Below are 55,837 nucleotides of genomic sequence, written 5' to 3'. Positions count from 1 at the left end.
TGGCGTCGCGGCGCCCGGACAGCGGATGCAGGACGACCGTGAGGTCGTACTCGCGGCCCTGCAGACGGTTGGCCGTGTCCACCGTGACCCCGGCGGCCGAGGGCGGCAGCGCGGCGCGGATCGCGGCGACCTGATCGCGGTGCGCGGCACCGATCGCGATGCGCTCGGGGTTCAGTGGGGCGCCCCCGGATTCGGAGACCGCGGTGGCTCCGCGGGCCAGCGCTCGCGCGGCGAGCTCGGCGCAGGCGCCCGCCGCCTCCGCGTCGGTACGCACGGTGAACCGGGCGGGCAGCTCGCACAGCCCCCAGCCGGTGGCGGCGGCCGTGTCGAGAACCGGGTCCAGCGCGGTGGCGGCGGGCTGGGCGAACGCCAGCGTGCGCTCGCCCGGGCCGGTGCCCGACCGGAATCCGGTGAACGGGTAGAACGCCTCGGCGACCACCGGGGCGGCCGACGCGGGCAGCCGCCACGACACCGGCAACCGGTGCACCGGCAACTCGGGATTGTGCCGCAGCAGCACCGCGACCGCGCTCTGCAGCGGATCCCAGGACAGCCCGGCCCAGCGATCCACCTCGACCGTGGCGAACGGGTCGAGCTGGCCGGGATCGCCGACGAACAGCGCACGGTCGAAGCGGGCCGCCACCCGCAGCAGCGCGTCGGACCGCATCTGGTACGCCTCGTCCACGATCGCCCACGGCCAGGTTCCGTCGGGGACGGTCGCCCACTTGGCGGCGGTGCCGATGGTGATCGCCGGGCCGTCGAGGTCGGCCACCTTGGCACCCACCCGGCAGCCGGGGTGGGCGCGCACCCGCTCGGAGGGGGTGTAGTCGACCGCGGAGAGCCGGCCGACACCCACCTCGGGTGCCGCCGCGCCGAGCCGGGCGATCAGGTCGTCGACCTGCTCGTTGGTCTGCGCCACGATCATCAGCGGCTCGCCCGCCGCGGCGAGCTCGGCGGCGGCACGGACCACGAGCGTGCTCTTGCCCGCTCCCGGCGGTGAGTCGACCACCACACCACGGTGGCCGGTGGCGGCAAGGTCGTGCAGCACGGCGGCGACGACGCGGGAGGCCGCGGCCGCCGGAGTCTCGACGGAATCGGGGACCGGCACCGGAGCACCGTAGCAACGGGCGCCGGCGAACCACCCCGTTGGAATTCATGCTGAATTCACTATGTAACTCTAAGGACATATTTCGCTACGCTAGGTGAATGATGGTATTCACGTCGCCGGGTGTGACGGTGGACGGGGTCTACCGGCCGATCCTGCGGCCTCGCCGGGGCGAGTTCACGGCGCTGCATCACCTGGACATCGAAGCCGCGAAGCAGGTCACCCCGATCGTCGAACTGCGCGGCGAGGACCTGCCCCGCCTGGTCAAGGAACTGCCCCCGCGTACGGGCGCGCTGGCGGTCGACCTCGACCCGTTCATGCCCTCGCCCGTCGAGCTGGCGCTGCGGCTCGACGACCTCGGGGTGGCCATGCTGCCGGTGCTGCGGGCGTACGACACCGACCGGCGCCTCAGCGAGAACGGCCTGGCCGCCCGGGTACGCCTGCACCGCGCGATCCTGCGCCTGCAACCGCACGTGGACGCGCCCAACCCGGCCGCCGCCACCGCGACCACCGACCGCCTGCTGTGCGGCGCCGGAATGGACCACGAGTGCGTGGACCTCATCGTCGACCTGGCCGAGACCGCCTGCGGCTCCGACGTCGACCGGTTCGTCGAGCAGGCCCGCCACGTCCTGCGCTGGGCGCACGCCCGGCCATGGCGCTCGATCACCATCGCCGCCGGCGCCATGCCGCCCAACCTGGACGACCTGCCCGCCGACCGTCCGGTCGCGGTACGCCGGCTGGACGCCCGCGTATGGGCGAGCCTGGCCGAACCGGGCGTGGGATATGCCGACTACGGCGTCACCTCGCCGGTACGCCGGCTCGGCGTGCAGCACCATCGCCAGCTGCCCACGCTGCGCTACACCACGGACCAGGCGTGGTGGATCTACCGGTGGGCGCGCCGCGGCGGGCGCAGCGACGACCGGTGCCAGGACCTGTGCCAGACCCTCGTACGGTCGCCGCACTGGCCCGCGCAGGGCGCCCGCTTCTCCTGGGGCGACGCCCAGATCGCCCAGCGTGCCCGGACCGCCCGGGGCGCCGGCAGCTCCGCGAGCTGGATCGGGTGGAGCACGTCGCATCACATCGCGCATGTCCTGAACACACTGACCAGGACCAAAGCCCGGGAATCCATCGTACGTATGTACTAATGCGGTTCGGGTGGCCCGCCGTGGGTCCACGGCGTGTCGGCCGGGTCCGGGAACGCCCCCGGCGGCCGGTACGCCTCGCTGAGCGTCGTGAACACCACGCGCTCGCCCACGGCCGCCACGCTGCCCGGCTCGGCGACCAGCCGGCGCCCCATCCCGCCGGACAGTTCCAGGACCACGTCCGTGCCCTCCGGGGCCGGGTTCACGGAGATCACGACCGCCTTCTGGGCGGGCCGGGCCGGACACGTGAGGCTCGCCCCCGGAGCCACCCGGACCGGCTCGGCGGTGGCGACCATGATGCGCGGGCGCAGCACGGGCCGCCGGCCGGTGTCGTCGACGCGGTCGGGCTGGGCGAGCGTCACCACCCCGGCGAACGCGGTCCCCGCCAGCCGGTGCTCGGCCATCACCAGCGGATCGTCGAACGCGCGCTGGACCGCGTACCGGGCGGCGGCCTGCTCCAGCCGGTGCAGGCGGGCCGCCGCGGCGACCGCCCCGTCGCGGCGCGGCTGGGGTGCGCCGCCCTCCGCGAGATGCTGCGCGAACGCGGAGAACGCGTCCCGGTCGCCGTCCCACCGCCCCGCCACGTGGGCGCCCGCGGGCAGCGCACGCAGCAGGTCCAGGGTGCGCCACATCAGATGCCAGGTCGGGTCGAGGACACCACGCAGTACCGCGGTCAGCTCGCCCAGCGGGACGTCGGGCAGCGCGAGCAACGGCGCCAGCACCCGGTTGTCGAAGTCCGGATCGGTGGCCGGGCCCGCGGGCGGCGACACGTCCGGGTCCTCGGCGAGCCGTGCGGCCTGGCGGCCGGCGTACCCGGCGGGCGGGTCGATCCAGGCGAGCTGGGCGGCCAGGTGGGCGTCCTCCGTGCCGCTCTGGCCGGTGGCCCAGTGCAACCCGAGCGCCGAGACCGCGGTGAGCAGCAGCGCCGAGCCCGGCACCTCCGCGCAGTTGGCGAAGAACGTGAGCCAGCGCCCGAGCAGCGGCACGGTCGCGGGCACCGGATACTCCCCGTCGACGCTGCGGAACCGGGTGGAACGGCCGAGCAGCCGCAGGAACTCCACGCCCTGCGGATTCGGCACCCACAGCTGCGGCGCGTCAACGTACCTGTACCGCACGTCGCGGCCGCGGTCCACCGGGACCGGTTCGGCGACGCCGGTGAACGTTTCCACGTAGGAGGCGAGCGCGGCGCCCAGCTCGGCGGCGAACGCGAACCGCTGGTCGCGGTTGCGGGGCTGGCCGACCACCAGCATCCGCGGCGCGGCGCGGTCGGTGCCCAGCATCACGGCCAGCGGGGCGTTCGCCTCGCCGGCCAGGGCCAGCGGGATCAACACCAGCGGGCGTTCGTGTACGTGCAGGTGGCGCACCGTGGCCAGCGGCACCGCTCGCCCGGCCGCGTACGCCTCGGCGCGGGCCAGCGCCGCGAGAGTGCTCACCGGGGAGCCTGGGCCTCGGCGCGCAGCCGGGCCGCGGCCTGAAGCAGTTCCGCCGCCTCGGCGTGCTGCGGGTCGGGTGCCCGGGTCCCGGCGGCGTACGCGAGCACCTCGGCGACCGTCTCGACGCCGCCGAGCGCGTCACGGACCGGGCGCCCGAGCGCGGCGGTGCACCCCGCGGCCTCGTCCCGGCAGAATGCGGCGAGCTCGCAGGTGGACAGGCACTCGGGGGCGTACCGGGCCTCGACGGCGTGCAGCGCGGCGATCAGTTCCGCCGGTGTCCGGGCCGGGTCGAAGCCGACGGATTCGGGCAGGGCCGCGGCGAGGCCGGCGACCGAGGAGAGCCGGGCGAGCTGGCGGCGCAACGTGGCGAGCTGTTTGCGGACGTCGAGGACCACCGCGGTGGGCCGTAGCGAGAAGTCCTCCGGGCAGACCAGCACGACGTCATGGCTGACCAGATCCTCGTCGTGGCCCAGCTCGGCGAGCAGGCGGCGCAGCGCCAGCACGTACACGGCAGCCTGGACCGCGGCGGCGGAGACCTTCGCGCTGTCCGCCTGGCCGTCCACGATGGCGAAGGACTTGATCTCCACCACGTGGTACCGCCCCGCCACCTGGAACGCGATCAGGTCGGGTTCCAGGAACACCGCGCGGCCGGCGACGTCCAGGGTGAGCAAAGGGTGGTCCACCAGCGCGGGACGGTCCACGGCGCGCAGCAGCCCACGGGTACGCGCGTGCCGCGCGGTGAGCGTGTCGTCCGCGTCCTCGCCCAGGTCGTCGTACCCGGCGTCGGCGGCGGCCGGGCCCAGCGCGCCGGCCAGCACCGCGCGCAGCAGGGCGCAGCCGTCGGCCTTGAGCATCGCCTCGAAGCTGTTGCCGCGGGCCAGCGCGAACCGGGACTGCCCGAACGTGCCCGGGAATCCGACGCGCTCGGCCAGGCGGGGCTTGTCGATCCCGGCCGCGTCCAGCACGGCACGGCGGGTGCAGCCGGGGTTGCCGGTCAGCGCGGCGACGGTGCGGGCGTTGTGCCGCCGGGGCGGCGTGGCACCGCGAATCCGATCCAGGACGTCCTCCCGTACCGGCCCGCCGGGGGTCCGGCTGGGTGTTGCGGTCCCGGCAGCCTCATCGGTGCTCACCCGCGGCCCCGGGGCGCGATCCCGAACAGCCGCTGCCGCTCGTCGAGCCGGGCTGCGCGGGCGGCGGCGGCGTCGCGTACGGGCAACTCGGCGGCGACGGCCGCCGTCAGCCGGCCGTCGGCGAGCGCGGCCCGGGCGGCCCCGGCCAGCGCGGCCGGTTCGAGTACGTCGTGCGCCTCGGCGCCGCCCGGCACCGCGTCGGCGAGGCGCCGCAGAAGGCGGGCGGCGCCCGGGGCCGGTCGCGGGGCGGCGGCGACGAATTCGGCGACCCGGATCACCCGGGTCAGGGTGGCCGCGCGGCGGGCCGCGGGCAGGGCGAGGCGGTCGGCCACCGGCCAGGTGGAGAGCGTGGCGAGGCCGGGCGCGGGGGCAAGCTCGGCGTCCAGGCCGGGGCAGATCCGGTACGGCCGTTCCCGCCCGTCGGCGTGCTCGCGCTCCTCCCGGCGGAGCAGCTCGGCGAGGCCGGACACGGAGAGGTCGGAGTCGAACAGTGCGGCGTGCACGTCGACGAGCAGCCGGGGCGGGGTCGGTGAGCCGAGCAGGAGCAGGGCGTGCTGGGCCTGGTCGCGGGTGCTCGGCAGGGTGCACTGGCGGGTCATCGGGGGCCGCTCTCGTCGGGGGTGTCGGCGCGGATCGACTCTAGATCCTCGTACGCGCGGCGGCCACCGGACGGACGACTCACCACATTTCACCCACCTGAGGCGAATAAAACCCGCATATCGGACGAAGGCCAGCTTCCGCGCTACGTTCGGGGGTATGCCGAAGGCCATCTGGAACGACGAGATCATCGCCGAGAGCGACGACACCGTGGTTGTCGAAGGCAATTGCTATTTCCCGCGCTCATCGCTGCGGGAGGACCTGATCCGGCCCTCCGACACCCATACCGTCTGCCCGTGGAAGGGCAAGGCCTCGTACTACACCCTTGAGTCCGGGGGACACGTCACCGCCGACGCGGTCTGGTACTACCCGGATCCCAAGCCCGACGCGAAGGCGGTCCGCGACCGGGTCGCGTTCTGGAAGGACGTCAAGGTCGTCACCTGACACCGGCGCACGCGCTCATCGCGGTGGCTCGCTCACGGAATGCGGGGGCTCACGAGATCCGGGGGTGAGCCTCCTCGATGGCGGACACCTCCAGGTAGTCCAGCATGTCGCGCTGCTCCTGCGGGCCCAGCGCGCCGAACGCCTCGTACGCCGCGGCCCGCGCGTGCGGTGTCTCCGCCGCCAGCAGCGCGATGATCGCCGACCAGGCCAGCGACACCCGGTCGAACAGCCGGGCCTGGCGCAGCGACGTGAGCCGGCTCAGCATCCCCACCTTGGTCGCCGCGTCGTCGTCGTGCGGAACCCGGTCGCACAGCTCGAACAGCGCCTTGCCGCGGTACGGGTGTTCCGCCTCCACCAGGCGGGTCAATTCGGCGTTGTCCATCTGCTCCACCGGCGGGGCCGGGCCCCGGCGCGGCAGCGGCGGATTCTCCGCGGAGCCAGGCTGCACCGGCATGTCGTCAGCGGGCACGGCTGTCCCGTCCGCTCTCGAAGCCCACGCCCGGCACCTGGTGCGGCAGCGTGGGGCGGTTGTGGAACGTCGGGAAAGGGCGCGGCGCGGGCATCGCGGGCGCGTCATCGATCTCGTCCAGCACGTCGCCGTCCGGCGCGTCGACCCCGAAGCGGCGGGCGAAGCTTTCCAGCACCGCCTTGCCGGTCTCGGTGCCCGCGCCCACGGTCTGCGCCACCGCGTCGGCGACCTGCCCCACCAGGGCAGCCTGGGCACGCCGGACGGCCGCCATGATCTGCTCGGCCAGGTCCGCCGCGGGCAGGCGCCGCACGCGGTCGTCGAGCTCCAGCCCCACGACCGCCCCGGAACCGGCAACGGTCACCCGGATCGCGCCGTCGTCACCGGCGGCCGACGCGGTCAGGGCCGCCAGCCGGTCGGCCAGCGCCGACACCCGGTCGGCCACGGCGGCCTTCGCCCCGGGCGGGCCGGGGTCCGGCTCGCTCCCCGAGCGGACCGCGTCCGCCGGGGCTTCGAGATTTCGACCCAGCACGGTTTGTCCTCCGATGCCGACTTTCGCGGTGTTCGCGTTCTATGAGATCACGGCGACGCAAACCCTAGCCAGCCCCGGTCCACCCGGCACCGCCCGGGGGTCACCCGACCCGACGACGCCGTAACCTAGCGGCAACGCATCGATCGTTGCCGGTCGGCGTCGGGAAGCCGACACCGGCCGCGGGGACGACAACGAGAGCAGGTGTACGTGGATCTGGGCCGCCCGGACGAGGACGTGCAATGGCGCTCCGTCATGATCGACGTCTCCGGACTGTCGCTCGCCGACCTCGCCGCCGCGGTGCCACCCGAGGGCACGGACTCCGCACTCGCCCACTGCCTGCGCCGGCTCGCCGACGACCTCGACGGCCCCGGTGAGCCGATCGCCGGGTTCAATTCCGCGATCTGACCACGGTGTCCCCGTTCGCCCCGTACGTCCTCAGCGACGTCGCACTCGCCGCCCTCGGCGCCGGCCGCCCCGCCCCCGGCACCCTCGCTCTGCTACGCCGCGCCCAGCTCAGCCGGCACCTGCTCCTGTTGCGCGAGATCGCCGCCGCCGACCCCGGCGCCGCCGAACCGTACGCGGAACTGGCCGCCGCCGAACACGCCGACCCCACCGCGGTCCGGCGGCTGCTGGCCCGCCCGATGGTGGGCCTGTGGGCGGCCGACTGCCTGACCCGGCTGCGTGCCGGCACCCCCGCGGCCCAGGCCGGGGTGGCCCGCCTCGCCGAGCTCGCCGCCCACGCCCGCTCCGGGCCCGGCACCCCGAACGGCCCCCGGCACACGCGGCCCCCGGCACACGCCGGCGCCCGCACGGCAGACCGGTCCGCCGGCCTCGATCCACCCGGACGGCTCCTCCGGGCCACCCACGACGGGCTGACCCTGACCGTGCACCTGGAGGACGGCGACCCGGCGCGATCCGGGTTCGGGCTTGTCCCCGTCGAGCCCCTGTCCGACGCCGAGGCCGCGCACTGGGGCGACTGCCTCACGCACGCCTGGCGGCAGCTCGTCACCCGGCACCGCGATGCCGCCGAAACCCTCGCCGCCGTCCTGGGCTGTGTGGTCCCGGTCCAGCCCGATCCCGCCGCCCGCGGGATCAGCGCGACCTCCACGCACGCGTACGGGGCCGTCGCCATGTCCACCCCGGCCGACCCGGCGGCGCTCGCGGTGGGTCTGATCCACGAGACCCAGCACAGCATCCTCAACGCCGTGCGGTACCTGTTCGAACTGCACACCGGGCCGCAGACCCCGGGCTACTCGCCGTGGCGCGACGACCCCCGCCCGCCGTCGGGGCTCCTGCACGGCGCGTACGCGTACCTGGCGGTCACCCGGTTCTGGCGCGCCGAGCCCGGGCGGGCGGCCCGCTTCGAGTTCGCCCGCTGGCGGGCGGCGGTCGCGGACGCGGCCCGCCGGCTGCTCGCCTCGGGCGGGCTGACCGCGGCCGGCGCCCGGTTCGTGGCCGCGCTGCAAGCCGAGGTGACCCCGTGGCTGTCCGAACCCGTGCCCGCGGACGTCGCCCGGCTGGCCGCCGGGGCCAACACCGACCACCGGGTGCGCTGGCGGCTGCGCAACCTCACGGTCGAGCCCGCCGCTGCCGCGGCGCTGGCCGACGCGTGGCGCCGCACCCTGCCCCCGCCGCCCCTGCCCGCGGCGGTGCCGCGTCCCGCCGGGAGCAGGGCGCTGGAATCCAGCGCCCGCCTCGACCTCGCCCACCAGCGGTGCCGCGCCGAGGACAGCGCCGAGGCGGCCACCGGCGACGCGGCGACCCTTCCCGGGGCGACGGCCGCCGACCTCGCCTACGTGCGCGGCGACACGGACGTGGCGCGGCGGGCGTACGCCGAGGCCGTACGGTCCGATCCGGGCGGCCACGACGCGTGGTCAGGCCTCGCCCTGGTGTGTGATCCGCCCGCCCTGCGCGAGCGGCCGGAGGTCGTGGTCGCGGCGTTCCGCGCGCTCGGCGACAGCTCAGCGGACCCGGTGACGTTCGCCACCTGGGTGAATTCCTAGATCTTTTGCTCATGTCGGACCCTGCCGCACCGATGAGGGGCCCGTTGGAGGTGAGCCATGGTCCCGACCGGGAAGGCGTTGACCCGCATTCGGCGCGGTGTCGACGACGCGATGGTCTTCGCGTCGCTGGTGCTGCTCGCCTGGCCTGCACTGGCCCGCGATGACCTGGGGTGGCTGTTCGTCACCACGGCGGCGGCAGTGGTGGCAGCGGTCGGCGTCGCGATCATCGTGGTGGCCACGCGCAAGCCGCTGGTGCGTTACGCACCGCCGGTCGCCGCGGCCGTCATGGCGACGCTGTTCACGTACGGGCACGACACGATCAGTGTCGGCATGGTCCGCGCGACCATCGGTGTCGGCGCGATCGTCCTGCTGCGCCAGCTTCTCGGCGCGCACACCAACGCCGTGCTGGTCCGTGACCTGACCCGGCAGCGGGCCATCCTCGCCTCGCAGGCCTACCGTGACCCGTTGACCGAGGTGGGCAACCGCCGGATGTTCATCGAGCACGCCTCCGACGCGCTCGCCCGGGCCGGCGACACCATCACCTCCGTGATCCTCGTCGACCTCGACGGCTTCAAGGACATCAACGACGCGTACGGCAACGCCGTCGGCGACGAGATGCTGCGGGCCGCCGCCGAGCGGGTCAACGCGAACGTCCGCTCCAACGACGCGGTGTCGCGGCTGGGCAGCGACGAGTTCGCGGTGCTGCTGCCCCGGCTCGCCGACGACCTGATCGCCGACGGGGTCGCCAACCGGATCCTGCGCGACCTGGCGCAGCCGCTGGAGATCGACGGCCACCTGCTGACCATCCGCGCCAGCGCCGGCATCGCCCTGACCCGCGGGTCGGACAGCGCGGTCGACGAGGTCATGCGCGAGGCCGACCAGGCGCTGTACCAGGCCAAGGCCGAGGGCCGTGGCGTCGCCCGGCGGTTCGACCCGGCGCAGTTCGCCGCGGCCGAGCAGCGTCGCCGCGACGAGGCCGAGGTGCTGCGTGCCCTCGACAACCACGAGTTCGAGGTGTACTACCAGCCGATCGTCGACCTGGACGGCGAGCACACCGTGGGTGTGGAGGCGCTGGTGCGCTGGCGTCACCCCGAGCGCGGCGTGCTGCCCCCGGGCGCGTTCCTGGAGCTGGCCGAGTCCATGGGCGTCGTGCCGCGGCTCGGTGGCTGGGTGCTGGAGCAGGCCTGCATGCAGGCGGCCGAGTGGCAGCGCCAGGTCCCCGGCTTCGAGCTCAACGTGAACCTGTCCGCGAGCCAGCTCGGCAACCCGGACCTGGTCGACGAGGTCCGCGGCGTGCTGGAGCGTTCCGGCCTGACCCCGTCGCTGCTCGTGCTCGAACTGACCGAGTCGGTCGCCCTGACCGACCTGGTCGAGTCGGCCCGGGTGCTCGGCGCCCTGAAGTCGCTGGGCGTACGCATCGCCCTGGACGACTTCGGCACCGGCTTCTCGTCGCTGAGCCACCTGGCCGCGCTGCCGGTCGACGTGGTCAAGATCGACCGGTCGTTCGTGCAGGCCATGGCGGAGACTGCGGGTGCTTCCGTGGCCGAGGCCGTGCTGCAGATCGCCCGTACGTTCGATCTGGCCCCGGTCGCCGAGGGTGTCGAGGACGCCTCGCAGGCGGACCGGCTGCGCGAGCTGGAGTGTGCGCAGGCGCAGGGCTACCACTTCGCCCGGCCGATGCCCGCCGCGGACATGACCGCGCTGCTGCAGCGGCAGTCCGCCGGCCTGTCCCTCTGACCCGGCGCCCGGCCGTTCCCCGGCCGGGCGTCGGTTGTCGCGAGGCCGTCACAGCGGTGGCGGCTCGATCTCCGTTTCCAGACGGCGGCCCGCGGCCGCCGCGGTCATCACGGGATGCTGGTCGCCGTACGCCTTGGTCAGCTCGAGCAGGGCGAAGCCGCGTCCGGTGTCGTCGCCCGCATCCAGCGCGAGGTTGAACGCGCACGCCAGAGTGTCCGGGTGATCGGCGCCGCGGACCCGTCCCGACCGCACCCACGTGTCCGCGCCGACCTCCCGGGCCCGCTGCGCCTCGCCGGTCGCGTGCAGATCCGCGGCCAGCCCGTTGGCGCAGCACAGGGTGAACGGATGGTCGTTGCCCACGCTGCGGCGCAGCCCGCCGAGCGCCTCCTCGCCGAGGCTGCGGGCCTGCTCGTGCCGCCCGCGCGCCCGCTCCACCCCGGCGATGCCGCAGACCGCCGCCAGCGCGAACGGGTGCCCCTCGCCGAGCACGCCGCGATAACCCGCCGCGGCCCGCTCCAGCAGCAGGTACGCCGATTCGAGGTCGCCGGTGTCCCGGGTGCAGTTCGCCAGCGTGACCAGCGCGCCCAGCGTCTCGACATTGTGGTCGCCGAACTTCTGCCGGAACCGGGCGACGCTGTGCTCGGCGAGGTGCCACGCGTGCGACTGCCCTCGGCGGCGGGCCACCATCGCCGCGAACCGGCCCGCCCACAGCACCATCGGATGGTCCTCGCCGAGCCCGTCGGCGCTGGCGCCCGCCAGTACCTCGGCCGCCGCGGCGTAGTCGCCCAACCCGAACATGTCGAACGCCAGCCCCGCCCGCGACGACAGGACCTCCGGGTGACTCTCGACCAGCACGGCCCGCCGGTGGCGCAACACCTGCTCGTCGGTTGCCCGCGCGCCCCGGAAGTCCCCCAGCAGCCGCAGATCCACCGCGAGGTTGTTCGCGCAGCGCAGCGCCACCGGGTAGCTTTCGCCGAACAGCCGCCGATACCGCACCAGGTTGTCCGCGTCGAGCTGGCGGGCCTGGTCGAAGTGGCCCTGGATACGCAGGTCCGCGCCGACGCTGTTCGCGGTGGCCAGGGTCGCCTCGTCGTCGCCGCCCAGCACGTCACGCTGTGACCGCAGGGTGCGCGCGTTCAGCACCCGCGCATCCGCGGTACGCCCGACCGCCCGCAACGCGTTCCCCAGATGGAACGCCGCCAGCAGCGCCTGCTCGTCGGTGTCGCCGAGACTGTCGCGCCAGCGCTGCACCGCCTGAGCAGCCAGGTCCCGGCTGCTGTCGTAGTCACCGCGGGCGAACAGGCACCGGACACAGTTGACCACCAACTGGCGCAGGTCCTCGGCGTCGCCGCCGAGCAGGTCGCAATGCACAAGGTGCGGGATGATCTCGGCGTACCGCGGCCAGTTCGTCGGATCGTCGGGGTCGCCCGGGTCGGCGGCGGCGAGCATCGCCCGGACGATGTCACGCCGGCCGGCGCGCGGCCCGGCCCCGGCTTCGAGCTGCTCGGCGAGCATGCTCCGCACCAGCGGGTGCACGGTCAGATGCTCGCCGGGCGGGTCCAGTTCGGCCAGGCCGTACCGGCCGATCAGGCGCATCGCGGCCTTCAGCCGCCGCTCGACCCGCACGGCCCGGGCCAGCTCCGGGGGCAGGTCCAGGCCGCGGGCCGCCCACAGCAGCCGCCACGACACGGGAGCGCAGGCCAGGTACGCGCACAGCTCCAGCACCTGCACGGCGGCCGGGGACGCGGCCCGCAGCGCATCCGCCGCGAGGCTCCACGCCACCCGCGCGGGGTCGGGCTCCGGCGCGCCCGCTTCGAGGCCGTCGGCCGCACGTAACTCGGCGGCGCGCTCGTCGTACCGGCTCAGGTACTCGCCGACCGGCCAGCTCGCCGCGGTCTGCACCGCGGCCGCCTGCGCCAGCGCCATCGGCACGTCGGCCAGGCGCGCGGCGATCCGCTCGGCCTCCACGAAGGACAGTTCCGGCGTACGCAGCCGCAGGAAGTCCACGCTGTCCGCCCGGTCGAACACCGGCACCGCCACGGCCTGGGCGAGCTCCGAACTCCACCGCGGATCGCGTGCCGTGACCAGCACGTGCCCCGCCCCGCCCGGCAGGTACGGCGTGATGTCCTCGGGCTGGTTCGCGTTCTCGAACACGACCAGCCAGTCCCGGTACGGCTCGCCGTTGCTCAGCGCGTCGCGGACCGCGCACAGCGTCCGGTTGATGTCACGCGCCTCCGGCAGCCCGAGGCGGGACGCGAGCCCGACCAGCGCCGCCCGCATGCCCGCGGCCTGCTCGGCCGGGATCCACCAGACCAGCTCGTACGTCTGGGCGTACCGGTGGGCGTACTCGACGGCGAGCTGCGTACGGCCCGTACCACCGAACCGCTGGTCCGCGGAGGGCAACAACGCCACCGGACCGTTGGCGAGCAGCCCGCGTACCTGGGCGAGAAGGTCCTCCCGGCCCACGAACCGGGGGTTTCGCGGGGGCAGTCCACCCAGGATCGGCACGCGGGCATCCTCCTTGGACGGCGGTCCCGACTACCGTACGTGGGCCGACCGCCACAGGGAAGAAGGAAATGACGCTGCCAGGTCACGGGGTGGAGGCGGTGGCGGCCGGGTACGCCAGCCCGATGCCCGCACCGGCCGGCCCGGCCCCACCGCGTTGCGCCGCACGTTTGCCGGCCAGCAGCATGAGCGACAACAGCGACGCGCCCAGCGCCAGTGCCCCGGCCGTGTACCAGGCGGCGTCGTACGCCCCCAGCCGGTCGCGCACCAGGCCCGCGGCGGTGGCGGCGACGGCGGCGCCGACCTGGTGCGCGGCGAACACCCAGCCGAACACGATCGCCCCGCCGGCACCGAAGTATTCGCGGCACAACGCGACCGTGGGCGGCACGGTGGCGACCCAGTCGAGCCCGTAGAACAGGATGAACACGACCATGCTCGGGTGCGCGGTGGCGGCGAACAACGCGGGCAGCACGAGCAGCGACAATCCGCGCAGCGCGTAGTACGCGCCGAGCAGCAGCCGGCTGTCCACCCGGTCGGTGAGCCACCCGGAGGCGATCGTGCCGGCGATGTCGAACAGCCCGACCAGCGCGAGCAGCCCCGCCGCGGTCGTCTCCGGCATGCCGTGGTCGTGCGCGGCCGGGATGAAATGCGTACCGATCAGGCCGTTGGTGGTGGCACCGCAGATCGCGAAGCCACCGGCGAGCAGCCAGAACGCCCGGGTCCGCGACGCCTGCCGCAGGGCCCGCAGCGCGGCACCCGCGGCACCGCCCGCCCCGGCCACGGCAGGTGCGGGGTTCACCGCCCGGGCCTCGGCCGGCGGGGCGCCGTAGGCGGTGACGCCGAGGTCGGCCGGTGAGTTCCGCAGCCGCCACCACACCAGCGGAACGACGAGCAGGGCGGCGCTCGCGACGGTCAGCGCGGCGGTGCGCCAGCCGTGATCGGCGGTGAGGCGCGCGAGAACCGGCAGGAAGATCAGCTGCCCGGCGGCACCCCCGGCGGTGAGGACACCGGTGACCAGGCCGCGGCGTTGCACGAACCACCGGTTGGTCACGGTGGCCACGAAGGCGAGCGCCATCGACCCGGTGCCGAGCCCGACCAGTACGCCCCAGCAGAGCACGAGCTGCCAGCTCGCATTCATCAGTACGGTGAGCCCGCTGCCCGCCGCGACCAGCAGCAGCGCGCCCATCACGACGCGGCGGATGCCGAACGCGTCCATGAGCGCGGCGGCGAACGGGGCGGTGAGGCCGTACAGCAGCAGGTTGACCGAGACGGCCGCGGAGATCGTGGCGAGCGACCAGCCGAACTCGTCGTGCAGGGGGCGCAGCAGCACGGACGGGGTGGCCCGGAAACCGGCGGCGCCGACCAGCGCCACGAACGCGACGGCGGCCACGGCCCAGGCGGGGTGGATGCGGTGTTTGGTCACCGTTCGAGTCTGCGAATCTTCGGTCGCCGAAACGAGTGGCCCGGAGGCCATCATGCGCAAGAATCGAGCCATGACGCATGCGGTCGCCGTCCTGGCCCTCGACCATGTGATCGCGTTCGATCTCGGCGTACCCACGCAGGTCTTCCACGCCGCCCGCGACGCCGACGACACCCGCCGGTACGCGGTGACGATCTGCTCCGAGGGCGGCCGGCCGGTGCGCAGCACCGCCGGCTTCGCGGTGCTGCCGGATCACGACCTGACCGCGCTGTCCACGGCCGACACCGTGATCGTTCCGGGGGTGGGCGGCGGCAGCCCGGTGACCGAGGGCACGGTGAGCGCCGCGGTGGCCGAGGCGCTGCGGGCGGCACACGCGCGCGGCGCCCGGGTCGTGTCGATCTGCACCGGGGCTTCCGTGCTGGCCGCGGCCGGGCTGCTGGACGACCGCCCTGCGGCGAGCCACTGGGCGTGGGCACGGCGGCTGCGCGCGCTCTACCCGCGGGTCCGGTGGGACTTCGAGGTGCTGTTCATGGACGACGGCGACGTACTCAGCTCGGCCGGGGTGGGTGCGGGCATCGACCTGTGCCTGCACCTGATCCGCAGTGATCACGGCAGTGAGATGGCGAACCGGGCGGCCCGCCGGTGTGTGGTGCCGCCCTGGCGCGACGGCGGTCAGGCCCAGTACATCGAACGACCGGTCCCCGCGGCCGCCGGGTCCGGCACGGAACCGACCCGGGCGTGGGCACTGGACCGGCTCGCCGAGCCGGTGACCTTGGAGGAGATGGCCGCGCACGCCCAGATGAGCGTGCGCACGTTCACCCGGCGGTTCCGGGCCGAGACGGGCCTGAGCCCGGCGCGCTGGCTGCTGCAACAGCGGGTGGCGCACGCGCGGCTGCTGCTGGAGTCCACCGACCTGGCCGTCGACGCGGTGGCCCGGCGCTGCGGCCTGGGCAGCGCGAGCGCGCTGCGCCAGCACCTGCACGCGGCCATCGGGGTCGCCCCGTCTGCCTACCGCAAGACGTTCCGCCGGTCCGGGGCGGCCGCCGCGACAGGCCCGGGCGATGCGGCGGGGGCCGCTTAGCGGGCGGGGGCCGCGGGCATTACCAGCGAAACACGCGCGGCCCGGGGAAACGAACACCGGGCACCAGAGCAGGACGTGACGCCCACCGCAGTCGGATGGCAAGGCCGCCGCTCAGTTCGGCGTACGGGTGTCCGATGGGACAGACGTACACCCTCTTCGCTTTCGTTTTCGTCCCCGGGGATGACATGGATCAGACGTTCCGACCGCTGCTCGACGCGCTGAAGCAGATCGGTGTCGATCCGCATGCGGTCGACGCCGCGGCGGAGGAGGCCCAGCGCAGTGGCCGATCCGTCCGGGCCGTCCTGATCAACGACCAGGTGGTCACCGAGGAGCAGCTGACCGAGGCCGCAGCGGCCTCATTCGGGCTCAAGACGCTCGACCTGGTCGGTTTCTCCCCCGACCCGGCCGCGCTCAAGCGCATCCCGCTGCCGGTCGTGCTGCGCCACCGCGTACTCGGCCTGATGATCAACGACGGCGAGCTGACGGTCGGCGTCACCGACCCCGGCGACGTCGTGGCCATGGACGACGTGCGCGCGGCCACCGGCATGTCCGTACGGTGCGTGCTGGTGCAGCGCAGCGAGGTCCGCCGGATCATCGAGCGGCTCCAGCGCGAGGCCAGCGACCTGGGCGACTTCAGCGACGAAGCGGCGGACGACGCCGCGGGCATGACCGCGCAGGCGACCAGCGTCGAGGACGCGCCGATCGTGCGCTACGTCAACAACCTGATCGAGCAGGCCGTCCAGAACCGCGCCTCCGACCTGCACCTGGAGCCGACCGAGGACGAGATGCGGGTCCGGTACCGCATCGACGGCGTGCTGCACGAGGTGGACACGGTCCCGCGCGGTGTCATGGCCGCGCTCACCTCCCGCATCAAGATCATGTCGGGTGTCGACATCACCGAGAAGCGGATCCCGCAGAACGGCCGCATCACCGCGCTGATCCGGGACCGCACGGTCGACCTGCGGACCGCCACCCTGCCGACCGTGTGGGGCGAGAAGATCGTGCTCCGGGTGCTCGACACCGGCGGCATCGACCTGGACATGAACAAGCTCGGCTTCACCGAGCACAACCTCACCCGGTTCGCCGAGTCGTTCACCAAGCCGCACGGCATGGTCCTGGTCACCGGCCCGACCGGTTCCGGCAAGTCCACCACGCTGTACGCCACGCTGGGCCGGATCAGCAAGCCGGAGATCAACGTGATCACGGTGGAGGACCCGGTCGAGTACCGGCTGCGCGGCATCAACCAGGTCCAGGTGAACACCAAGGCCGGGCTGACGTTCGCGGCCGTGCTGCCCGCGATCCTGCGTACCGACCCGGACGTGGTGCTGATCGGTGAGATCCGGGACGGCAACACCGCGCAGATCGCGGTCGAGGCGTCGCTGACCGGTCACCTCGTGCTCTCCACGCTGCACACCAACGACGCCCCCGGCGCCGTGACCCGGCTCACCGAGATGGGGATCGAGCCGTTCCTCGTGGGCTCGTCGCTGGACGCCGTACTCGCCCAGCGGCTGGGCCGGCGGCTGTGCGACTGGTGCAAGGAGGCGTACGTCCCGGAGGCCGAGGAGCTGGAGGCCGCGCGGTGGCCGTACCAGGACCTGGCCGTGCCGGAGGCGCTGTACCGGCCGAAGGGCTGCCGTAACTGCGCCAACACCGGCTACCGGGGCCGGATCGCGCTGCACGAGGTGATGCCGGTCTCCCCCGAGATCGAGTCGCTCACCATCCGCCGGGCCTCGGCGGGCGAGATCCGCGAGGTGGCCGTCGCCCAGGGCATGTACGACCTGCGCGCGGACGGCCTGGCCAAGGCAGCCGGTGGCCTCACTTCGGTCCGCGAGGTCATGCGCGTCGCGATCTGACCCTCGGTCACCACACAGCGTCGCGTTGTTGTGACCCTGTGCATCCGGGTCGCGAATCGTAGCCCAACCAGTGCCACAGTGCGCCCAATTCGGTCTTTAAGGGCTCTAAAGCGGCCCTCCACCTTGCCGAATGTGTGGGCGTCAGTCCCTCCGCAGAGATTGTCGGTACCGCGCTATGCACACGCTCGACCAGGGCGCCGCCCCCTACGCCGCGCCGGCCGAACCGGCCTACGACGGCTCCGGCGACCTGGCGGTGCTCGACCAGATGCTCCGCATGCTTGTCGAGTCGCGCGGCTCCGACCTGCACCTGACGGTCGGCTCGCCCCCGATGATCCGCGTGGACGGCGGCCTGCGACCCCTACCGGGGTACGGCAAGCTCAACGCCGCGGACACCGCCCTGCTGGCGCGTGCCGCGCTGAACCCGAAGCAGTGGGACACGTTCCTGCGCGAGAAGGAGCTCGACTTCGCGCACAGCATCGTCGGCGTCTCCCGGTTCCGCGGCAACATCTACGTGCAGCGCAACTCGTTCGGCGCGGTGTTCCGGGCCATCCCGCACAAGATCAAGCCGCTGGACGAGCTGGGCATGCCCGACTCCGTGTCCCGGCTGGCGTACCTGCCTCGTGGGCTCGTGCTGGTGACCGGCCCGACCGGTTCCGGCAAGACCACGACGCTCGCCTCGGTGCTGGACCTGGCCAACCGCAGCCGGTCCTCGCACATCATCACGATCGAGGACCCGATCGAGTTCCTGCACCCGCACAAGCGCAGCATCGTGAACCAGCGCGAGGTCGGCGCGGACACCGAGACGTTCGCGAGCGCACTCAAGCACGCTCTGCGGCAGGACCCGGACGTCATTCTCGTCGGTGAGCTCCGTGACCTGGAGACCACGTCGACCGCGCTGACGGCCGCGGAGACCGGTCACCTCGTACTCGCGACGCTGCACACGCAGAGCGCGACGCAGACGATCGACCGCGTCATCGACATCTTCCCCCCGCACCAGCAGCTGCAGATCCGTGCCCAGCTCGCGGCCAGCCTCCAGGGCGTGGTCACCCAGGCGCTGGCGCCGCGGGCCGACGGCAAGGGCCGTGTGGTGGTGTGCGAGATCCTCACCGCCACCCCGGCGATCCGCAGCCTCATCCGCGAGGGCAAGTCGCACCAGATCCCGTCGTTCATGCAGGCGGGCGCGAACGACGGCATGTTGGCGTTCGACCAGCACCTGGCAGACCGGGTCCGGGAGGGCCTGGTGTCCCTGGACGCGGCTCTGGAGATCTGCCACTCCGCGGAAGAGCTCAAGCGACTCATCGGACGGATGTGATCTGATGCCAGCGACGAAGACCTACCAGTACAGCGGCATCGACTCTCATGGCCGCAAGACCAAGGGCACGGTCGAGGCCGCCAACGAAGCCGCGGCGACGAACCTGCTGCGCCAGCGCGGCGAGGTGCCGCTGGAGCTGACCCAGGCCGGTCAGGGCCTCAGCCGGGAGCTGAGCATCCCGGGCCTCGGCGGCCGGATCAAGCTCAAGGATCTCGCGGTCTTCTCGCGGCAGTTCGCCACGATGACCGCGTCGGGCATGTCGCTGCTGCGGTCGCTGTCCATCCTGGAGGAGCAGACCGTCGTTCCGGCGCTGAAGAAGGCGGTCGGCGAGGTCCGCGCGGATGTCGCGGGTGGTGTTTCGCTGTCGGCGGCGATGGCCAAGCACGAGAAGGCGTTCCCGCGCCTCATGATCGCGATGGTCCGGGCCGGCGAGGCCGGCGGTATGATCGACCGCGCCCTGGAGCAGATCGCGATCAACCTGGAGAAGGACACCGCGCTCCGCGGCAAGATCAAGAGCGCGATGACGTATCCCGCGATCGTGCTGGGGTTCACGTTCGTCCTGATCGGCGCGGTATTGAAGTTCATCGTGCCGATCTTCGAGGGGATGTTCAAGAACCTCGGCGGCGAGCTGCCCGCGATCACTCAGTTCCTCGTGGACGTCAGCCACAACCTGCCGTGGATCGGGCCGATCTTCCTGGTCGTCACGATCGGCGGCACGCTGACGCTGAAGCACCTGATACGTACGCGCGAGGACGTGCGGCTCTTCATGGACAAGCTGAAGCTGCGCCTTCCGGTGTTCGGCTCGCTGTTCCGCAAACTCGCGATGAGCCGGTTCTCCCGCAACCTGGGCATGCTGCTCAACGTCGGTGTGCCGGTCATGCAGGCACTCGCCGTGGTCGGCGAGACCGCCGGCAACGAGGTCATCAACGTCGCCATGCGTGACGTGCAGTCCGCCGTACGCGACGGCCAGCCGATGTCCACCGCACTGCGCCTGCACAAGATCTTCCCCGAGATGGTCACCCAAATGATCGAGGTCGGAGAAGAAAGCGGTCAGATCAGTCAGATGCTCGACAAGGTTGCCGACTTTTATGACCGGGAGGTCGACAGCGCAGCCGAATCGCTGACCGCCGCCATCGAGCCAATCATGGTCCTCGTCATGGGAGCCGTGGTCGGCGGAATGGTGATCTGTCTCTACCTTCCGATGTTCACCATCTACCAGAACATCCAGAGCAACTGACGCTCTGGAGCTCGGCTGCGGGTCCCCAGCCCGCAGGCACCGCCCACCACCCACCCCACTGCACGGAGGCAATACCCATGCGAGACACCATCAAGCGGCTGCGCGCAGCGAAGGGCGACGAGGGCTTCACCCTCATCGAGCTCCTGGTCGTCGTGGTCATCATCGGCGTCCTGGTCGCGATCGCGGTGCCGGTCTACCTGAACTACCGCCAGGGCGCAGCCGACAAGTCCGCCCAGTCCGACGTCCGCGGCGCGATCAGCACGATCGAGCAGTACTACACGGACAACGGCAACGCCTACCCGACCACGCCGGCCGGCAAGCAGGCCGCGAGCTTCAACCTCGGCACCGCGACCGGCACGACCTCGCTGGTCACCCTGTCCGACAAGACCGAGCTGACCTACGTCGGCACCGCCTCGTCGTACAAGGTCTGCGCGCACAACACCGGCGGCAGCGGCAAGGTCTACTTCTACGACAGCACCAAGGGTGGCTCCGTCTCCGTGCCGACCCCCGCGGTCAACATCGCCACCTGCTCCTGACGCACTTCGACCGGGTGGCGCCGTCCCTGCGCCACCCGGTCGCCCACACCCACCGCGAGCGAAAGGAGACCCGCCATGCCGCAGCCGCTGCTGCTCAGCATCGTCGGCCTCCTCGGGCTCGCGGTGGGTTCGTTTCTGAACGTCGTCATTCACCGCGTTCCGCGCGGTGAGTCACTGATCAAGCCGGGATCGCACTGCCCCCAGTGCAGTTCCGCGGTACGCCGGCGGCACAACCTGCCCGTACTCGGCTGGATGCTGCTGCGTGGCCGGTGCGCGGACTGCGCGGCACCGATCAGCGCCCGTTACCCGCTCGTCGAGGCGGGCACCGCGGCACTGTTCGTGGCGGTGGCGGCCCGATTCGGCTGGTCGTGGGAACTGCCCGCGTACCTCTACCTGGCCGCCATCGCGGTCGCGCTGGCCGCGATCGATCTGGACGTGCTGCGCCTGCCCGACCAGATCGTCCTGCCGTCGTACGGCGTCGCTCTGGTCCTGCTGACGCCCGCCATGATCGCCGAGCACAGCTGGTCCGCCGGGTTTCGCGGCCTGGCCGCCGCACTCGTGCTGTACGGGTTCTACCGGCTGCTGGCCACGGTCCCCCGCGGTATGGGCTTCGGCGACGTGAAGCTCGCCCCGCTGCTCGGCTTCTACCTGGGCTGGCTCGGCTGGAGTTCCGTCGCGGTCGGCGCCTTCGCCGGCTTCCTGCTCGGCGGCGTGGTCGGCGCGGCCCTGCTGGTCACCCGGCTCGCGAGCCGCAAGACCCGCATCCCGTTCGGCCCCTACATGCTTGCCGGCGCGTTCCTCGCGGTCTTCGCGGCAGCGCCGATCTCCCACTGGTATTCGTCCCTGCTCGGCCCCGCGGTCTGAGCGAAGTTCTGAGCGAAGAGAGGAAACCGATGGCTGGCGTCAATCCGATCGGGCTGGACATCGGCTCGTCGTCCATCCGAGCCGTGGAGGTACGTCGCGGCAAGGAGGACCACACGCTCACCAACTTCGGCCAGATCCCCCTGCCCCAGGGAGCCGTGCAGGCCGGGGTCGTGCAGGACCCGCTCGCGGTCACCGCGGCGGTCAAGCAGCTCTGGGCGGCGTGCAAGTTCGACACCAAGCGGGTCGTGCTCGGCGTGACCAACCCGCAGCTCGTCGTCCGCGAGGTGTCCGTGTCCAACCTGCCGCCGAAGGAGATGCAGAAGTCGCTGCCGTTCCAGGTGCGCGACATGCTGCCCCTCGCGGTGGAGAAGTCGCTGCTGGACTTCTACCCGCTCGAAGAGGCGGGCGACAACCCGACCGTACGCGGGCTGCTGATCGCCGTACCCAAGGAGGCGGTGCTCACCGCCGTTCAGGCCGTGGAGAAGGCCGGCCTGCGGGTCCAGGGTGTCGATCTGGCCTCGTTCGCCCTCCTGCGGGCTGCCTCACGGCTCGATGCGCAGGTCGAAGCGATCGTGGACATCGGCGCCGAGGTGACCAGCGTGGTCGTGCACGCGGACGGCGAGCCGCTGTTCGTGCGTACGGTGCCCCGCGGCGGCGCGGAGGTCACCCGGAGCATCGCCGAGCGGCTCGGCGTCGACGCGGCCGAGGCGGAAGCCATCAAGTGCCGTTTCGGGCTGCACGGCAACGAGCGCCCGGACAGCGCGACCGCGGTGTCCGACGCGATCCGCCCGCTGGTGAACGAGCTGCGCAGCTCATTCACGTACCTCGCCTCCGGTGAGCGCCAGAAGCAGGTCACGCGGGTGGCGCTGTGCGGCGGGAGCGCGCTCATGCCCGGCCTGGCCGAACACGTACAGGAACAGCTGCGCGTCGCCGTGATGTACGCCGACAACGCTGGTCGCCTGCGCGACACCCGCAAGGCCCAGCCGCGCGGGTTCGACATCTTCGTGCCGTCGGCAGCGGTGTCGATCGGCCTGACCCTCGGAGCGGCAGCCTGATGGCGACCACCCTGATGCCCGTCGACCCGCAGGCCAGCCCGCTGCGGGCCACCCGCCTGCTCACCATCACCGCGAACCTGCTGCCCGAGGAGGTCGTCGCGAGCCGGCGGGCACGTCGTGCCCGCACCGCGGTGCTCGGCGCACTCGTCGGCGTCGTCCTGCTGCTGGGGGGATGGTTCCTGCACGCCCAGCACGAGACACGCACCGCCGACCGGGAACTGGCCGACGCCAAGGCGCAGGTCGAAGACCAGAAGCGGAAGCAGGCGAAGTACAGCAAGGTCGTCGACGTGCAGGCGCAGACCACGATGATCGTGGGGCAGCTCAAGGCCGTCATGGCCGACGACCTGCCGTACACGACGCTGATGGACACGCTGCGGCACACCGGTACTACGGAGGTGACCGTCTCGGGCATCAGCGCCAAGCTCGATGACGCCCAGACGAAGGCCGGCGCGGCCGCCAAGACGGCGGCACCGGTCACCAGCGCCACCATGGGCACCCTGCAGATCATGGGTACGGCCAAGGACAAGAACGCGGTCGCGAGGTACGTCGACTCGCTCGCCAAGGTGCCGATGGTCGTGAACCCGTTCGTCACCAGCGTCGCGCAGGTCGACGGGGGCGGCGGCGTGCAGTTCAGCCTCAACGCCGACATCCGCAGTACGGCGAGGTGCGGTCGGTTCACCACCCCCTGCAAGAGCACCGGAGGCAACTGATGAACTCCCGTCACGTCGACCGGATCTGGCTTCTCGGCGGAGTGGTGCTCATTGTGCTCTTGACGGTCGCGAGCTGGTTCCTGCTGATCCACCCCACGTACGCGCAGGCCGACGAACGACACGGCGAGGCCGGCGATACGCAGACACAGCTCACCCAGCTCCGGAAGAAGAACTCGGAGCTGGCGGCGGAGGACGCCAAACTGCCGCAGTACCAGGCGAAGCTCGACTCCTACCAGGAGGCGCTGACGTCCGGTTCGGGCATGCCCGACTTCCTGCGCGAGCTGCAGAAGATCGGGGACTCGATGGGCGTCCCGGTGAGCGGCCTCACCATCGCCGATGCCACGCCGGTGGCCGGTGCGACCAACGTCGAGTCCCTCGCCATCACGTTGACGGCGGGTGGCAGCCCAGAGGACCTCAGCGCGTTCCTCACCCGGCTGCAGAATGTCCAGCCGCGAGCGCTGCTCATCGACTCGTCGAACCTGAGCAGCAATGACAAGCCCAATGAGATGACGCTCAACCTCACGCTCAAGGCGTTCGTTTCCGGGCCGGCCAACGAGGTGACCCCGGCCCCGAGCGCGACCACCAAGTAGCGTCAGCCCACGTCGAAGAGGTGGCTCTCCACCTGGGCGCGGTACTCCACATAGATCTGCCGGTACCGTTCCACCGCGCCGCGGCGGTCGCCTGCCTCAAGCAGTTCCAGGATCGCGTCGTGTCCGCGGATCCAGGTGGTCCACAGCTCGCTCTCGGCACCCATCGCGAGGATCCGCAGGGTCCGGGCGACCACGAGGTCGACCATCGACTGCAGTTCCCGGTTGCCGCTGGCCAGAATCACGATCGTGCTGAAGTCTGCGCCGGCGGCGCCGGCAGCCAGCGTGTTGCCGGCGCGCAGCCCTTCGACGAACTCCTTCTGCCGTTGCCGCATCAGGTCGATGTGGGTCTCGGTCAGGTTCTCCACACCCCACTCGAAGCCCGCGCACGCCAGCACGTTCATCACGTCGATGAGCTCCAGCGCGTTCTTCTGGGTGACCTTGGTCACGTGCCGGGTGCGGTTGGGGGCGATGTCGATCAAGCCCTCGACGGAGAGCTGGGCGATGGCTTCCCGGACCGGGGTGATGCTCACCCCTAAGCGGGCGGCCAGTTCGGCGTCCTTGACGAGCGTTCCCGGCGGCAGCTCCCCGGAAATGATCTCGTTACGGAGTTGGCGTACCACGGCCGCGGTGCGTGTCGGCGGGACCGCATAGGTCATACCGAGAGCCTACTCACGGTGACCGACGGGCGGAACCGCACCCGCCGGTGCCACATCGGCTGCCGGTTCCGCGAAGTCCGCGCGGATCTTTCTCAGGTCCGCCGCGGGCAGGTCGATGGGGTCGTCTGAGATGTCGGGACCGCCGTGGCTCCGACGCGACCATCGGACGGAGGGGTATGCCAGCCGGTCGGGCCCGCGCCATCGCGCGACTCTGGACGCGCACTGCGCGCCGGTCGTGCCGTTCGACGCCACCCGCCGACGCGGGCGTCACCATCATCGAGGTGATGGTCGGCCTGGCCATCATCGGTACGGTCATGGCCGCGATCGCGCCGTTCATGGTCAACTCCGTCGTCCTGGTCTCGCAGCAGCGCTGGCGGCAGACCGCCGTGCAGCTCGCCAACGACGCCATCGAGCGCGTCCGGGCGCTCGACCCCCAGACGATGCTGGACGGGCGCGGTAAGCAGACCGCCGAGACCGAGTGGAACACCGCACCCCCCACGGTGGCCGCCGAGCTCACCGACACCGAGTCCGCGTACGACGCCGCGGCCTCGACGTTGCCGACCGACGGGGCGCAGGCGCCGCTGCCCACCGAAGCCGTCGCGACGAAGTTGAACAACGTGACGTACAACCAGCGGTGGTACGTGGGCAGGTGCTGGCAGACCAAGACCGCGGCCGGTGCAGCATCGGGCGCGGCCACGGCCTGCACGAAGACCCACGTCGTCGGCGACTCGTCGTACCTGCCGTACATCCGGGTCGTCGTGTCGGTGGACTGGCCGGCCGCGAGCTGTGCGGGCGGCACGTGCATCGTCGTGGCGTCGACGCTGGCCAGCGTCGCCGACGACCCGCAGTTCGACCTCAACCGCCCGCCGCCGGCCCTGGTCGATCCCGGGACCCAGTACACGTACGAGGGCGACCCGTACACCCTGCAGCTGCTGAGCAGCGGCGGGTGGCCGGCGCTGACCTGGAAGATCACGGGCATGCCCGCGGGGATCCCGTACGACACCGCATCCGGCAGGATCAACCCGCCGATTCCCGGGCCGCCGGTCACGCAGCCCCCGCTTGCCACGGGTACGGCGGGGAGCTGGCCGGTCACGGTGCTCCTGACGGACCGCAAGGGCCAGACGGACACGCTGAACTTCACGCTGAACGTCTACCCAGCGCTGAAGATCACCGATCCCGCCGACCAGACCAGCGACCTCGGCAAGCCCGTGTCCCTGAACGTGGCGACCGCGACCGGCGGGGCGACGCCCCCCGCGCTGACGTGGAAGGCCACCAACCTGCCCACCGGCCTGTCGATCAACTCGTCGACCGGCCTCATCACCGGCACCCCCACGACCGCGCAGAACCAGGACGTCACGATCACCGTCACGGACGGCCGGAACAGGTCGGTGACGACGAAGACGTTCAAGTGGAACATCGTGGTTCCGCTGGCGGTGAACGCCGTCGCCGCGCAGACCGCGCGCATCGGCACCCCCCTGACCCTCACCATGGGCGCAACCGGGGGCGCTACGCCGTACAAGTGGTCGGCGGACATCCTGCCCCCCGGCCTGTCGATGGACTCGGCCGGCAAGGTGACCGGCACGCCCACCTTCGGCACCCGCTACGTCACGACCGTGACCGTCACCGACGCCACGGGCCGGACGGCGACCAACACGATCATCTGGAACATCACCAACGACCAGCCCAGTGACCTGCAGGTGTCCGTACCGAACCCGGCGTCGCCGGACCAGACCACCGCGCTCGGTGCGACCGTGTCGCTGAACGCCAAGTCGACCGGCGGCTCCGGCCAGCAGGTCTGGACGGCCGGCACCACCCTGCCGCCCGGCCTGACGATCAGCTCCAGCGGCGTGATCTCCGGCAAGCCCACCGCCCGCGGCACCTACGCCGTCTCGATCAACGTGACGGACAACTCGAACCGGACCGCGACGCTGATGTTCACGTGGAAGGTGACGTGATGCGCAAGCTGCTGCAGCGGGCCGCGACGCGACGTGACGACGAAGGTCTCTCGCTGATCGAAATGATGGTCACGATGGGCATCATGAGCGTGATCGGGGCGATGTTCACGACCGGAGTCATGCAGGTCTACCGCGCGAACAATCTCTCGGACACCCGCGCCAACGCGCAGAGCCAGCTGCACACCGCGTTCCAGCGATTCGACCGGGAACTGCGCTACGCGTCGTGGATCTCCGAGCCCGGGCCGCCGGTCATCGTCGCCGCCGACCGGAATCGCTACTACGTGGAGTTCGCGGAGTCCGACGCGACCCGGTGCGTGCGGCTGCGCCTGGACACCAAACCACAAGCGGCCCCGAACGGTCAGGACGGCACCGGGGTCCTGTCGTTCATGCGATGGACGATCGACCCCAACACCAAAGCCGTGTTGACGACCGGCCCGTGGACCACCGTGGCGTCGAACATCGTCGTGGCGCCCGGCGAGCCACCGTTCGACCGTCAGGAAGCCGGCACCCAGCCGTACGCGACTGCCGCGCCGTACCCGACGTCCATTGCACCGTCTTACGGCAAGAACTTCAGCACGGCGTTCGACCGGCTGCGGATTCGATTCATGACCAAGCTGGCGGGCAGCGAAACCACGGTGGACACCTCGTTCACGGCGGTGAACACCGACAGCGACTCACACAACGACACCACCAACGCGTGCGGTGCAGGGAGGCCGAGTTGAGGATCGTGCGCTGGTCCGGACCCCGCGAGGACGGCGAGCGCGGCTCGCTACCGCTCGCGCTGCTCCTGACGACGATCGGCCTGGCCGCCACCGCCGCGATGGTGCCGGTCGTGGTTCGCCAGGTCGGCAGCACCCGGACGGTCTCCGAGCGAACGGATGCCATGGAGTCCGCCCGGACGGGCGTGGACGTGGCGCTCGCGCAACTTCGCGGGGCCATCGACGTGACGAAGGCCGGGGCGCCCGAGGCGCTGCCGCCGTGCCTGATGGCAGGCACCAACCCGGACGGCACCAAGTACAAGGTGACGATCACCTACTTCGACGAGTCGGGCACCGCGATGCCCTGCCCGCCGCTGGACGTGCCGACGACGGCAAAGGTTGTCGTGACGGGCACCGGCGACAAGGGTGCATCACCCAGCCAGGGCGCGAAGGACACCCGCACCCTGGAGACGACGTACACGTTCAAGACGACGAACGTCAACATCGACGGCGGCAACATCCGGCTCGACCAGCCGACCAACCCGAAGCTGTGCATGGACGTCGACGCCACGACCAGCAAGAAGCCGACCGTGGGTCAGGCCGTACAGATGCAGCCGTGCATCACCCCGCTGCGCAGCGACCAGACGTTCGCTTACACCCCCGACCTCAACATCAAGCTGATCGGTTCCGAGATCGTCAACCCGGCCGGCCTCTGCCTGGACGCCCCGGTGCCGCACAAGAGCGGCGATGCCGTGACGTTCCAGCCGTGCCTCGGGCGCAAGGCGCGGCAGCAGTGGAGCCTCGACAACAGCTCGAACTTCCAGGGCACCTCGGACGGCGTCAACCTCGACGGCTACTGCCTCAACCTGAAGACCGCGGGGGTCGCGGGCCCGCTCGTGATCGGCAGCTGCGGCGGCACCGCCAACCAGAAGGTGTTCCGGCCGGAGGCCGCCGTGGGTGCGGGCATGGCGTCGGTCGACACCGGGCAGCTCATCAACTACCAGCAGTTCAGCCGATGCCTCGACGTCACCAACCACGACGTCAACATGTCGTACATGATCGTGTGGTTCTGCAAGCAGGCCCCGGACGGCAACGTCTCGTGGAACCAGCGGTGGACCATGCCCGCGATCTCCACGTCGCTCGTCACACCGACGTACGGACGATTCCGGACCACCGGCACCAGCAGTCCCGGCGTCTGCCTGCGCAGCCCGCGCTCCATCGCGGCGAACGCCTACGTGACGGTGACGTCGTGCCCCGCGACGCCCGGCGTCGTGCCGCCCGAGCTGAAATGGATCATGTACGGCGCCATCGACGGCGACAAGACCAGCAGCTACCGCATCGTCGACGTGGACGGCCACTGCCTGACGCCGACCGACCTCACGGTGACGAACCCCGACACGCACACCGACGGTACGGCCAAGGCCAAGGTCACGAACTGCGGTAAATCCTATCTGCAGAAGTGGAATGCGCCGCCGAACTTCGACAAGCAGACGGGGCTTTCCGGCACCAACGAAAAGTAATTCTGATGTCCGACCTCAATTGACTTCGAGGCCGGACAGCAGAATGGGATACGAGTCAGGCGCGGCCCGCCGAGATGGTGACGGGCCGCGCCTGATTTTCGTCAATCCTGGTTGCTGACAGCACCCTTGTCCGCTGCGCCACCGGCGTTGTTGGCGTTGTTCGCCTTGCCGCCTTTGTGCGCGCCCGCGTTTCCGGCGTTGTCGTTCGCACCCTGGTCGTTGCCGTTGTTGTTGGCGCCCTGGTCGTTGCCGTTGTTGTTGGCGCCCTGGTCGTTGCCGTTGTTGTTGGCACCCTTGTTGTTGGCACCCTGGTCGTTCGCGTTGTTGTCGCCGGCGTTCGCGGCGCCGTTGTTGTTGTCGTTGCCCGCGTTGCCCGCGTTCTGGTCCGCCGCCTTCTTGGCGTCGGCCAGGTTGAGGCACGCCTGCAGCAGCGCCTGCTGGGCGGCCGCCACCTGGGCGTCCTGACCCTGCTGACCGGCCGCGTTCTGGTTGGCAGCCCCGGCCGCGTTGCCCTGGTCGGCGCCGTTGTTGTTCTGGTTGTTGTTCTGCTTGTCGGCCGCGTTGCCCTGAGCCGCGGCGTTGCCGTGGCCGTTGGCCGCGCCCTTGCCGGCGCCCTTGGCCGCGGCACGTGCCTTGGCCGCTGCCGCGCGGGCCTTCTTGGCCTGCATGGCACGCATGGCCTTGGCGGCCCGCTTCGCCTTCTTGGCGTTGTCGGCGCGCTGACCCGCCGCATTGCCCTTGCCGGCCGCCGCGTTGTCGTTGCCTGCGGCGTTGTCGTTACCGGCCGCCGCGTTGCCGTTACCGGCCGCTCCGTCCGCGGCGCCCTGGTCGGCCGCGAACGTGTCGCACGCCGTCTCCAGGGCCGCGGCGGACAGTGCCGCCTTGTCCGCAGCGTTCTGGTCGGCAGGGGCCAACTTCTCCCCGTCGCAGATCACGTCACCGCCGTTGACCTGCAGTTGGGCGCACTTCGAGACGTCGAAGTCCTGCCCGTCGACCGTGAGGACCCCGGCCGCCTTGGTGATGGCGTGGTTCTCGCCCGCCGACGCGAACTGCACGCCGGTCACCCCACCGGCCACCAGCACCCCTGCGAAGACTGCGGCGCCGATCAGCCTGCGGTTGTTACCGGAACCTCGTCGCTGTCGCAGTCTCATCACCACTCCTCGTCGTAAACCCGTCGATGCCTGTCACGCACCAGTACGGGACGGCACGCATCAGCGGTTCAAATTCCGTAAAGATGAGCCCGCAATTCAGGGAATCGGGAAATGTGCACGCTCCGCGTCACCACGCGGCAACTCCCCGCATCACTCCACATTGATCAGCGACGCGGAAGCTTCACGCGCCGTGCAAACATCACCGAGCGCGGCCGGGCCGCACCACCAACCACATCGGATGGACGCGACAGCGCTTACAAAAATCGATGAATGCCCGCCATCATCGTGTGGTTGGGGTGGTGTACGGGCCGGGAGCCGGATCCGTTGATCATCAACCGATCGCCGAGACGCTAGCAGCGGATATATCGTCGGCCGGCAGGGCGAATGCCGGGTGCACGGCACAGCCGGACGCTGCACGGAGACCAGCCACGGCAGAGAACGGTCGATCATTTCCGCCACCGGCAGAGCAGGGCACCACCGACCCGGCGGGGGCGCCCTCATCGGGCCTGGCAGGTGGCGTCATCGCCTCGGCGCCCACCGGCCCGGCGGAGCGAGGCCGCCGGCACAGGCTCCGGAACTCCCGCAGGCGGGACCGTCAGCGGCAGGTGCAGAGCAGCAGATTGGGTGAGCCGCGCCCGGCCGAACCGACCTTGCCCCGCGACGCTGCCCGCAGCAGCGCCACCCGGACCGAGCTCGGCTTCCAGTCCCGGTGCGCCGACAACAGCAGCGCGGCCGCGCCGGCCACGTGCGGTGCCGCCATCGACGTACCGGACATGACCTGGTGGGCGTTGTTGCCGGAATCCCAGTCCGACGTGATCGAGTCGCCCGGAGCGAACAGGTCCACGCACCGGCCGTAGTTGGAGAACCGGGCCCGCTGGTCGCTGCGGTTCGTGGCGCCGACGGTCAGCGCGGACGGCTCCCGCGCGGGCGAGTACTTGCACGCGTCGCGCGACGAGTTCCCGGCGGCCACCACGAACGTGATACCGGCGGCAACCGCGCGGCGTACCGCGTCGTCGAGCACCGGGGAGGCCGGGCCGTCGATGCTCATGTTCACCACGGCCGGGCGGGCGGCGTGGCGGGTGACCCAGTCGATGCCAGCAATGATCTTGGCGTAGCTGCCCTTGCCGTTGCAGTCCAGGACCCGCACGGAGACGAGCCGGACGCGCTTGGCCACGCCGTACCGGCTGCCGCCGATCGTGCCGGCCACATGGGTGCCGTGGCCCTCGCAGTCGTCGGCCTTCGCGTCGTTGCCGATGAAGTCCCAGCCGTACCGGGCCCGGCCGCCGAAGTCGCGGTGCTGGATGCGGACGCCGCTGTCCAGGACGTAGACGGTCACGCCGGCGCCGCCGGTCGCAGGGTAGTTGTACGCGCCGGTCAGGCGGCGGGCACGCTGGTCGACGCGGTCCAGGCCCCACGACGGCGCCTGCTCCGCGGCCGAGGCGAACACGTCCTGGTCAGGAGTGACGTACGCCACAGCCGGGTCGGCCGCCAGCCGGGCGGCCGCGGACGGCGACACCTGGGCAGAGAATCCGAGCAGCCCGCTCGCGTACGTCTCGTGCACGGTCCCGCCGACCCGCGCGACGAGCGCGGCGGCGGTCGCGGGCACCTCACCGGGTTTCGCGCCGGGAGCCAGCACGACGAGGAAGTCCTTCAACGCCTGCTGCGGCGTCCGCGTTCCATGCGGACGAGCCACCGCGGCCAGCACACCGGCCAGCGCCGCCACCCAGAGTGCACCCCGGACGACACGACGTGCGTGCTGCATGCAGACCCCTCTCCGACGGCTCGAGAGAAGTCATCGGCGCGGGGTAGGCAACCCTTAGCAAGAATTCCGGCATTTGAGACGCCGCTCGGGGACAGCGGTGTGACCCACGAAACCTACGAACCGGTGCGCCCCGGCCGATCTTTCCGGACGTCAGAGGCACACGACAGGGCCAGGCACGGTACGGAGGGGGCAGGACTATGCGGAGGTCGCGGGGAATCGCGAGCGTGCTGATGGCCGTGGTCGGCGTCGTGATGGCCGGTGCAGGCCCGGTGCTGATGCTGCAGGGCGCGCAGGAGCAGGCCACGATCAAGCACGAGCTGGCCGCCCAGAAGATCGCGTTCCCGTCGGACACGGCCCAGCTTCCGGATGCCCTGAAGCGGTACGCCGGCGAGAAGGTCACCTCGGGCAGCGACGCGAAGGCGTACGCCGATCTGATCTCGGCGCAGGTGGCGCAGGTCACCGGCGGCAAGACGTTCGCGGAGCTGTCCGCGCAGCCGGCGGCCGGCGGCCGTACCGATGAGAAGCTGGTGCAGGCCCAGCAGGCCGCCCTCGCGGGCGAGTCGATGCGCGCCTCCCTGCTGAGCTCCTACCACGCGGAACAGGTCACCTGGCTGGTCATCGGCCTGGGTGTGCTGCTCATGGCGGTCGGTGCGGTGTTCGCGGTGACCGGGTTCAGCATGCGGGAGCCGCGGATCAAGGTGCCGGACTCCCCCGAGGCGCTGGAGACCCTGCACCTGCGCCTGCGCTGACGGCGCCCGGGACGGGGACGAGCTGTCCCCGCCGGCACCGTACGGAAGATCAGGCAGTGTTGTTTCCGTGACGATCGGGGCCTAGCCTCCCGGTCCATGCGAACGTGGCCCACCGTGACCGCGGCGTCGTTGACCGTCCCGCTGATCGTGTCCACGGCGCTCGGCTGCCTGTACGGCCTGATCTCCGCCGCCCCCTCGGAGCCGTGTCGGGGCGGAGCCGACGCGCACCGCCTGCCGGTGATCATCGGCCTGCCGATGGGCGCCGCCATGGCGCTGACCGCGGTGCTGTCCATCGCGCTGGCCTGGTGGGGGGCGACCCGCCCACGCCCGTGGCCGTACCTGGGCGGGGCCGTGCTGGGGCTGCTCGTCAGTGCCGGGCTGCTGTTCGCGATCTTCCAGGTGCTGTCCTGCTGACCCCGCCCACGCTCGGACGGGTGAGCTCGTCGATTGTGACCTGTTCCTCCGTTCGGACGTGCGGTTGGCTGGCTCGGGGGACGCCAAGGACTCGATCAACGCCTAGCGTCGGACCGGTGCGCGGACTTCAGAGCTGGCAGAGGACAAGTCGTGCCTGTTGATCGCTGCCCTGGACTGAGCGACGACCCGCCCAGCGCGGTTGACGATCTCGGGCCGGCCACCCCGGCACCGCCGCCCGAGTCGGACGCGAGCCGGTCGGTGACACCGAGGCGGCGGGCCTGGTCGGTGCCGCTCGCCGGGGCGGCAGCCGCGCTCCTGGCCACCGGGGCGCTGGGGTTCGCCGCTCACCGGACACCAGAACCCGCACCGGGACCGGTACCGGTACCGGTGATCGCTCCAGTGGGGCGGGCCGAGCTGATCGTCCGGGACGGCGATCTCGTCGAAGCGAGCGGCCGGGTCGAGGATGCGCAACTGTGCGCGCCGGCGCCGGTCCCCATTTCGCTCGGCGGCGATACCTGCCCGTACGGCATCCCGGTGCCGGGCGTCAGGCCGACGGACGGCGTGACGCTGCGCGGCCGGTGGCATCCGATCGGACTGTCCGACATCCAGCGGATGCCGTACTCGCCCACGTCGGCCGGTGTGCTCGGGGACTCCGACCTGCCGGACGCCCCACCGTGCCCAGCGCCGGCCGGTGGCTGGCGGGACGGCGAAGACTGGTCCGACGACCAGGTGCGCGACTACCTGCAGGCACACGCCGACCAGTTCGCAGCACCGTTCGCGACGCACCTCGGGAACGCCCGCATCCTGGTGGTCACAGTGGTGAACGGCGACGTCGGCCAGGCCCGGGCGGCGTTGACCGCGATCTACACCGACAACCTCTGCGTGGTCGCCGCACCCGGCGGGCACAGCCTCGCCGCTGAGGCCAGGCTGCAGACCACCACCGGCCAGGCGGTCGGGGCCCTGATGGACGACCCCGCTTCGGGCATCTACCTGGTCACCTCGGAGGACGGCAAGATGCGGGTGAACATGGTCCAGCTGACGCAGCCGCTGTACGACAAGCTCGCCGCGATCGGCCTCGACCACCTGATCCTCGACCCCTGGATCCGCCCGGCCCGCCCGTAGCGCTCCCTGCACCAATCGCCGTTCAAGATCCCGATCGGATCAGGGCGCCAGGGTCCATAACGCGTTCGGGTTGTACTGCCCGAGGTGGAGAGTGAGTGCCAGCCCGGTGGGCTTGGCCTGTGCTGGGATCTTGAAGGTGAGGGCAAGGTCGGCCTCACGCTCTGGACCGATCCCCTCCGGCGGGGCCGTCCCGGTCGGGAGGGTTCTTACCTCAGGCCGATATGGCCTGCCCTGGCCGGTGAACAGCAGCACGCCGCCGGTCGAGAGCGAACCATCGAACGGTTCGGTCCCGCGGTTCTGAATCCACACCGTGTATGACCCCGCGTCGATCCCGCGGAGGACCCGGACCCGAGCTATGAAGCCGGGATCGCCCGTCATGGTCAACGCCTCGCCGAGGGGAACCGATCCGGCAAACGGCGCGTGCTTGACAATGTCGGCAGCGAGGGCGTCTGTATCGATCCCGCCAGCTGGCCCGGCGCCCACGCGCTCGGGGGCGTCAAGTCGGCAAGGCCCGCATCCAGCCGTTGTATAAGGAGACCGCTTCCCAGCGGCGAGTCGGTTGGTCACGCCGACCAACGCGACCAGGACCGCCGCGATGCCGACGAGCGCGGCAGCCACCCGGGCCCACGGATACCTCGCAGTCACGGGCCGCTACATCGGCCGCGGCGACTCGAAGCTGAGAAAACGCGCGAATCCACTGACGATGGACCAGCCCGGGGCAGCAGCCGTGAACGGCTCGATTGAGGGCTCAGCGCCTCCTACCCACGGCGCGGCGGCTCGCCTTCTGGCGCACGACGAGGCTGGAGATCTTCGAGGAATAGGGGAGCTCTCCTCGGCCACGCTCCCGGAACCGGTACGCCGCGGCCCGGAACGGACTGCGGCGTACCGATCGGATCGTACTAGGCGATGCAGTGGACCCAGGGCTGCCAGGATGACGTCAGCGTCGAGCAGTATTCATGACCGTCGGCGTCGAAGACCCGGACCGTGACCTCGTGCTGTCCTCGCGAGTTCTTGAAACTCGTTACGACTTCGTCGGCCCGGCCGTTGTTCGGCATTTGCTTCCACCCGCCCGAGTTTGGCCAGGCGTGCCAGATCGTCCGGCCCGGAGCGATGCCGAAGCACTCGTCCGTGCGGCCGTCTTTATTCCAGTCGGCCGACCGAATCGACGAGCCGCCCTTGAAAGTGCCGACGTAGCCGAAGCAGGAGTGGTTAAAGGGCCCCGGAGGCCCGCCGTCGGTAACCGCCGAGGCCGGCGCCGGGGACGCGAGGCCCACCGCCCCTGTCAGCAGCACTGCCGTCACCGCACGGATCAGTGTCTTTCCCCGTTGCATGTGGTTTCCTCCCGCTTGGGTAATTCCCCGGGGTTTGGCTCACGTAATTCCCCAGGTGGTGGACCTCGGCGTGTAGTTCTACCTGGTGTCTGGGTGGTTGTCGAACCGGCGGAGCCGGGTCGTTTGTGGGGTCGGTAGCTGGGTCCGTTCAGTGCAGTCCGCGACGGCCGTGTGGGAAGCCGGACATGCTGATCGCGGACGAGGCCTACGCGGGGGCGGCCAATGACTACCTGGTGGCGGCGGCGGAAATGGAAGACGGCACACAAGTCGACGACGATCCGAAGGCGGAGGCAGGGAACGGCGGGTGGGTCTGCCAAAGGGACTCACGGGCGATGTCGACATCCACCTGGCGAAGTACGCCCAAGGAGGGCCGGCGGGGCGGGCACCCATCCCGAGGTCGCTGGGCCTCCACGTGCACGACCTTCGGCACACGGGCAGCACGTGGGAGCAAGATCACGGACCCGAGTGGCACGTTAGTGGCACGCAAGGCCGGTTAGCCGCCGGAACGACGAACGCCCTGGCTTCGGGATCATGGTCCCGACCAGGGCGTTGGTCTGTCTCATCAAGGGGTGGAGCTGAGGGGACTCGAACCCCTGACCCCCACACTGCCAGTGTGGTGCGCTACCAGCTGCGCCACAGCCCCTTGCGGCACCCGGTCGCCCGGGCACTCACGGAATAGTACACACCCCGCCATGCCCCCGCGCGCAGGGCCCCGGCCCGGCGCGTCAGTTGAGGGAGACGTCCGGCGGGAAGTGCGCGACCGCCGCCAGAATGTCGCCCTGCCTGCGCAGCACCATGGCCCAGAGATCGTCGGGCCGGTTCACGAACGGGTCCCCCGGCAGCGCATCGAACACGAACCAGGATCCCGCGGCGATCTCGCTCTCGAGCTGGCCCGCGGACCAGCCCGAGTAGCCGGCGAAGACCCGGATCCCGATCAGGCTCTCCCGCAGCCGCTCCGGGTCAATCGAGAGGTCGACCGTGCCCAGCGCCCCGGCCACCTGGTGGAAGCCGGCCACCCGCTTCTTCACCTCCGGGCGGGTGCGGGCGAGACAGATCGCGGACTCGGGCTGCACCGGGCCGCCCTCGAACAGCACCGGCGGCTCGCCCGCCAGCTCACCCCAGCCGCCGAGGACCTCGGCGACGGGCACCTCGGTCGCGCGGTTGAGGACCACGCCGAGGGCGCCGCCGGCCTCGTGCGCGACGAGCAGGACGACCGTACGGTCGAAGTTGGGGTCTTTCAGTGCGGGGGTCGCGACCAGCAACTGACCGGTCATCGACTCCATCGACCGGCCTCCGATCCGCTGTTCCTCGCTATGCACGGCACCCCCGTTGCCCACGGCGAATCGCCGGGCGCAGGATCATCCGGGCCGTGACCGGGTGAGCAGTCAACGCCATGCATCGCACATTAGCCTGCGTCTCAGGCCACCGATAAGGTCTGCGCATGACCGAGGCATCTTTGGTGGCAGACGTCGGGGTGATCGGCGGCTCCGGACTCTATGCTTTGCTCGACAACGCGACGGAGCACGAGGTGTCCACGCCGTACGGAGCACCGTCCGACAAGATCACTGTGGCGGAGGTGGGTGGCCGCCGGGTGGCGTTCCTGCCCCGGCACGGCCGCGATCACCGCTTCCCACCACACAAGATCCCGTACCGTGCCAACCTGTGGGCGTTGCGGTCGCTCGGCGTGCGCCAGATCATCGCGCCGTGCGCCGTGGGTGGGCTGCGCCCTGAGCTGGGCCCGGGCACGTTCGTGGTGCCCGACCAGTTGATCGACCGGACGAGCGGCCGGGAGCAGTCGTTCTACGACACGGGCGCGGTGCACGTGTCGTTCGCCGACCCGTACTGCCCGCACGGGCGGGCGACGGTGCTGGCGGCAGGTGCCCGGCACGGTGTCGACGCGGTGGACGGTGGCACGGTGGTGGTCGTGCAGGGGCCGCGCTTCTCCACCCGGGCCGAGTCGCGCTGGTTCTCGTCGATCGGGGGCACGATCGTCAACATGACCGCCCATCCCGAGGCGGTCCTCGCCCGGGAGCTGGCGCTGTGCTATTCGGCCATCGCGCTCGTCACCGATCTGGACGCCGGGGTGGAAGGTGACCACGGGGTCACCATGGAGGAGGTTTTCGCGGTCTTCTCCGCCAACACCACTCGTCTGCGCGAGGTGCTGCTGGAGGCGGTCGCGGCACTACCCGCGGAGCGGACGTGCGCGTGCGCGCACACACTCGACGGCATCAAGCTGCCCTTCGATCTGCCGTAGGGAACCAGCCGTGCCGTACCGGGGGCCGCGCCGAGCTCGGCGCTCCAGAGCAGGTGATCCCGGTGCGGGTGCGTGGAGAAGCCCGCCACGAGGCCTGGCCCCACGCGCGGAGGTCGTTCGCCAGGGCGGCCAGCTCGGAGCCGAGCACTCCGGCGTCGACGAGCAGCACGCCGGCCCGGCCTTGCACGACGACGGCGTTGGTCAGGCAGAACTCGCTCTCGTGGATCAGCACACCCTCGGCAACCTGCTTCAGCACGGCGGCTCCTTCCCGTTGAGGTTGCCGCCGCATCTGCATGACAGCATGCACGAACACGACATCGGCCGTCCCACCTCGGCGAGGTGAGACGGCCGATGACCGTGCAGTGGAGGTGCCGGGAATCGAACCCGGGTCCTTCGTTGTTTCGTCAGGGCTTCTCCGAGCGCAGCTCACTGTGTCTCTACTCGGCCCCACCGATCACGTGAGCAAGTTGGTGTGACGGGCCCAGTCGCTGATTGATCTCGCCGCACGGACCCCGCGACCGGGTCCGGTTGGCCAGCCTCCTAGCTGATGCCGGCAACTGGGACGGAGGCGCTCCCAGACCGACAGACCACGCTACTTACCTCAGGCGGCAAGAGCGAACTGGTCAGCGTCAAACTTTTCGTTGGCGCTTATAAGTTTCCGACGACCGATTCTCGAGACGACGTCGGCTTCCTCGGCTCGCTTCCCCTGTCTCCACGGACGAAGTCGAAACCAGTCACCCCCTTGTCATGCCGCACTGGTGTGCAGCCGTACCAGCCTAACGTCTCCTGGCTCGCAGGTCATTCCGGTATCACCGGGCCACGGCTGTGGCGCGGGGCACCCGGGATCAGTCCATGCCCTTGCTGCGCCGGCCCATGGCGCGGGTGATCTCGCGCTGGGCGTCGCGGGAGGCCATGTCCTGGCGCTTGTCGTAGCTCTTCTTACCCCGGGCGAGACCCAGCTCCACCTTCGCGTACCCGTTGTGGAAGTAGACCGACAGCGGCACGAGGGTGAGGCCGCTCTCGCGCAGCTTGCCGATCATCTTGTTGATCTCGTCGCGCTTGAGCAGCAGCTTACGGACGCGGCGTGGCTCGTGGTTGGTCCACGTCCCCTGCGTGTACTCGGGGATGTGCATGCCGTGCAGGAAGATCTCGCCGCCGCTCTCGTGACCGAACGCGTCGACGAGCGAGGCACGGCCGGCGCGCAGCGACTTGACCTCGGTGCCGGTGAGCGCCATCCCGGCCTCGTACGTGTCGAGAATGGCGTAGTCGTGGCGTGCCTTGCGGTTCGAGGCCACGACCTTGCGCCCCTGCTCGCGTGGCATGACCGACGACCCCCTGACCGCGCAGCGCCCGCGGGCGCTGAACCGAAGTAGCAAAGAAAAGGCCGGCGCGGACCGGCGCCGGGCCTGTCCATGCTACCGCTCAGCAGAGACAGCCCGGCAGGTAGCGCAGCGGGTTGCGCGGGGTACCCCCGAAGCGGGTCTCGAAGTGCAGGTGGGCGCCGGTGGACGCCCCGGTGCTGCCGACCCGGCCGATGATCTCGCCGCGGCTGACGAACTGGCCCACGTGCACCAGGATCCTCGACTGATGGCCGTAGCAGGTGGTGAAGCCGAGGCCGCGCACCTGGCCGTGGCTGATGCAGGTGTAGTTGCCGTACCCGCCGTACCAGCCGGCCTGGATGACGCGGCCGGCGGCGGCAGCGCGGATCGGGGTGCCGCTGTCGATGGCGAAGTCGGTGCCGGCGTGCAGCTGCCACACGTGGAACCACGGGTCGTAGCGCCAGCCGAAGTCGCTGGACTTCCACGCACCGCGGACCGGCATGAGCAGCTGGCCGCCGACGTACACCCCGCGGATGGCATCGGGGCCGTTCTGGGCGCGGCGCAGGGCCTCCCGGATGCGCTGCTCCTGCGCCTTGGCCTCGCGGTAGTTCTCCAGCACGGCAGCACGCTGGGACCGCGCGGCCAGGAACGCGGTGCGCCGGTACCGGGTCAGGCGTACCACGGAGTCCTGCGCCTGTTCGGCCCGGAACTGGGCCGTGTGGGCGACGGCCAGCGTGTCCGCGGCGGCCCGGGCGGCCTCATCGGCGGCGCGCCGGGCGAGTCCCGCCTGGTCTTGGACGCTGCGGGCGTCACGGCGGGCCACGACGAGCGCGTCGACCTCGTCCTGCTGCCGGGACATGACCTGGCTGACCAGGCTCATCCGGTCCAGGAAGTCCTGCGGGCCGCCGGCGTCGATGAGCATGTTGACGCCGGTGAGGCCGCCGCCCATGTAACTGACGGAGGCGATCTCGTCAACCCGTTTGCGGCCCTGCTCGACCCGGGCCTGCGCGGCGTCGAACCGGTCCGCGGCCGCCCGGTACGCGTTCTGGGTGGCGTCGGCCCGGCGGCGGGCGGTGTTGGCCGTGGCCATAGCGGCGGCGACCGTGCCGCGGGCCGTGGCGACCCGCTGCTGGGCGGCGGGCAGGGCGGCGGTCGCCACCGCGAAGCGCCGGGCCGCGGCGCGGGCGGTCGTGGTGGCGTTCTCCAGTACGGCTTCCGCGCGCTGGACGGCCCGCGCGGCGCGCCGGACGTCGTCCTTCGTGTCAGCGGCGGCCGGGGCAGGCGTGGCGAGCCCGACACCGGCCGCGGTGAGGACGGCGAGGCACGCCGCCAGCACCGCGGAGCGGCTACGTCGTCGGTGACCCATCACGGAGGGTCACCCTACCGTTGGCCGAGCGTCAGACCTTGAGGTAGAAGCGGAGCGTCACCCATCCGGTGATCGCACTGACGCCGGCGCCGACCGCGGCGAGCAGTGGGAGCATGAGCATCACGTTGCCGGTGGGGATCGGCGTGAGGATCTTCGTCAGCGCTTGCAACTGGCCGTCCAGCAACACCAGCTTGCCGACGAACAGCGCCAGGAATCCGAAGAGCGCGCCGATCAGGCCGGCCACGACCGCCTCCAGCACGAACGGCGCCTGGATGAACCAGTTGGAGGCGCCGACGAGCTTCATGACCGCGACCTCGCGCCGTTTGCTGTACGCCGCGACCTGGATCGTGTTGCCCACCAGCAACAGCGCGGCGAGCGCCATGAAGCCGGCGGTCACGAGCGACATGAGCTGGATCGAGTTGAAGATCTTGAACACCTTGTCGAGCAACTGCCGCTGGTCGACGATGTCCTGGATGCCCTGCTGGCTCTGGATCTGGTCCGCGAAGCTCTTGTACTCCTCCGGATTCCTCAGCTTGACCCGGAACGACTCGGGCAGGCTGTCCGGAGTCACCGACTTGACGAAGTCGGGCGAATCCTGCCAGAGCACCTTGAACCGCTCGAAAGCCTGCTCGCGGCTCTCGTACTCCTTGCTGGCCACCAGCGGGTTGCCGTCGATCGCCTGGTTGATGGCCGTACGCTGCGCGTCGGTCACATCCTTCTTCAGGAAGATCGAGACCTGGATCTCCCCGTAGTAGTACTTCTTCATCTGGTCGACCTGCATGTACATCAGCACGCTGGCGCCGAGCATGGTCAGGGACACCGACATGGTGATGATCATGGCGATCGTCATCGTGACGTTTCGCCACAGGCCCACGAGGACCTCGTTGAGGACGTACTTCAGGCGCATCGGGGGGTTCCTTCCGGGACTCCGCGTCTCACATCGACTTCGATACTCAGGCGGGGCCCGGCTTCAGCCGTAGACGCCACGGGCCTGGTCGCGAACGATCCGTCCGCTTTCGATCTCGATGACCCGGCGGCGCATCTGGTTGACGATGTTGGAGTCGTGCGTGACCATCACGACCGTCGTGCCGGTCCGGTTGATCCGGTCCAGCAGCCGCATGATCTCGATGGACGTGTCGGGGTCCAGGTTTCCGGTGGGCTCGTCGGCCAGCAGGATCAGCGGCCGGTTCACGAACGCCCGGGCGACCGCGACACGCTGCTGCTCACCACCGGAGAGCTCGTGCGGGTAGCGGTGCTCCTTGCCGCCGAGGCCGACCAGCTCCAGCACCTCGGGAACGACCCGGCGGGCGACCGCCTTGGTCTTGCCGATCACCTCGAGCGCGAACGCGACGTTCTCGTACGCCGTCCGGTTGGGCAGCAGGCGGAAGTCCTGGAACACGCAGCCGATGGAGCGCCGGAAGTGCGGGATCTTCCACGACCGCATGGACGTGACGTCCTTGGCGTTGACCATCACACGGCCCTGGGTCGGGGAGACCTCGTGCAGCAGCAGCTTGATGATCGTCGACTTGCCGGAACCGGAGGGGCCGATGAAGAAGACGAACTCACCCTTCTCAATGCCGACGCTGACATCGTCCAGCGACGGCCGAGACGCCTTGGGGTACGTCTTCGTCACGTTCTCGAGCTGAATCACGGGAGCAGAGTCTACGCGGTGTAACGAAAACGCCAAGCCGCCCGGGGCCGGTAATTTTGCACCGGCGATCACCAAGACCCCGCCGAACGGACGATCAGGTCAGCCCGCGAGCTGCTTCTGCTTGCGCCACCGGATGCCCGCCTCGATGAAGTCGTCGATCTCCCCGTCGAAGACCGCGGACGGATTGCCGGTCTCCTGCTCGGTCCGGAGATCCTTGACCATCTGGTACGGATGCAGCACGTATGACCGCATCTGATCGCCCCAGGAGCCCGTGGTGTCCTGTTTGAGGCCGGCCAGTTTGGCCTCTTCCTCCTGGCGCTTGCGCTCCAGCAGCCGGGCCTGCAGCACCCGCATTGCGGACGCCTTGTTCTGCAACTGGGACTTCTCGTTCTGGCACGTGACCACGATGCCCGTGGGGACGTGGGTGAGTCGCACCGCGGAGTCGGTGGTGTTCACGCTCTGTCCACCAGGCCCCGACGAACGGTAGACGTCGACCCGGATCTCGTTCTCCGGGATCTCGATGTGGTCGGTCTGCTCGACCACCGGCATCACCTCGACGCCCGCGAAGCTGGTCTGCCGCCGCCCCTGGTTGTCGAACGGGCTGATCCGCACAAGCCGGTGAGTGCCCGATTCGACACTCAACGTCCCGAACGCGTACGGCACCTTGACCGCGAACGTGGCGGACTTGAGGCCGGCCTCCTCCGCGTACGAGGTGTCGTAGACCTCGGTGGGGTAGCCGCGCCGCTCCGCCCAGCGCAGGTACATCCGCAGCAGCATCTCGGCGAAGTCCGCCGCGTCCACGCCGCCCGCCCCGGCCCGGATGGCCACGACCGCCTCGCGGGAGTCGTACTCCCCCGACAGCAGCGTCCGGACCTCCATCTCGTCGATGGCCTTGGTCAGCGCGACGAGCTCGTCGCCGACCTCCGCGATCGACGCCTCGTCGCCCTCGGCCTCGCCCAGCTCCAGCAGCAGGCCGGCGTCGTCGAGACGGGTGCGCAGCTTCTCCAGCCGGGAGATCTCCCCGGAGACGTACGACAGGCGGGAGTTGACCTCCTGGGCACGGGCCTGGTCGTCCCACAGGTCCGGCGCGGACGCCTGCTCCTCCAGCTCCGCCTTGTCCCGGCGCAACCTGTCGAGATCGAGGACATTCTCGATGTTGCGCAAGGTGGCGTCGAGGGCCTTGAGCTGTTCGGGATAGTCGGCTGCACTCACGACGTAAGACTACGCGCCGCCCGGCGGCATTCCCTGCCGGGCGGCACGGTGCCGCACCATTCGTGAGGTGCGGCTCGTCTCGGTGTCGCTTCTATGAGGCTGGTGCGGCTTTGAGCCAGCTCAGGGCGGCCTTGTGATAGGCCACCGCGAACTCCAACGCGGCGGCTCCGTACTGGTCGCCGGCCTTCTTGGCCTCCTTGGCCTGCTCGCGCGCCATCGCCAGGGCCTCCGAGTGGTACTCGTTGGCGCCGACGTACAGGCTCTTGAGCTGGCTGCCGGAGGTCTGCTCTCCGAACGCCACCCGCAGGGCGACCGGGTTGCGGATCGCGTCGCGGCCGGGAGACTCGGCGAGCCACCGGCTGAACGCGCGCTTGCCGGACGCAGTGAGAGCGTAGGGCTGGCTGGACCGAGGTCCGGGCTTGCCGAGGCGGACGTATCCCATCTCGGCCAGAACGGGCAGTTCGCGGTAGACCTGGCTCCGCGTCATCGACCAGTAGGGCCCGAGGCGGCGTTCGGCAGCCGCCATGAGCTGTCCGCCGGTCATCGGCCCCTCATGTAGCAGGCCGAGCAGAGCGGCAGCCGTGGGATTGATCTGAGAGTCGGGCATGCCTTCTAAGCTGCCACTTTGTTGCTCCGGCGTCCAGGATTTCGCCCGATCCGTCCATTTTGCGTCTCCACAAACGACTGTCCCGCACAGACAGTCCGACCAGGAGGGTTTGGACCGGGCGTTTTCCCCTTGAGCAGGCGTGTGACCTGGTAAGATGCCTCAGGAAAACGGTCAGACGGCGCTCCCGGTCGACAATGACCACAAAGTCGTCGAAACTTCCTCCACCGGACCCCGTCCGGGCAATGGGGCCGTCGCGAAGAATCGCGCAACGGCCCCATACCGGACAATTACCCCATATGCGGGTAGCGCCAGTCGGTCGGCGGCTCGAAGGTCTCCTTGATCGTGCGCGGCGACACCCAACGCAGCAGGTTCAGGATCGAGCCCGCCTTGTCGTTCGTGCCGCTGCCCCGGGCGCCGCCGAACGGCTGCTGCCCCACGACCGCGCCGGTCGGCTTGTCGTTGATGTAGAAGTTGCCCGCGGTGAACCGCAGCGCCGCCCCGATCCGGTCGATCGCGGCCCGGTCGGTGGCGAAGACCGACCCGGTCAGCGCGTACGGCGAGGCCGCGTCGGCCTGCGCGATCGTGGCCTCCTCGGCACCGTCCTCGTAGACGTACACGCCGAGGATCGGGCCGAAGTACTCCGTCGTGAACACCTCGTGCGTCGGGTCGGTGCACTCCACCAGCGTCGGCGAGACGAACCAGCCCTCGCTGTCGTCCGCGGTCCCGCCGGCCAGCACGGTGGCCGCCGCGCTGTTCTTGATCCGGTCCAGCGCCGCCGCGTGCTTGGCGAACGCCCGCCCGTCGATCACGGCGCCGCCGAACGTGGACAGGTCGGTCACGTCACCGTACGTGATGGAGGCCGCGGAGGCCGCCAGCCGGTCCCGCAGCCCGCCCTCCCAGATCGAGCGGGGGATGTACGCCCGCGACGCCGCGGAGCACTTCTGCCCCTGGTACTCGTACGCGCCGCGCAGCAGCGCGGTGTGCAGCGCGTCGGCGTCCGCGCTGGCGTGCGCGAAGACGAAGTCCTTCCCGCCGGTCTCGCCGACCAGCCGCGGGTACGACCGGTACCGGTCGATGTTGCTGCCCACCTCACGCCACAGGTGCCGGAACGTGGCGGTCGAGCCGGTGAAGTGGATGCCCGCCAGATCCGGGTCGGCCAGCACCACGTCGGAGACCGCCAGGCCGTCGCCCGTCACCAGGTTGATCACGCCCGGGGGCAGCCCGGCCGCCTCGAACAGCCGCATCGTGTAGTGCGCCGAGAGCTGCTGCGTCGGCGACGGCTTCCAAATCACGGTGTTGCCCATGAGCGCGGGCGCGGCCGGCAGGTTGCCCGCGATCGCGGTGAAGTTGAACGGGGTGATCGCGTAGACGAACCCCTCCAGCGGCCGGTGGTCGAACCGGTTCCAGATGCCCGGGGACGACTGCGGCTGCTCCGCGAGAGCCTGCTGGCCGAACGCCGCGTTGAAGCGCAGGAAGTCGATCAGCTCGCACGCCGCGTCGATCTCCGCCTGGAGCGCGGACTTCGACTGGCCGAGGATCGTCGCGGCGTTCAGGGTGTCGCGCCAGCCGCCGGACAGCAGCTCGGCGGCGCGCAGGAAGACCGCGGCGCGCTCCGCGTACGGCAGGGCCCGCCAGCCGGGAGCTGCCCGCTTCGCCGCCGCGACCGCCGCGGCGGCGTCGGACTTGTCCGCGTTGCCGAGCACGCCGAGCACGTGGTGACGGCGGTGCGGCTGCACCACCTCGATCTCCGGTCCGGACCCCATCGACTGCTTGCCGTCGATCGTCATGGTCAGCTCGACGCGCTCGCCCCGCATGGCGTCCACGCGCGCCTGCAACGAGGCCCGCTCGGCGCTGCCGGGGGCATAGCTGCGTACCGGCTCGTTCCGTGGCTCGGGCACGGAAAGCTGGGCGTCCATCTCGCACTCCTTCTCCGGGGTCTCCGGCTCTGGGGGGTCTCCGGCTCAGGGGTCTCCGGCCGACTCCGATCCATCCTTGCACGGCCGGAACCGGTGCTCAGTCGGTCGCGCGTACCCTGACCGGCATGACGACGCAGGAGCATGACCACGCGGACCGAGCGAAGCGAGGGCATGCCCCGGCGGTTTCCACCGGATCGGCCCGGCGCGTGCCGTTCGCCGGGATTGCCCTGGCCGCGGTGGGCCTGCTCTGGATGGCCGCGATGCTGTGGTCGGCCCGCGCCACGATCACCGGGCGCGCCGACGCGGAGACCGAGGTCGTCGCGACCGCTTACGCGCTGCCCGGGATCGTCTCCGCCGCCCTGGTGGCGGGTGCCGCGCTCGCGCTGGCCGTCCTGGGCCTGGCCGGGCGCCGCGCCCGCGGCACGAGCGCCCGCTTCGCGGTCACCACCGGCACCGGGCTGGCGCTGGGCGCGCTCGGCGCGGTCCCGATCATCACGATCAACACCGCAGGCTGGGTGTACGCCGTGGCCGGCGGCACCGTGGCGGCCGCCGCGACGATCGGCGGGGCGCTGGCCGGTTTCCGCGAGCCCCGGGTCGTCGCCGCGGCGTGCTGGGCCGCCATCGCGGTGTTCGCGGTCGGCTTCACCCTGAACGTGGTGCAGACCCCGCTGCTCGACGCGTTCGGCGCGGGCGGCACCTCCGCGTCGCAGACCTCGGCGGCGGGATGGTTCTCACTGACCCAGTCCGTGCTGGGCGGCCTGGCCGCCGGAGCGGTGTCGTTCACGGTGCTGCGCCGTTCGGCCGGGGAGCCGCTGCGCTGGCCGCTGTACGCCGTGGCGGGCGCCGGGCCCGGCCTGCTGCTGGCGCTGACCGAGGCGCTGGCCCGGACCGCGGGCGCCCGGGTGCTCGACCTGGCCGGGCGGGTCAGCGAGCTTGAGCTGACCGTGCAGCGGATGCTCGGCGGGGCCCGGCTGAACAGCGCGATGATCGTCGTGTTCGTGGGTGCCATCACCGCGATCGTCCTGCTCGGGCGGACCCTCGGGCCCGCCCGCGACGACCGGGACACGGCGGCCGCGGAAGCCTAGGCCAGCTCGTCCAGCTCGGAGACCGCGTACCACTCCAGCTCGTGGTCCTCCGCGCCGTCCACGGTGAACTGGGCGTCCGGGTCGCCGGCCATGGCCTCGTCCACCACCTCCGCGGCGGCCGCCACCTCGGCGACCGCGTCCTGGCCGTCCACGTGGATGGCCGCCACCTCGGCCAGTGACACCGGCTGCGGCAACCGGACCTGGCTCGACCCGAGCTCCGCGTCCTCACGGACCAGTGCGCTGGACGGGACGTCCGCCGAGACGACCACCCGGCGCCGCGGCGCTTGCGGGTCGTGGCGCAGCAGGCGCAGGGCGGACTGCGCGGCCCGGGTGAACGCCACGTACTCCAGTTCCTCCTCGTCGCCCTCGGCGTACCACTCCCGCAACGCCGGGGTCACCGCATGCGCCACCGTCGGCTCATCGCCGAGCCGCCCGGACGCCCGCAGCGCAGCCAGCAGCGGCACGGTCGCGGGCACGTAGACCCGGACGAGCTCGGTTTTCGGCACTCTTCCCCCTGTGGTCGGACCGTCCCTGTAGTACACCGCCGATGACCGCGGTGGAAGGCCAACCTACGCTGCGTGTCCCGATCGTGGACGATCAGCACCCACAGGCCGGGCCCGCCGGCACAGCGGGCCGAGTGTCGGCGCTCGGCGCGAGCGGGGCCGCGGATCCGGGGCTTTGCGGCGCGAGAGTGACGAGGGGGTCGGCCGGGACGGCCACGTCGCCGTCGGCGCGGCGCAACGCGAAGCCCTCCCGCGCCCAGTACTCGATGCCGCCGATCATCTCGCGGGCGGCGTATCCGAGAAGGGACAGGGCGAGCGCGGCCCGGGTGGCGCCGTTGCAGCCGGGACCCCAGCAGTAGGTCACCACCGGCACCGCCAGGTCCAGCAGGTCCGCGGCCCGGGCGGGGATCTCGGCGTGCGGCAGGTGCAGCGCGCCGGGGATGTGGCCCTGCGCCCAGGCGGCCGAGTTGCGGGCGTCGATCAGGACGAAGCCCGGCTTGCCGCCGGCCAGGGCGGCGTGCACGTCGGCCGCGTCGGTCTGGGTGGCGAGACGGTCGGCGAACAGGACCGCGGCGCGTTGGGGGTCGATTGTCACGGCCATGACGGTACGGATCGCAGGCGCTCGCGGACAGTAGCTGACAACGGCCTCAGCCCCACTTGGCCGTAGCATCAGCGGTATTCTTGCGTGATGGCCGTGGAATCGACACCGGATCGGGTGGACTGGCAGATCATCGAGGCGCTGCAGGCCGACGGCCGGGCGAGCTACGCCGACCTGGCCCGGATCGTCGCCATGTCGCCCAGCGCGGTGGCCGAGCGGGTCCGCCGGCTGGAGGAGACCGGGGTGATCGCCGGGTACCGGGCGGCGATCGACCCTGCGCGGGTCGGACTGACGATCATGGCGCTGGTCCGGTTGCGGTATCCGACCGGCAACTACCGGCCGTTCCACTCGCTGCTCGACAGCACTCCGGAGATCATCGAGGCGCATCACGTCACGGGCGACGACTGCTTCGTGATGAAGGTGCTGGCACGGTCGATGCGGCACCTGGAGGAGGTCACCGGCCGGATCGCCGGGCTCGGCGCGGTCACCACGAGCGTCGTGTACTCCAGCCCGCTGCCCGGCCGGGCGGTCACCGCACACGCCGACGCCGGCTGAGCGATGGCAGACTGAGCCCCGCATCGTCGTCGAGCCGGGAGAGTCGCGTGGAGGCCAGGTTCCTACTGCTGTCCGACGTGGCCGCCGAGCTCAACGTCTCGGACTCGCAGGTCTATCACATGGTCCGCAGTGGCGAGCTGCCCGCGATCAAGATCGGCGGGCGTGGCCAGTGGCGGGTCGAACGCGCCCAGCTGGAGGAGTACATCCAGCGCAAGTACGCCGAGACCGCCGACTGGGTGCAGCAGAATCCGCTGATCGAGCGCGACGCGGACTGACCCGCACCATCCATCCCGTTCCACATTGGGCATTGACGCACCCACATGCGCCCCGGCACACTCGGTGACCGGAGGCAAACGAAAGCAAACGCAAGGATCAGGCCTCAATCACGGATTGGTGGTGGACGGTGTGACGACGGTCGAGGTGGCACCGCGACGAGGGGCCAGGCCGCCGATCCGGATCCGTCCGGTGCCACCGTGCGACCCGCCGTTCGACGACGAGGTCGATCCGTCGGTGTGGGCGCCCGCGCACCAGCCCGCGTTCCGATGGCCCGGCGCCGACGCGTCCCGGCGCACCGACCCGGGGCGGGCCGCCGAAGGCATTGCCGGGCGCAGAGCCGTCGCTGCGGGCGACTCAGCCGGCGCCGAGCACGGGTCTGTCGCCGCGGGTGGCTCAGCCGTTGCGGCGAGCTCGGCGTCGGGCCCGGGACCCGTGAGCGCGGGGGCGTCAGCCGAGGCGCGGGTCGCGGTGCAGCGGTTCGTCGGCGCTTGCGTCGAGGTGCTCAACGGGTTCCGGCCCGCCGCACACCTGCGCCGCCTCGCCCTGCCGTCGCAGGCCGCACGGGTCGTGGCGCAGGCGGTCGTGGGCACGCACCGGGTGGCGGAGCTGCGCAAGAGCGGTCACCGTCGCGCGACGGACCGGCACGGGCGCGGTGGCGCACCCGCGGCGGTCCTGCGCGTGCGCCTGTGCGAGCCGCGACCGGGCGCGGTGGAGGCGACCGTCCTACTGGTCACCGGCGGCCGGACGTGGGCGCTGGCGCTCCGGCTGGAGCTGCATGACCAGACGTGGCTGGTGACCACGCTGCAGTTGGTCTGACCACCGCGGCGTTGCCCACCGGCCGCAAGCGCAAACCGGCCGCAAGCGCAAACCGGCCGCAAGCGCAAACCGGCCGCAAGCGCAAACCGGCCGCAAGCCCAGACCGGCCGCCCGCGGCATCCGGGCCGGGAACGACGACGGCCCGCAGGCGAGACCTGCGGGCCGCACATCGTGGAACGGTCAGACGGCACCCGGGGCGCCGTGGCAGCGCTTGTACTTCTTGCCCGAGCCGCAGTAGCACGGCGCGTTGCGGGACGGGCCGTTGCCGGCCTGAGCCTCGCCCCGGCCGGCACTGCGGGCGGCGGTGTGCGCCGGGCTGGCGGGCACCGGCGAGCTGCCGATGCCCAGCGCCGGGGCACTGTCCTCCTGCACGACCGGAGAACCGGCGCCGGCCTCCCCGTCGATGGCGGGCGAGGTGTACTGCAGGTGCTGGGGCCGGTGGCCGCCACCGAGCCCCTTGGCGCGCACCTCGACCTGCCCGTCGCCCTCGGAGGCGGCGGTACTCGGCAGCGGCACCGCCTGGCTCGGGTCCACCGTGACCGTCGGCTGCTCCTCGACCTGGACCTCCAGGTTGAACAGGAAGCCGACCGCCTCCTCCTTGATGCCGTCCATCATCTGGGCGAACATGTCGAAGCCCTCGCGCTGATACTCGACCACGGGGTCGCGCTGCGCGTACGCCCGCAGGCTGATGCCCTCCTGCAGGTAGTCCATCTCGTACAGGTGCTCGCGCCACTTGCGGTCGATGACCGCGAGCAGCACCTGGCGCTCCAGCTCACGCACCGCGTCCGCGCCCAGTTCCTCCTCGCGGGCGTCGTACGCGCGCTGCGCGTCCTCCTTGAGCTGCGCGACGAGGAACTCCTGGTCGAGGGTGTGGCGCTCGCCGCCGGACTCCTCGACGAGGTTGTCGACCGTGACGCCGACGGGGTAGAGACGCTTGAGGTTCGTCCACAACTGATCGAGGTCCCAGTCCTCGGCGTACCCGTCGGAGGTGGCGGCGGTGACGTAGTCGGCGACCGTGTCGTCGATCATGTGCCGGGCCTGGTCGTGCATGTCCTCGCCGTTGAGCACCCGCAGGCGCTCGGCGTAGACGACCTGGCGCTGCTTGTTCATCACCTCGTCGTACTTGAGGACGTTCTTGCGGATCTCCGCGTTCTGCGCCTCGATCTGGGTCTGGGCGCTGCGGATCTGCCGGGTGACCATCTTCGACTCGATGGGCACGTCCTCGGGGATGTTGAACCGCTCCATCACGGCCTCGACCGCGCCCGCGCGGAACCGCTTCATGAGGTCGTCCTGCAGCGACAGGTAGAACCGGGACTCGCCCGGGTCGCCCTGACGGCCCGACCGGCCGCGCAGCTGGTTGTCGATACGCCGGGAGTCGTGCCGCTCCGTGCCCAGCACGTACAGGCCGCCGGCCGCCTGCACCTCGGCGGCCTCCGCCTCGCACGCTTCCTTCCAGGCCGGCATGATCTCTTCGAGCGCCTTCGCGTACTCCTCCGGGCTCTCCACGGGGTCGAGGCCGCGCTGGTGCAGCTCGGTCGACGCCAGGAACTCGGGGTTGCCGCCGAGCAGGATGTCCGTCCCGCGACCGGCCATGTTCGTGGCGACCGTGACCGCGCCCTTACGGCCGGCCTGCGCGATGATCGTCGCCTCCTGGGCGTGGAACTTGGCGTTCAGCACGCTGTGCGGGATGCCGCGGCGGCGCAGCATCTGCGACAGGATCTCGGAATTCTCGACCGACACCGTGCCGACCAGCACCGGCTGGCCGGTGTCGTGGCGCTCGGCGATGTCCTCGACGACCGCGGTGAACTTGGCCTTCTCGGTCTTGTAGATGACGTCCGGGTGGTCGATGCGCACCATCGGCCGGTGGGTCGGGATGGTCACGACGCCGACCTTGTAGACCTTGTTGAACTCGCCGGCCTCGGTCTGCGCCGTACCGGTCATGCCGCCCAGCTTCTCGTAGAGGCGGAAGTAGTTCTGCAAAGTGATCGTGGCCAGCGTCTGGTTCTCCTGCTTGACCTCGACACCCTCCTTGGCCTCGATGGCCTGGTGCATGCCCTCGTTGTAGCGGCGTCCGTGCAGGATGCGGCCGGTGAACTCGTCGACGATCAGGACCTCGTCCTCCTGCGAGACGATGTAGTCCTTGTCCTTCTTGTAGAGCTCCTTGGCCTTGATCGCGTTGTTCAGATAGCCGACGAGCGGGGTGTTCACCGACTCGTACAGGTTGTCGATGCCCAGGCGGTCCTCGACCCGGGCGACGCCGCGCTCCGTGACCGCCACGGTCCGCTTGGCCTCGTCGACCTCGTAGTCGCCCGCGCCGTCCTTGCCCTTCTCCAGGCGCTTGACGATCGAGGCGAACTCGCCGTACCACCGGGCGGAGTGCTCGGCCGGGCCGGAGATGATCAGCGGGGTCCGGGCCTCGTCGATGAGGATGGAGTCCACCTCGTCCACGATCGCGAAGTTGTGACCCCGCTGCACCAGTTCGTCCCGGGACCACGCCATGTTGTCACGCAGGTAGTCGAAGCCGAACTCGTTGTTCGTCCCGTACGTGATGTCGCACAGGTACGCGGCCCGGTGCTCCGCCGCGGGCCGGTTCGGCAGGATCACGCCGACCGTCAGCCCGAGGAACACGTGCACCCGCCCGACCCACTCGGCGTCGCGCTGGGCCAGGTAGTCGTTGACCGTGATGATGTGCACGCCCTTGCCGGACAGCGCGTTCAGATACGCCGGGAAGACCCCCGTCAGGGTCTTGCCCTCACCGGTCTTCATCTCCGGGATGTTGCCGAAGTGCAGCGCCGCCGCACCCATCAGCTGCACGTCGTACGCCCGCTGGCCGAGCACCCGCCGGGCCGCCTCGCGGGCCGTCGCGAACGCCTCGGGCAGCAGCGAATCCAGGGACTCGCCGTCCGCGTACCGCTGCTTGTACTGCTCCGTCAGCTCCCGCAGCTCGTCGTCGGTCAGGTCGACGTAGTCGTCCTCGATCGAGTTGACGGCGTCCGCGATCGCCTTGAGCCGGCGCACCATGCGTCCTTCACCGGCACGGAGGACCTTTTCCAATATCGACACGGGCCAACTCTCCCTAGACCAGTCTGCGCCCCCATCGTAGGCACCTCCCGGCGCGGTCTGTGACCCGAGCCTCCCGTTAACCGTGCAAACATGGCGAAACACGGCCCGGCGTTCGCTGACAGCGCACACCCGTGTCCGGCTCGTCCGGCAGGATGGCCGGGTGGCACCGATCGAGCTGCAGGTCGGCGACCTGCGGGTGCGCGCGTTCCGCGGCTCGGACGCCGCGGAGCTGGCCCGGGCCCGCGACGACGCCGAGATCTCCCGCTGGGCGCACAGCTCGCCGGTGCCGTTCACGCTGCGCGACGCCGCCGAGTTCATCGAGGCCGCCACCGCGGCCCTGGCCGACGGTACGGCGTACGGCGGCGCGGTCACCGCCGCGGCGACCGGTGAGCTGCTCGGTTCGGTCGTCCTGCACAGCGTCGACGCGCGGGCGGGCACCGCGGAGATCGGCTACTGGTCCGCGCCGTGGGCGCGCGGCGGGCGGCTCACCGAGCGCGCCTGCCGGGCGCTTCTGAGCTGGGGGTTTCACGCCCTCGGGCTGGTCCGCGTCGACTGGCGCGCCGCGGTCGGCAACCACGCCTCCCGGCTGACCGGCCTGCGGCTGGGATTCACCGTGGCAGGCGTCGTGCCCGCACACCGCCGCCCCCGCGACGGGGCCCGGGTCGACGAATGGTTCGGCTGGCTGCTGCCCGGTCAGCTCACCGCGCCCGGCCAGGACGTGCCGGACTGGGTACGCCGCACCGCGTACACATTCGGTCACCCATCGCCGACGCTGCCGGCCGGGCCGGTCACGCTACGCCCACCGGCCGAGCGGGACCTGCCGGGGCTGGCCGGCGCGCTCGCCGACCCCGAGTCGATCCGCTGGTACGGCGGGCCTTACCGAACACCGCCGGACGTCGGCGCTGCGCTCGCGGCGGAGGCCCAGCTCGCCCGGTACATCCGGGAGGAGGTGCCGGCGCTGTGGGCGCGCGGCGAGGAGGCGGTGTTCACGGTCGCGGAGCGCGACGGCGCCTGCGTGGGCTCCATCGATGTGCGGGTGCGGCCGGCCGACCCGGCGGTCGGGGAGATCGGCTGCGTCATCGCGCCGCACGCGCGCGGTCGCGGCCACGCCACCGCCGCGCTGCGCGGCATCGCCGCCTGGAGCTTCACCGCGCTCGGGCTTCGCCGGCTGGAATGGCGCGCCGAGGTGGACAACCCCGGGTCACGCCGGGTGGCCGAGAAGGCCGGCTTCACCATCGAAGGGCTCGCCCGCGCGGGGCTGGGCCGCGACGGCGGCCGGCGGGACTGCTGGGTTGGCGCCCTGCTGCCGGACACGCTGCTGCCGGACACGCCCGCGTGACGGGCGAAGAATGGCCGGGAGCGCGCAGAGGAGACACACATGATCGTGCCGACCATCGAGTGCGACGGTGTCCGGCTGCGGGTCTACCGCCCGGACGACCTCGACGCGATCGTCGCGGGCTTCGCGGATCCACTCACCCAGCGCTTCATGCCGTCGCTGCCGGTGCCGTTCACGCGCCAGCACGGCGTGCACTTTCTGCGCGAGACCGTGTCCGAGGCGTTCGTCGAGGGCGGCTGCGCGTACGCCATCACCGACCCGGCCACCGACCGGCTCCTCGGCGGGGTGGGACTGGAGCGGCTGGTGCCCGCCCGCGGGCAGGCCGAACTGGGCTACTGGGTGACGCCGCAAGCCCGCGGCCGCGGGGTGGCGACCGCCGCGGTACGGGCCCTGTGCGGCCACGCGTTCGCCTTCGGGGTGCAACGGCTGGAACTGCTCACCCATTGGGAGAACGCGGCAAGCCAGCGGGTGGCCCTGGCGGCCGGGTTCCGGCGGGAGGGCGTCCGCCGCGGTGCGATACCCGGCCGCGGCGGCGGCCGCGACGACCTGCTCGCGTACGGCCGGCTGGCCGACGACCCGCCGGGTCCGACTGTACGGCTGCTGCCGGACCTGCCCGGCGGGGAGCTCACCGACGGCGTGGTGACCCTGCGCCCGCTGACCGGCGACGACCTCACGTTCTACACCGAACTGCACAGCACGCCCGACGTGGTCGCCGCCAGCGTGCCGCCGGTGCCGCCGACCCCCGAGGAGATCCGGCGCCGGTGCGCGTGGGCGCAGGCGCACTGGCTCAACGGCGACCGCGCCGACCTCGTGGTGCAGGACGCGGTGCACGGCAGCCCGGCCGGGACCTTGGGACTGTTCTACCAGGAGCCCGCGACCGCGCAGGCGATGATCGGTTACAGCATGCTGCCCGCGTTCCGCGGCCGTGGCTATCAGACGCGGGCGGTGCAGTTGCTGACGCTGTGGGCGTTCGCGGAAACCGGCATCGCCCGGCTGGTCGCCGGAACCCTGCCGGACAACGTCAGCTCGCAGCGAGTGCTGGAGAAGGCCGGTTTCCGGCGAGAGGCCCGCCTGCGCTCCCGGTTGCCCGGGGCGCACGGCCGCCGCAGCGATGACGTGCAGTTCGCGCTGCTGGCCGAGGATCTGGTACGCGACGGCGCGCGCCTCGACGGATGACGGCGCACCCGGCGGCACTCGACGGCCGGCGCGCGAGCTGGTGGCTCACGCGCCGGCCGGAGGCCTGTGCTCAGGGTGTGGATTCCAGGCTGAGGATGCCGTAGTCGTACCCGTGGCGCCGGTAGACGACGCTGGGCCGGCCGCTTTCCTTGTCGTGGAAGAGATAGAAGTCGTGTCCGACGAGTTCCATCTGGAACAGCGCATCATCGACAGTCATCGGGTCGGCAGGGTGTTCCTTGTGGCGCACGATGCGGTATGGGCGGTTGTCGTCGTGCTCGGCCAGCGCATCCTCACTCGCCTCGGAATCCGGTAGGTCGGTGGGCAGGCCCGCCGTTGCGGCGGACACCGAGACGGGGGCGCGGCGGCCTCGATGCACGCGGCGCCGGTCGGCGGCACGCCGGAGCCGGGCGTCAAGCTTGTTGATCGCTACGTCCAAGGCGGCGTAGAAGTCCTTGGCGGTCGCCTCGGCCCGAACAACCGGGCCGCGGGTCACCACGGTGATCTCGACGCGCTGACAGTTGTCGGATTGCCGTGGATTGCGCTCATGGAACAGCTCTACGTCGGTCCGAATCAACTTGTGGTCGTAGCGCTCGACCTTGCCCAGCTTGTCCTTGACGTGCACCCGGTAATGGTCCGGAACCTCTACGTTGCGGCCCTTGACGACAATGTCCACTCGTGACCTCCCCCAACGTTTCGTTCTGCGGGCGCTCGGCGGTGCCGAGGGCGCCGTACTGCGACGCGGTATGGCTTGCGGCGACGCCGGGTTCGCGGGAATCCGGCGGAGGCCGGGCCATTGGCGGGAAGACGACTCCTTTCCGAAGCGGCAGGTCGGTCTCGCGACGCCGGCTTCCGGTGGTGGGTTAAGCGTGTCACTTACCCTCGTCATCAAGACGCTAACGTGCGGATGCGCGCCCGTCACCCCTCGTTCGGGGCAGCGCTTCGGGACTTTGGGCCCGGGCGGCGGCCGGTAGGCGCAGGCCTTGGCCAGTGCCTGGAC

Annotated in this window: 54 protein-coding genes, 1 tRNA gene and 1 other RNA gene (2 of these 56 only partly in view); 27 read left to right on the top strand and 29 right to left on the bottom strand. The window is 71.1% G+C overall.

What is annotated here, in order from left to right:
• Window positions 1-1,105: the 5' portion of an AAA family ATPase gene (locus ACMCNK_RS28240; protein WP_412739372.1), read on the bottom strand. The gene continues 224 nt to the left of window position 1, outside the view; the window shows 1,105 of its 1,329 coding nt (coding positions 1-1,105); the start codon lies at window positions 1,103-1,105; its stop codon lies beyond the left edge, outside the window.
• 98 nt (window positions 1,106-1,203) lie between these two features.
• Between ACMCNK_RS28240 and ACMCNK_RS28235 the strand changes: the two genes are divergently transcribed.
• Window positions 1,204-2,247, top strand: coding sequence for a beta family protein (locus tag ACMCNK_RS28235; RefSeq protein WP_412739371.1), 1,044 nt, complete (start codon window positions 1,204-1,206; stop codon window positions 2,245-2,247).
• On the opposite strand, the gene ACMCNK_RS28230 is transcribed toward ACMCNK_RS28235, so the two are convergent.
• The 3 genes from ACMCNK_RS28230 to ACMCNK_RS28220 form a co-directional block, all read right to left on the bottom strand.
• Entirely contained in the window at window positions 2,244-3,677 is a 1,434-nt protein-coding gene (locus ACMCNK_RS28230) for a hypothetical protein (RefSeq protein ID WP_412739370.1), read from the bottom strand. The genes ACMCNK_RS28235 and ACMCNK_RS28230 overlap by 4 nt on opposite strands.
• Entirely contained in the window at window positions 3,674-4,735 is a 1,062-nt protein-coding gene (locus ACMCNK_RS28225; RefSeq protein ID WP_412741023.1) for a hypothetical protein, read from the bottom strand. The genes ACMCNK_RS28230 and ACMCNK_RS28225 overlap by 4 nt, the downstream gene beginning before the upstream one ends.
• A gap of 68 nt (window positions 4,736-4,803) precedes the next feature.
• Entirely contained in the window at window positions 4,804-5,406 is a 603-nt protein-coding gene (locus ACMCNK_RS28220; protein ID WP_412739369.1) for a hypothetical protein, read from the bottom strand.
• Between the two features lie 157 nt (window positions 5,407-5,563).
• On the opposite strand from ACMCNK_RS28220, the gene ACMCNK_RS28215 reads away from it, so the two are divergent.
• Window positions 5,564-5,848 (top strand): DUF427 domain-containing protein, encoded by a 285-nt coding sequence (locus ACMCNK_RS28215; protein ID WP_412739368.1) that lies wholly within the window; start codon window positions 5,564-5,566, stop codon window positions 5,846-5,848.
• Window positions 5,849-5,897: 49 nt separating this feature from the next.
• On the opposite strand, the gene ACMCNK_RS28210 is transcribed toward ACMCNK_RS28215, so the two are convergent.
• Together ACMCNK_RS28210 and ACMCNK_RS28205 are read right to left on the bottom strand one after the other, a co-directional pair.
• Complete coding sequence (locus ACMCNK_RS28210) at window positions 5,898-6,302, bottom strand: hypothetical protein (RefSeq protein ID WP_412739367.1); 405 nt, start codon at window positions 6,300-6,302, stop codon at window positions 5,898-5,900.
• 4 nt (window positions 6,303-6,306) lie between these two features.
• A complete protein-coding gene (locus ACMCNK_RS28205) occupies window positions 6,307-6,846 on the bottom strand; it encodes a YbaB/EbfC family nucleoid-associated protein (protein WP_412739366.1) in 540 nt (179 codons plus the stop codon).
• Between the two features lie 201 nt (window positions 6,847-7,047).
• Here ACMCNK_RS28205 and fxsA point away from each other — a divergent pair, with 201 nt between their 5' ends.
• The 3 genes from fxsA to ACMCNK_RS28190 are packed head-to-tail and all read left to right on the top strand — an operon-like array spanning window position 7,048 to window position 10,586.
• Window positions 7,048-7,251, top strand: a complete 204-nt coding sequence (gene fxsA, locus ACMCNK_RS28200) for an FxSxx-COOH cyclophane-containing RiPP peptide (RefSeq protein WP_412739365.1) — start codon at window positions 7,048-7,050, stop codon at window positions 7,249-7,251.
• 5 nt (window positions 7,252-7,256) lie between these two features.
• Entirely contained in the window at window positions 7,257-8,849 is a 1,593-nt protein-coding gene (locus ACMCNK_RS28195; protein WP_412739364.1) for an aKG-HExxH-type peptide beta-hydroxylase, read from the top strand.
• A gap of 57 nt (window positions 8,850-8,906) precedes the next feature.
• Entirely contained in the window at window positions 8,907-10,586 is a 1,680-nt protein-coding gene (locus ACMCNK_RS28190) for a putative bifunctional diguanylate cyclase/phosphodiesterase (RefSeq protein WP_412739363.1), read from the top strand.
• A gap of 48 nt (window positions 10,587-10,634) precedes the next feature.
• Here ACMCNK_RS28190 and fxsT read toward each other — a convergent pair whose 3' ends face one another.
• Both fxsT and ACMCNK_RS28180 read right to left on the bottom strand, forming a co-directional pair.
• Complete coding sequence (gene fxsT, locus ACMCNK_RS28185; protein WP_412739362.1) at window positions 10,635-13,094, bottom strand: FxSxx-COOH system tetratricopeptide repeat protein; 2,460 nt, start codon at window positions 13,092-13,094, stop codon at window positions 10,635-10,637.
• A gap of 82 nt (window positions 13,095-13,176) precedes the next feature.
• A complete protein-coding gene (locus ACMCNK_RS28180; protein WP_412741022.1) occupies window positions 13,177-14,565 on the bottom strand; it encodes an MFS transporter in 1,389 nt (462 codons plus the stop codon).
• A gap of 1 nt (window position 14,566) precedes the next feature.
• On the opposite strand from ACMCNK_RS28180, the gene ACMCNK_RS28175 reads away from it, so the two are divergent.
• The 9 genes from ACMCNK_RS28175 to ACMCNK_RS28135 all read left to right on the top strand — a co-directional run bounded on the left by ACMCNK_RS28175 (window position 14,567) and on the right by ACMCNK_RS28135 (window position 23,749).
• Window positions 14,567-15,592, top strand: a complete 1,026-nt coding sequence (locus ACMCNK_RS28175) for a GlxA family transcriptional regulator (RefSeq protein WP_412739361.1) — start codon at window positions 14,567-14,569, stop codon at window positions 15,590-15,592.
• Between the two features lie 185 nt (window positions 15,593-15,777).
• Window positions 15,778-17,445: a GspE/PulE family protein gene (locus tag ACMCNK_RS28170; protein WP_412739360.1), complete on the top strand. Its 1,668-nt coding sequence runs from the start codon at window positions 15,778-15,780 to the stop codon at window positions 17,443-17,445.
• Between the two features lie 175 nt (window positions 17,446-17,620).
• Window positions 17,621-18,757 (top strand): type IV pilus twitching motility protein PilT, encoded by a 1,137-nt coding sequence (locus ACMCNK_RS28165; RefSeq protein WP_412739359.1) that lies wholly within the window; start codon window positions 17,621-17,623, stop codon window positions 18,755-18,757.
• Window positions 18,758-18,761: 4 nt separating this feature from the next.
• Window positions 18,762-19,994 carry a type II secretion system F family protein gene (locus ACMCNK_RS28160; protein WP_412739358.1) on the top strand — a complete coding sequence of 411 codons (1,233 nt, stop codon included), beginning with the start codon at window positions 18,762-18,764 and terminating at the stop codon, window positions 19,992-19,994.
• A 77-nt stretch (window positions 19,995-20,071) separates the two neighbouring features.
• Window positions 20,072-20,530 (top strand): type II secretion system protein, encoded by a 459-nt coding sequence (locus ACMCNK_RS28155; RefSeq protein WP_412739357.1) that lies wholly within the window; start codon window positions 20,072-20,074, stop codon window positions 20,528-20,530.
• Window positions 20,531-20,605: 75 nt separating this feature from the next.
• On the top strand, window positions 20,606-21,394 hold the full coding sequence (locus ACMCNK_RS28150) for a prepilin peptidase (protein ID WP_412739356.1): 789 nt from the start codon (window positions 20,606-20,608) through the stop codon (window positions 21,392-21,394).
• 29 nt (window positions 21,395-21,423) lie between these two features.
• Complete coding sequence (gene pilM, locus ACMCNK_RS28145; RefSeq protein ID WP_412739355.1) at window positions 21,424-22,449, top strand: type IV pilus assembly protein PilM; 1,026 nt, start codon at window positions 21,424-21,426, stop codon at window positions 22,447-22,449.
• Window positions 22,449-23,159 carry a PilN domain-containing protein gene (locus tag ACMCNK_RS28140; protein WP_412739354.1) on the top strand — a complete coding sequence of 237 codons (711 nt, stop codon included), beginning with the start codon at window positions 22,449-22,451 and terminating at the stop codon, window positions 23,157-23,159. The genes pilM and ACMCNK_RS28140 overlap by 1 nt, the downstream gene beginning before the upstream one ends.
• Window positions 23,159-23,749 carry a hypothetical protein gene (locus tag ACMCNK_RS28135; protein WP_412739353.1) on the top strand — a complete coding sequence of 197 codons (591 nt, stop codon included), beginning with the start codon at window positions 23,159-23,161 and terminating at the stop codon, window positions 23,747-23,749. The genes ACMCNK_RS28140 and ACMCNK_RS28135 overlap by 1 nt, the downstream gene beginning before the upstream one ends.
• A gap of 2 nt (window positions 23,750-23,751) precedes the next feature.
• Here the strand turns inward: ACMCNK_RS28135 and ACMCNK_RS28130 are convergent, their stop codons facing one another.
• Complete coding sequence (locus tag ACMCNK_RS28130) at window positions 23,752-24,405, bottom strand: GntR family transcriptional regulator (RefSeq protein WP_412739352.1); 654 nt, start codon at window positions 24,403-24,405, stop codon at window positions 23,752-23,754.
• A 176-nt stretch (window positions 24,406-24,581) separates the two neighbouring features.
• Between ACMCNK_RS28130 and ACMCNK_RS28125 the strand changes: the two genes are divergently transcribed.
• Genes ACMCNK_RS28125 through ACMCNK_RS28115 form a run of 3 tightly spaced genes read left to right on the top strand, consistent with a single transcriptional unit; the run spans window position 24,582 to window position 28,578 of the window.
• Entirely contained in the window at window positions 24,582-26,360 is a 1,779-nt protein-coding gene (locus ACMCNK_RS28125) for a putative Ig domain-containing protein (RefSeq protein WP_412739351.1), read from the top strand.
• Window positions 26,360-27,082: a type II secretion system protein J gene (locus tag ACMCNK_RS28120; protein WP_412739350.1), complete on the top strand. Its 723-nt coding sequence runs from the start codon at window positions 26,360-26,362 to the stop codon at window positions 27,080-27,082. Before ACMCNK_RS28125 ends, ACMCNK_RS28120 begins: the two co-directional genes overlap by 1 nt.
• A 5-nt stretch (window positions 27,083-27,087) precedes the next feature.
• Complete coding sequence (locus ACMCNK_RS28115; protein ID WP_412741021.1) at window positions 27,088-28,578, top strand: RICIN domain-containing protein; 1,491 nt, start codon at window positions 27,088-27,090, stop codon at window positions 28,576-28,578.
• A gap of 101 nt (window positions 28,579-28,679) precedes the next feature.
• Here ACMCNK_RS28115 and ACMCNK_RS28110 read toward each other — a convergent pair whose 3' ends face one another.
• Together ACMCNK_RS28110 and ACMCNK_RS28105 are read right to left on the bottom strand one after the other, a co-directional pair.
• Window positions 28,680-29,729 (bottom strand): hypothetical protein, encoded by a 1,050-nt coding sequence (locus tag ACMCNK_RS28110; RefSeq protein WP_412739349.1) that lies wholly within the window; start codon window positions 29,727-29,729, stop codon window positions 28,680-28,682.
• Window positions 29,730-30,324: 595 nt separating this feature from the next.
• The gene (locus tag ACMCNK_RS28105) at window positions 30,325-31,491 is read right to left on the bottom strand and encodes a S8 family peptidase (RefSeq protein ID WP_412739348.1); all 1,167 of its coding nucleotides are present in this window, start codon (window positions 31,489-31,491) and stop codon (window positions 30,325-30,327) included.
• Between the two features lie 224 nt (window positions 31,492-31,715).
• Here ACMCNK_RS28105 and ACMCNK_RS28100 point away from each other — a divergent pair, with 224 nt between their 5' ends.
• The 3 genes from ACMCNK_RS28100 (at window position 31,716) to ACMCNK_RS28090 (ending at window position 33,776) form a co-directional block, all read left to right on the top strand.
• Window positions 31,716-32,240 carry a hypothetical protein gene (locus ACMCNK_RS28100; RefSeq protein WP_412739347.1) on the top strand — a complete coding sequence of 175 codons (525 nt, stop codon included), beginning with the start codon at window positions 31,716-31,718 and terminating at the stop codon, window positions 32,238-32,240.
• A gap of 96 nt (window positions 32,241-32,336) precedes the next feature.
• On the top strand, window positions 32,337-32,654 hold the full coding sequence (locus ACMCNK_RS28095; RefSeq protein ID WP_412739346.1) for a hypothetical protein: 318 nt from the start codon (window positions 32,337-32,339) through the stop codon (window positions 32,652-32,654).
• A 150-nt stretch (window positions 32,655-32,804) separates the two neighbouring features.
• A complete protein-coding gene (locus tag ACMCNK_RS28090) occupies window positions 32,805-33,776 on the top strand; it encodes a hypothetical protein (RefSeq protein ID WP_412739345.1) in 972 nt (323 codons plus the stop codon).
• Window positions 33,777-33,815: 39 nt separating this feature from the next.
• Here ACMCNK_RS28090 and ACMCNK_RS28085 read toward each other — a convergent pair whose 3' ends face one another.
• The 4 genes from ACMCNK_RS28085 to ACMCNK_RS28070 form a co-directional block, all read right to left on the bottom strand.
• Window positions 33,816-34,154, bottom strand: a complete 339-nt coding sequence (locus ACMCNK_RS28085) for a hypothetical protein (protein WP_412739344.1) — start codon at window positions 34,152-34,154, stop codon at window positions 33,816-33,818.
• A 521-nt stretch (window positions 34,155-34,675) separates the two neighbouring features.
• Window positions 34,676-35,107: a hypothetical protein gene (locus tag ACMCNK_RS28080; protein ID WP_412739343.1), complete on the bottom strand. Its 432-nt coding sequence runs from the start codon at window positions 35,105-35,107 to the stop codon at window positions 34,676-34,678.
• A 570-nt stretch (window positions 35,108-35,677) separates the two neighbouring features.
• Window positions 35,678-35,750, bottom strand: a tRNA-Ala gene (locus ACMCNK_RS28075).
• An 82-nt stretch (window positions 35,751-35,832) separates the two neighbouring features.
• Window positions 35,833-36,390, bottom strand: coding sequence for a YqgE/AlgH family protein (locus tag ACMCNK_RS28070; protein WP_412739342.1), 558 nt, complete (start codon window positions 36,388-36,390; stop codon window positions 35,833-35,835).
• 158 nt (window positions 36,391-36,548) lie between these two features.
• On the opposite strand from ACMCNK_RS28070, the gene ACMCNK_RS28065 reads away from it, so the two are divergent.
• Entirely contained in the window at window positions 36,549-37,361 is an 813-nt protein-coding gene (locus tag ACMCNK_RS28065; RefSeq protein ID WP_412739341.1) for an S-methyl-5'-thioadenosine phosphorylase, read from the top strand.
• On the opposite strand, the gene ACMCNK_RS28060 is transcribed toward ACMCNK_RS28065, so the two are convergent.
• The 9 genes from ACMCNK_RS28060 to pruA all read right to left on the bottom strand — a co-directional run bounded on the left by ACMCNK_RS28060 (window position 37,336) and on the right by pruA (window position 45,432).
• Complete coding sequence (locus tag ACMCNK_RS28060; RefSeq protein WP_412739340.1) at window positions 37,336-37,617, bottom strand: hypothetical protein; 282 nt, start codon at window positions 37,615-37,617, stop codon at window positions 37,336-37,338. The genes ACMCNK_RS28065 and ACMCNK_RS28060 overlap by 26 nt on opposite strands.
• 104 nt (window positions 37,618-37,721) lie before the next feature.
• Window positions 37,722-38,103: a transfer-messenger RNA gene (gene ssrA / locus ACMCNK_RS28055) on the bottom strand.
• A 103-nt stretch (window positions 38,104-38,206) separates the two neighbouring features.
• A complete protein-coding gene (gene smpB, locus ACMCNK_RS28050) occupies window positions 38,207-38,683 on the bottom strand; it encodes an SsrA-binding protein SmpB (RefSeq protein ID WP_412739339.1) in 477 nt (158 codons plus the stop codon).
• A 100-nt stretch (window positions 38,684-38,783) separates the two neighbouring features.
• Window positions 38,784-40,046 carry a M23 family metallopeptidase gene (locus ACMCNK_RS28045; protein WP_412739338.1) on the bottom strand — a complete coding sequence of 421 codons (1,263 nt, stop codon included), beginning with the start codon at window positions 40,044-40,046 and terminating at the stop codon, window positions 38,784-38,786.
• Window positions 40,047-40,077: 31 nt separating this feature from the next.
• Entirely contained in the window at window positions 40,078-40,953 is an 876-nt protein-coding gene (gene ftsX, locus ACMCNK_RS28040) for a permease-like cell division protein FtsX (protein ID WP_412739337.1), read from the bottom strand.
• Between the two features lie 63 nt (window positions 40,954-41,016).
• Window positions 41,017-41,697 carry a cell division ATP-binding protein FtsE gene (ftsE, locus tag ACMCNK_RS28035; protein ID WP_412739336.1) on the bottom strand — a complete coding sequence of 227 codons (681 nt, stop codon included), beginning with the start codon at window positions 41,695-41,697 and terminating at the stop codon, window positions 41,017-41,019.
• A gap of 99 nt (window positions 41,698-41,796) precedes the next feature.
• Entirely contained in the window at window positions 41,797-42,909 is a 1,113-nt protein-coding gene (gene prfB / locus ACMCNK_RS28030; protein ID WP_412739335.1) for a peptide chain release factor 2, read from the bottom strand.
• 91 nt (window positions 42,910-43,000) lie between these two features.
• Window positions 43,001-43,516: a PadR family transcriptional regulator gene (locus tag ACMCNK_RS28025; RefSeq protein WP_412739334.1), complete on the bottom strand. Its 516-nt coding sequence runs from the start codon at window positions 43,514-43,516 to the stop codon at window positions 43,001-43,003.
• A gap of 287 nt (window positions 43,517-43,803) precedes the next feature.
• On the bottom strand, window positions 43,804-45,432 hold the full coding sequence (gene pruA, locus ACMCNK_RS28020) for an L-glutamate gamma-semialdehyde dehydrogenase (protein ID WP_412739333.1): 1,629 nt from the start codon (window positions 45,430-45,432) through the stop codon (window positions 43,804-43,806).
• Window positions 45,433-45,557: 125 nt separating this feature from the next.
• Between pruA and ACMCNK_RS28015 the strand changes: the two genes are divergently transcribed.
• A complete protein-coding gene (locus tag ACMCNK_RS28015) occupies window positions 45,558-46,517 on the top strand; it encodes a hypothetical protein (RefSeq protein WP_412739332.1) in 960 nt (319 codons plus the stop codon).
• Here ACMCNK_RS28015 and ACMCNK_RS28010 read toward each other — a convergent pair.
• On the bottom strand, window positions 46,514-47,023 hold the full coding sequence (locus tag ACMCNK_RS28010; protein ID WP_412739331.1) for a DUF6912 family protein: 510 nt from the start codon (window positions 47,021-47,023) through the stop codon (window positions 46,514-46,516). The two genes, ACMCNK_RS28015 and ACMCNK_RS28010, sit on opposite strands and share 4 nt — an antisense overlap.
• Window positions 47,024-47,114: 91 nt before the next feature.
• Entirely contained in the window at window positions 47,115-47,621 is a 507-nt protein-coding gene (locus ACMCNK_RS28005; RefSeq protein ID WP_412739330.1) for a rhodanese-like domain-containing protein, read from the bottom strand.
• A gap of 87 nt (window positions 47,622-47,708) precedes the next feature.
• Here ACMCNK_RS28005 and ACMCNK_RS28000 point away from each other — a divergent pair, with 87 nt between their 5' ends.
• The 3 genes from ACMCNK_RS28000 (at window position 47,709) to ACMCNK_RS27990 (ending at window position 49,265) form a co-directional block, all read left to right on the top strand.
• Window positions 47,709-48,173 carry an Lrp/AsnC family transcriptional regulator gene (locus tag ACMCNK_RS28000; RefSeq protein ID WP_412739329.1) on the top strand — a complete coding sequence of 155 codons (465 nt, stop codon included), beginning with the start codon at window positions 47,709-47,711 and terminating at the stop codon, window positions 48,171-48,173.
• 47 nt (window positions 48,174-48,220) lie between these two features.
• Entirely contained in the window at window positions 48,221-48,448 is a 228-nt protein-coding gene (locus tag ACMCNK_RS27995; protein WP_412739328.1) for a helix-turn-helix domain-containing protein, read from the top strand.
• Between the two features lie 121 nt (window positions 48,449-48,569).
• Window positions 48,570-49,265 (top strand): Rv3235 family protein, encoded by a 696-nt coding sequence (locus ACMCNK_RS27990; RefSeq protein ID WP_412739327.1) that lies wholly within the window; start codon window positions 48,570-48,572, stop codon window positions 49,263-49,265.
• A 180-nt stretch (window positions 49,266-49,445) separates the two neighbouring features.
• Here ACMCNK_RS27990 and secA read toward each other — a convergent pair whose 3' ends face one another.
• A complete protein-coding gene (gene secA / locus ACMCNK_RS27985; RefSeq protein WP_412739326.1) occupies window positions 49,446-52,328 on the bottom strand; it encodes a preprotein translocase subunit SecA in 2,883 nt (960 codons plus the stop codon).
• Window positions 52,329-52,488: 160 nt separating this feature from the next.
• On the opposite strand from secA, the gene ACMCNK_RS27980 reads away from it, so the two are divergent.
• Window positions 52,489-53,667 (top strand): GNAT family N-acetyltransferase, encoded by a 1,179-nt coding sequence (locus ACMCNK_RS27980; protein ID WP_412739325.1) that lies wholly within the window; start codon window positions 52,489-52,491, stop codon window positions 53,665-53,667.
• Window positions 53,668-53,706: 39 nt separating this feature from the next.
• Window positions 53,707-54,840: a GNAT family N-acetyltransferase gene (locus ACMCNK_RS27975; protein WP_412739324.1), complete on the top strand. Its 1,134-nt coding sequence runs from the start codon at window positions 53,707-53,709 to the stop codon at window positions 54,838-54,840.
• 70 nt (window positions 54,841-54,910) lie between these two features.
• On the opposite strand, the gene hpf is transcribed toward ACMCNK_RS27975, so the two are convergent.
• Together hpf and ACMCNK_RS27965 are read right to left on the bottom strand one after the other, a co-directional pair.
• Window positions 54,911-55,513, bottom strand: a complete 603-nt coding sequence (hpf, locus tag ACMCNK_RS27970; protein WP_412739323.1) for a ribosome hibernation-promoting factor, HPF/YfiA family — start codon at window positions 55,511-55,513, stop codon at window positions 54,911-54,913.
• Window positions 55,514-55,733: 220 nt separating this feature from the next.
• On the bottom strand, window positions 55,734-55,837 hold the end of the coding sequence (locus ACMCNK_RS27965; protein ID WP_412739322.1) for a ComF family protein. Its footprint extends 727 nt past the window's final position; only the last 104 of its 831 coding nucleotides appear in the window; its start codon lies off the right edge, out of view; the stop codon is at window positions 55,734-55,736.

Origin of the sequence: Krasilnikovia sp. MM14-A1259 (assembly GCF_047159535.1) — a bacterium.
GTDB lineage: Bacteria > Actinomycetota > Actinomycetes > Mycobacteriales > Micromonosporaceae > Actinoplanes.
Note: the sequence above shows the minus strand (reverse complement) of the source record. Positions and strands in the feature narration are given on the sequence as shown.

Bases quoted from the DNA above. Each gene is read 5' to 3' on its own strand.
- ACMCNK_RS28235 (WP_412739371.1), top strand. From the start codon at position 1,204: ATGATGGTATTCACGTCGCCGGGTGTGACGGTGGACGGGGTCTACCGG.
- ACMCNK_RS28220 (WP_412739369.1), bottom strand. From the start codon at position 5,406: ATGACCCGCCAGTGCACCCTGCCGAGCACCCGCGACCAGGCCCAGCAC.
- ACMCNK_RS28215 (WP_412739368.1), top strand. From the start codon at position 5,564: ATGCCGAAGGCCATCTGGAACGACGAGATCATCGCCGAGAGCGACGAC.
- ACMCNK_RS28210 (WP_412739367.1), bottom strand. From the start codon at position 6,302: ATGCCGGTGCAGCCTGGCTCCGCGGAGAATCCGCCGCTGCCGCGCCGG.
- ACMCNK_RS28190 (WP_412739363.1), top strand. From the start codon at position 8,907: ATGGTCCCGACCGGGAAGGCGTTGACCCGCATTCGGCGCGGTGTCGAC.
- ACMCNK_RS28180 (WP_412741022.1), bottom strand. From the start codon at position 14,565: ATGGCCTCCGGGCCACTCGTTTCGGCGACCGAAGATTCGCAGACTCGA.
- ACMCNK_RS28175 (WP_412739361.1), top strand. From the start codon at position 14,567: ATGCGCAAGAATCGAGCCATGACGCATGCGGTCGCCGTCCTGGCCCTC.
- ACMCNK_RS28170 (WP_412739360.1), top strand. From the start codon at position 15,778: ATGGATCAGACGTTCCGACCGCTGCTCGACGCGCTGAAGCAGATCGGT.
- ACMCNK_RS28165 (WP_412739359.1), top strand. From the start codon at position 17,621: ATGCACACGCTCGACCAGGGCGCCGCCCCCTACGCCGCGCCGGCCGAA.
- ACMCNK_RS28160 (WP_412739358.1), top strand. From the start codon at position 18,762: ATGCCAGCGACGAAGACCTACCAGTACAGCGGCATCGACTCTCATGGC.
- ACMCNK_RS28155 (WP_412739357.1), top strand. From the start codon at position 20,072: ATGCGAGACACCATCAAGCGGCTGCGCGCAGCGAAGGGCGACGAGGGC.
- ACMCNK_RS28150 (WP_412739356.1), top strand. From the start codon at position 20,606: ATGCCGCAGCCGCTGCTGCTCAGCATCGTCGGCCTCCTCGGGCTCGCG.
- pilM (WP_412739355.1), top strand. From the start codon at position 21,424: ATGGCTGGCGTCAATCCGATCGGGCTGGACATCGGCTCGTCGTCCATC.
- ACMCNK_RS28140 (WP_412739354.1), top strand. From the start codon at position 22,449: ATGGCGACCACCCTGATGCCCGTCGACCCGCAGGCCAGCCCGCTGCGG.
- ACMCNK_RS28135 (WP_412739353.1), top strand. From the start codon at position 23,159: ATGAACTCCCGTCACGTCGACCGGATCTGGCTTCTCGGCGGAGTGGTG.
- ACMCNK_RS28130 (WP_412739352.1), bottom strand. From the start codon at position 24,405: ATGACCTATGCGGTCCCGCCGACACGCACCGCGGCCGTGGTACGCCAA.
- ACMCNK_RS28125 (WP_412739351.1), top strand. From the start codon at position 24,582: ATGCCAGCCGGTCGGGCCCGCGCCATCGCGCGACTCTGGACGCGCACT.
- ACMCNK_RS28120 (WP_412739350.1), top strand. From the start codon at position 26,360: ATGCGCAAGCTGCTGCAGCGGGCCGCGACGCGACGTGACGACGAAGGT.
- ACMCNK_RS28110 (WP_412739349.1), bottom strand. From the start codon at position 29,729: ATGAGACTGCGACAGCGACGAGGTTCCGGTAACAACCGCAGGCTGATC.
- ACMCNK_RS28105 (WP_412739348.1), bottom strand. From the start codon at position 31,491: ATGCAGCACGCACGTCGTGTCGTCCGGGGTGCACTCTGGGTGGCGGCG.
- ACMCNK_RS28095 (WP_412739346.1), top strand. From the start codon at position 32,337: ATGCGAACGTGGCCCACCGTGACCGCGGCGTCGTTGACCGTCCCGCTG.
- ACMCNK_RS28085 (WP_412739344.1), bottom strand. From the start codon at position 34,154: ATGACGGGCGATCCCGGCTTCATAGCTCGGGTCCGGGTCCTCCGCGGG.
- ACMCNK_RS28080 (WP_412739343.1), bottom strand. From the start codon at position 35,107: ATGCAACGGGGAAAGACACTGATCCGTGCGGTGACGGCAGTGCTGCTG.
- ACMCNK_RS28070 (WP_412739342.1), bottom strand. From the start codon at position 36,390: ATGGAGTCGATGACCGGTCAGTTGCTGGTCGCGACCCCCGCACTGAAA.
- ACMCNK_RS28065 (WP_412739341.1), top strand. From the start codon at position 36,549: ATGACCGAGGCATCTTTGGTGGCAGACGTCGGGGTGATCGGCGGCTCC.
- smpB (WP_412739339.1), bottom strand. From the start codon at position 38,683: ATGCCACGCGAGCAGGGGCGCAAGGTCGTGGCCTCGAACCGCAAGGCA.
- ACMCNK_RS28045 (WP_412739338.1), bottom strand. From the start codon at position 40,046: ATGGGTCACCGACGACGTAGCCGCTCCGCGGTGCTGGCGGCGTGCCTC.
- ftsX (WP_412739337.1), bottom strand. From the start codon at position 40,953: ATGCGCCTGAAGTACGTCCTCAACGAGGTCCTCGTGGGCCTGTGGCGA.
- ACMCNK_RS28025 (WP_412739334.1), bottom strand. From the start codon at position 43,516: ATGCCCGACTCTCAGATCAATCCCACGGCTGCCGCTCTGCTCGGCCTG.
- pruA (WP_412739333.1), bottom strand. From the start codon at position 45,432: ATGGACGCCCAGCTTTCCGTGCCCGAGCCACGGAACGAGCCGGTACGC.
- ACMCNK_RS28015 (WP_412739332.1), top strand. From the start codon at position 45,558: ATGACGACGCAGGAGCATGACCACGCGGACCGAGCGAAGCGAGGGCAT.
- ACMCNK_RS28005 (WP_412739330.1), bottom strand. From the start codon at position 47,621: ATGGCCGTGACAATCGACCCCCAACGCGCCGCGGTCCTGTTCGCCGAC.
- ACMCNK_RS28000 (WP_412739329.1), top strand. From the start codon at position 47,709: ATGGCCGTGGAATCGACACCGGATCGGGTGGACTGGCAGATCATCGAG.
- ACMCNK_RS27975 (WP_412739324.1), top strand. From the start codon at position 53,707: ATGATCGTGCCGACCATCGAGTGCGACGGTGTCCGGCTGCGGGTCTAC.